The following is a 57671-nucleotide window of genomic DNA, read 5'->3' on the forward strand; positions in this document are numbered from 1 at the left end:
GTATTAAGTATAAATCATCAACATTTGCATGGTACATTTGTCCATCTTTATCTGGCAATTGACCAGTTGCTGTTGCAGAAGCTTCATTTACTAAATGAGGAACTTGTACTTCTTGGTAACCAGCTTTTGTATTTTTATCTAAGAAATAATTGATTAAAGCACGTTGTAATCTTGCACCTTTTCCTTTGTAAACAGGAAATCCAGCACCTGTAATTTTAGTACCCAACTCAAAATCTATAATATCATATTTTTTGGCTAACTCCCAATGAGGTAATGCGTTTTCTCCTAAATTAGGAATAATTCCTTCGCTAAAAATCTTCTCATTATCTTCTTCTGAAGTACCTGCTTTTACAGAAGCATGAGGAATGTTAGGAATTTGATATAATAAACCTTGTAACTCATCAGCAAAAACATTTAAACTTTCTGCAAGTTCTTTAGATTTTTCTTTTAACTGACCTGTTTTTTCTTTTAAAAGATTTGCTTTTTGTACTTCTCCAGATTTAAAAAAGCCACCAATTTCTTTGGATATTTTATTAGATTCTGCTAATGTATTATCTAACTCTACTTGAGTTTTTCTTCTATTTTCATCAGCTGTTAAAACTTGTTTTATAATTTCTTCTGCGTTTGCAAAATTACGTTTTGCTAAACCTTCTAAAACAGTTTCTTTGTGGTCTCTAATAAATTGTACTTGTAACATTTTCTTTTGTATTAATGCCACAAAGATACAGTAAGCTTAAGACTTAAACAATGTAGAATTAGAGATTGTTTTTTATATAAATTCTAGCCGTTTTTTCGTCTGTTTTTATTTGCTCAATTAAAGTTTTAATAGAGCTAAATTTCTTTTCATCACGTAAAAAATACAATAATTCAATGGTAAGAATTTTGTTGTATAAGTCTTTATTAAAATCAAAGAAATGTACTTCTATAGTTTGATGTGTACCATCTACAGTTGGTCTGTTTCCAATATTCATCATTCCAAAAACTGTTTTGTTTTCTATAATAGATTGTACTACATACACTCCTGTTTTTGGTATTAATTTGTAATTTTCTTTAACATCAATATTTGCGGTAGGAAAACCAATTTTACCACCCAATTGTTTTCCGTTAACAACTGTACCAGTTAACATAAAATTATATCCTAAATAATTGTTTGCAGTTTTTAGGTTTCCTTCTGTTAAAGCGCGTCTTACTTTTGTAGAGCTTACAGAAACATCATCTATATCTTGAGCAGGAATTTCTTCAACAGTAAAATCATATAAGTGGCTATATTCTGTTAATTGAACAATGTTTCCTTCTCTATTTTTTCCAAAATGATGATCATAACCAATAATTAATTTTGAAATATTTAATTGATTCACTAAAATGTCTCTAACAAACTCTAAAGCTGTCATTCTAGAAAACTCTTTACTAAAAGGATGTATAATTAAATAATCTAATCCTGTTTTTTTAAGCAGTTCTGCTCTTTCTTCTATAGTATTTATTAACTCTAAAGAATTGTCTTTTTGTAACACCATTCTTGGATGTGGAAAAAAAGTAAGTAAAACAGATTTTTTTTTTGCTTTTTTAGCCTCTAAAACTAGCTTCTCAATAATTTTTTGATGCCCAAAATGCACACCATCAAAAGTACCTATGGTTACATAAGTTTTTTTAGTAGTTGAAAAGTTGGAAATATCTTGAATTGAATCCAAATAAACGTAAATTTAAGTATGGTACAAATGTACAATTTCTAACTGTTTTTATGAATATGTAACAGAGTAGTTTTATTATCTTCTTATTATTGAAAATAGGGTCTTTTTTTGTTAAAATCTTAAAAAAGTGGTCGATTTATTCAATTATTCAAAAAAAATTGTATTTTGCCAAATAGTTAACAAATAATTCAAATTATGATAAAAAATTTTTTACTTCTTGCGTTTATAGCTTTTAGTAGTGTAGCTATGGTTGGCCAAACCACTGTTACAGGTACAGTTAAAGACGCAAAAACAGGAGAAACAATTCCTGGAGCCAACATTAAGATTTCTAGAAAATCTGTTGGTACTAACTCTGATTTTGACGGAAACTTTGTTTTAAAAGTTTCAGAAAAACCACCTTTTACTATAGAAATCTCTGTTTTAGGGTTTCATACAGAAAAAGTTGAAATTACTAAAAACAACCAGAAGGTTGAGGTTAGTTTAAGAGAAAATGCAACTTCATTAGATGAGATTGTAGTTTCTGCTTCTAGGACTCCAGAACGTATTATGGAATCTCCTGTTACCGTTGAAAGAATGGATAGTAGAGCTATTAAAAATACCTCTGCTCCAAGTTTTTATGATGGGTTAGAAAATTTAAAAGGAGTAGATATTAATACAAACAGTTTAACTTTTAAATCTGTTAATACACGTGGATTTGCTACGTTTTCTAATACACGTTTTATGCAATTAGTAGATGGTATGGATAATTCATCACCAGCACTAAACTTTGCTTTAGGAAATTTATTAGGAATGTCTGAATTAGATGTAAAAACTGTAGAGTTACTTCCAGGTGCTTCATCTGCATTATATGGTGCAAACGCATTTAATGGAATTATGTTTATGACAAGTAAAAGCCCTTTTGATGACCAAGGAATTAGTCTTTCTTTAAAAACAGGATTAACTAGTCAAGAAGCTGCAGGAGATAATAAATATTATGACTTTAATATTAGATTAGCACATGCTTTTTCAGATAAATTTGCAGCGAAAGCTACACTATCGTATTTAGATGGTACAGAATGGCATGCTACAGATTATAGAAATACATTTAATGGAGAATATATTTCTGGAGATAGAAATTCTGATAGAAATTATGATGGATTAAATGTTTATGGAGATGAGGTTTCTACTAATTTAAGAGGTGTTGCAGAAACATTAGAAGGTCTTGGTATCTTACCAAATGGAGCTGCTGCTTTAGTGCCAAGTGAAAGTGTAAGTAGAACTGGTTATAATGAAAGCGATTTAATGAGCTATGAGGCTAAAAGTTTAAAATTTGGAGCATCATTAAACTATCGTCCTTTTGGTAATGATAGGTTAGAAATTATTTGGAATTCTAAAGTTGGTGTTGGAAACACTATTTACCAAGGAACAAATAGATATAACATTAAGAATTTCTTAATGCAACAACATAAATTAGAATTAAGAGGTAAAAATTTCTTTGTTAGAGGTTATGTAACAAGTGAAGATGCTGGTGATTCTTATGATACTCGTTTTGCTGCAATTAATATTAATAGATCTTGGAAAGATGATAACACTTGGTTTGGAGAATATACTGGAGCTTTTGTACAAGGAACTTTAGGTGGTTTAAACGCAGATCAAGCTCATGCATTAGCAAGACAAACAGCTGAAACAGGTAGATTATTACCAGGAACAGATGGTTTTAAAGCTGCTTTTGATAAAGTTGTTGCAGATCCAGATTTGTTAACAGGATCTAAATTTCAAGACAACACTAAATTATACCACTCAGATGCAAACTATAATTTTCAAGATTATATAGATTGGGCTGAGATTCAGGTTGGTGGTTCATACAGAAGATATGCTTTAAACTCTAATGGAAGTATTTTTACAGATTACGATGGTCCTATTAATTATGATGAATTTGGAGTTTATACCCAATTACAAAAGAAATTTTTAGAAGATGATCGTTTAAAGTTTACTACATCTTTACGTTATGACAAAGCACAAAATTTCGATGGAAATTTTTCTCCAAGAATATCTTTAGCATATGCAGCTGGTGAAAATAAAAATCAAAACTTTAGAGGATCTTTTCAAACAGGATTTAGAAATCCAACTACACAAGATCAATACATTGGTTTAAATGCTGGTAGAGCATTTTTAGTTGGTGGTGCTCCAGATAATTTAGATAGATATACAACAACGCCATTATCTGTTAGTGGTTCAGGACAAGCATTTACAAATTCTACAACAGTTGGTGTTTCTGGTAGACAAGCGTATGAAAATTCTTTTTCTGCAGAATCTGTTGTAAATGGAACTTTCCAAAAATCTAATGTTACTTTAGTAAAACCAGAAAAAGTTACAGCTTTTGAAGTTGGTTATAGAGGAATTGTAGAAGCTGAACAATCTAACATTGCAATCGATTTAAGTGTTTACTACAATCAATATGAAGATTTTATTGCAAACAAAAACGTAGTTGTTCCTTTTTACGGTACAGTAGGAGATAATACATTGTCTTTATTAGCACTTCAAAATGGAGATTACACAGCATTTCAAACCTATACAAACTCTGCAGCAGATATTAGTTCTTATGGTGTAACAATTGGTTTAGATACTAAGGTTTTTAATGGGTTTAATTTAGGTGTAAATTATACATTTGCTAAGTTTGATTTTGACCAAGCTTCTGATCCAGATTTTGAAGCAGGATTTAACACTCCAGAACATAAAGTAAAATTACAGTTTGGTAAAAGAGATTTATTTGAAAATTTTGGTTTTAATATTAATGCAAGATGGCAAGATGAATATAGATGGGAATCTACTTTCTTAGACGCAACCATAGCTTCTAGAACAGTGATTGATGCTCAAGTTAACTATACAGTTCCTTCTTGGAAATCTGTATTTAAATTAGGTGGATCTAATTTAACAGGTAAAGAGTATTTAAGTGCTCCTGGTGTTGGTGCAGTTGGTTCTCAATATTACCTTTCTTGGACAATTAATAACTAAAAAAATAAAATTTCATGAAGAATTATAAATATATAGGATTGTGTCTTTTAGCTCTTAGTTTTGCATCTTGTGATGTAAATAATGAGTTAGATACAATACCAGAAGAAGTAGTAGCAGAAGTAGAATTAAATGTAAACGGATTAGATTTTTCTAAGTACGTTTCTATTGGTGCTTCTTTTACTGCAGGTTTTACAGATAATGCTTTGTTTGTAGCAGCACAAGAAAATTCTTTCCCAAATATTTTAGCAGGAAAGTTTGGTGTAGAATTTAACCAACCTTTAATGAATGATAATATTGGAGGTTTACTTTTAGGAGGTAATGTTATTCAAGGACCTAGATTGTATTTTAATGGAGCAGCACCAGCTGTTTTAGACGCTACACCATCTACAGAAGTAACTTCTCCTGTTACAGGAAGTTTAAATAATTTTGGTGTACCAGGTGCTAAAAGTTTTCATTTTGTTGCACCAGGATATGGAAATGTTGCAGGAGTTTCTTTAGGTTTAGCAAACCCTTATTACGCAAGGTTTGCTTCTAGTGCAACTTCAACAGTTTTAGGTGATGCTATGGCACAATCACCAACGTTTTTTACATTATCTGAAGTTGGAGGTAATGACGTTTTAGGATACGCACTTTCGGGTGGTTCTGGAACAGATCAAACAGGAAATTTTGACCCATCAACTTATGGTAGTTCAGATATAACAGATCCTGTAGTTTTTGGAAATGTATTTAATAGCATGGTTTCTACATTAACTGCTGGTGGAGCAAAAGGTGTAATTGCTAATGTACCTTACATTACTACTTTAGCTCACTTTACTACTGTACCACACAATGCTATTCCTTTAGATGCAGCAACAGCAACCGCTGTAAATTCTGCTTATGCTCCTTATAATGGAGGTATTCAACAAGCATTTGCAGGTTTAGTACAATTAAAGTTAATGACGCAAGCACAAGCTGATGCTGAAATTGCAAAAAGAACAATTACTTTTGCAGCAGGTCAAAATGCAGTTGTTATTGTTGATGAAGACTTAACAGATTTAGAAGCTTTAAATCCTGCTTTTGCTGGATTAAAACAATACAGACAAGCTACTGCAGATGATTTATTGGTATTATCTAGTTCTTCTTTCTTAGGTACTTTAGCGGATCCAAATAACCCTGCAAGTGTAAATGGTGTAGGTGTTCCTTTAGCAGATAAATGGGTAGTTACACCTGAAGAGCAATTGGCTATTAAAACAGCTACAGATGCTTATAATGCTGTTATAGAAAATGTAGCATCATCTAACCCAAACATTGCATTAGTAGACTTTAAAGGAGTTTTACAAGAAGCTTCTTCTGGAATTGCTTTTGATGGTTATACTTTAACTACAAATTTAGTTATGGGTGGTTTAATTAGTTTAGATGGTGTTCATCTTACTGCAAGAGGATATGCTTTAATGGCTAACAAAGTTTTAGCAGCTATAGATTCTAAATTTGGATCTAACTTTAAAACTGCAACAGGAGGTTTAGCAAAAGCTGGAGATTATCCTACAAACTATTCTCCAACTCTACGTTAATAGAATATTATAATTATAAAAAAAGGTTGAGAATTTAAATTCTCAACCTTTTTTGTTTTTATAAAAGATGTAATTATGATAACATCATTGCTGCTCTTTTTAAACCAGCAACTAAAACATCTATTTCTGCTTTAGTATTGTAAAAAGAAAAAGAAGCTCTAATTGTACCAGGAATTTTATAGAAATCCATAATTGGTTGTGCACAATGATGCCCTGTTCTTACAGCAATTCCTAATTTATCTAAAATAGAGCCAATATCATAAGGATGTATACTATCAATATTAAAAGAAATTACAGCTGTTTTTTCTGATGATGTTCCAAATATTTTTAAACCATCAATTTTTAATAACTCTTGAGTACCATATTCTAAAAGTTCATTTTCATATGCCGCAATATTATTAAAACCAACTGAATTCATATAATCTATTGCTGTACCAAAAGCGATTCCTCCACAAATATTTGGAGTTCCTGCTTCAAATTTATGAGGCAAACCTGCATATGTAGTTTTTACAAAACTTACAGTTTCAATCATTTCTCCTCCACCTTGATAAGGAGGCAATTTTTCTAACCATTCTTGTTTTCCATACAACAAACCAACTCCTGTTGGGCCACATAATTTGTGAGCAGAAGCTACATAAAAATCTACATCTAAAGCTTGTACATCTGGTTTTATATGTGGTGTTGCTTGAGCCCCATCAATTAAAACAGCAGCATTTACTTTATGAGCTGCATCAATAATTTCTTTGATAGGGTTTATAGTTCCTAATGCATTAGAAACGTGATTACAAAACACCAATTTTGTCTTTGAATTTAATAAACTGTAATAAACATCCATTTGTAAAGAACCCTCTTCATTCATAGGAATTACCTTTAAAACTGCACCCGTTTTTTCGCAGAGCATTTGCCATGGAACAATATTAGAATGATGCTCTAAAGCAGAAACTATAATTTCATCACCATTATTTAAAAGAGATGCAAAACCAGAAGCAACCATGTTTATACTATGTGTTGTACCTGAAGTTAAAATAATTTCGTAGGCTTTTTTTGCATTAAAATGTTTTTGAATTTTAATACGAGCTTCTTCATATTTATCTGTAGCTACTTGACTTAAAGTGTGTACGCCTCTGTGAATATTAGCATTGTAATTGCTATAATAATCAACAATAGTATCAATAACTACTTGTGGAGTTTGAGAGGTAGCTGCATTATCAAAATACACTAAAGGTTTTCCATGAATCGTTTTTTTTAGAATCGGAAAATCTTCACGAATTTTATCAACATTTATCATACGAATAAATTTAAGTTACAAAGATAAACGTTGATTTTTTAAACTTGTAAAAAAGACAATAAGAATTTCTTATTACACTACTTTAGAAACTAATTTAATTAAAAAACCTACACCATTTTGAATGTTTGATATTGCTGTAGCTTTTTGATTATTTGCTAAAGAAGCATCATTAATTTGTTGTAAAACTTTTACGGCATTAGCATTTGTAATTTTACTTTCAGAAATAAACGAATCTATTTCTACTGTTTTTAAACTTGTTAAACTTGCTAATTGATTTTTTAAATCTGTGTCTGTTTGGTTGCCTGCTTGTTCTGCTAAAGCATTCCAATCTATATCACTCATAATTGTTTTATTTAATTAGTTTTTCAACTTTTAGTAGTTTATTCATCCCTAAGCCAGTTTTGTTTAAAATACTGTCTAATTTGCCTTCTATTTGCTTAAAATTAATTTTACTACCTGTTAATTGATTGATGCCTGATAACGCATTTTCTTCAGCATTTTTAACTTTAACTGCAGAATTTATAAGGTTTTGAAGAGATGCTGTAGCTTTAGCATATGAAATAAAATTGGTGTTTAAATTAGTTACTATTTGTTGCTGTTGTTTTAATAATAAATCTTGTAAAGAGTCTCTTTTTCTGTTAATTACTGGTATTATTGCTCCAATAATATTGGGCAGCTCTTCTTTATAATCTACATTTTGAGGTAATAAACTTTGGTACTTCTTAATAATTGCTGGTGTATATTTATTGGTAATAAATGTGTTTAAACGTTCTCTTTTTTCGTCAAATAATTGATTAACCAATGAAATGTTTAATTGATGCATTGCATCTCCTTCATCAATAATGTTTTTAGACAGTGATGAGGTAGCATTTGGTAAACTTGCACAAGATAAAAAGCTAACAATTATAACTAATGAAATTATATTTTTATACATTATGATATTGGGTTTGGAGTAACGAAAATGTTTTTAATTCTATTGATAATTCCTTGTAAAATGCTAAAAATTGCATCCGAAGAAAAACCGCCTACCAAAGCAAGTATGCTTTTATTAAAAAGGTTTATTTGTTTTGGATCTGTGGTGTAAAATGAAATAATTTCAGACATTATTAAACCTGCAATTACTCCTAAGATAATTTGAGATAAATATCCTATCGAATTTTCAGGAATTAATGCTCCTTTTTTTAAAGAAGCACTTACGTCTTTCAATAAAAAAAACAAAACACCTAAACCAGCTACAGAACCTAAATAAACAATATTTAGTAATAAAGGTAAGCCACTGTTATTCATCATTCCTTTGTCTAAAGAGTCATTATTAACTTCTGCAGACATACCTGTTGCTATATATGCAATTAAAAAGAAAACCGATAATAAAACTAAATTTCTAAGTAAAGGAAGTTTGTTAAAAATTGATTTACCATCGCTTTCTTGATTTAATTTTTTTGTAAATTCAATAGATTTTGGTGTTGCAGGCGCTACATTTTTGCACAATAAATTGTGAGCATTAATTAAATCATCAACATTACTATTTTGTATTAATGAGTTTATTTCAGTATTAACAGTTATGCCATTGTAAACAGCAAATGATAGCATACTATTTATTTCTTTACTTAATTCTGTAATTACTTCATTAGATATACCTGGAACATTTTTTTGTATTGTTGGTTTTTTAGAATCTTTAATAGTTTTAGATGCTGTGGTTGTCATAATTAAAAAAAGTGTTTTGTGATTATATAAAACTAATAAAATCAGTAGTTTAACGTTTAGATGTAAACCCCTTTTTTAAAATTCAGGTATTTTTACTGATGGGTATTTAATGTGTTTTTAATTCTTATTTTTACGATAACTAAACTTTTATATAAATGAAAATTGTAAAAAGAATATTATTACTTCTATTGGTTATTATCATAATTGCTGTTGTTTATAATTATCCTAAACTGAATATTTTAGCAGGATATTCTGCAAAAAACACTGCTTCATCTGTTTTTGTAGCTAATAGAACTTTAGCGTTTACAGATAAAAACGATAATAATTTTTCTCCAATACATTTAGCTTCTGACGAGTTATCATTAGAATCTAAAACTGCAACCTCTTCTGCTTTTGGTTTGTTAACTAGAAAAGCTTTTTTTAGAGAAGGTTTAGGCTCTGTTTTGGCTTTAGATGATAATGACGTTTCTAAAAAATATTTAATCCCTAAAAGAACAAATACCTCTAGTGACACACTAGCTTATCCTTATGGAAAAGCAAAGCAAAAAGACACCATTTTTAAAAACATAAATTATGATAAACTACATAAAGCTATCGATTTTTTGTTTGATTCTATTAATAAAACTAGAGCAACAGTTATTATTTATAAAAATCAAATTATAGCAGAAAGGTATGCTAATGGTTTTACAGAAAATTCTAAAATCTTAGGTTGGTCTATGACAAAAAGTATTACCTCTACTTTGTTTGGAGTTTTAGAATATCAAGGAAAAATTAATGTGCAAGATAAAGCACCTATTGATGCTTGGAAAAATGATGAAAGAAAAGAAATTACCATTCATAATTTGCTACAAATGAATTCTGGTTTAGAATGGGATGAAGATTATAATACAATTTCAGATGTTTCTAAAATGTTGTTTTTAAGTAGAGATATGACTCAACAACAAATTCACAAACCTTTTGTAGGAAAACCAAATGAAACTTGGAATTATTCTTCTGGAACAACAAATTTATTATCAGGAATTTTAAGAAGTCAATTTAAAACACATCAAGAATATTTAGATTTTTGGTATGCAGCTTTAATTGACAAAATAGGAATGAATTCTATGGTAGTTGAAGCAGATTTAGAAGGAAACTATGTGGGGTCTTCTTATGGTTGGGCAACTCCAAGAGATTGGGCAAAACTAGGGTTATTGTATTTACATAATGGATTATGGAATGGAGAACAATTATTTGATAAAAAATGGGTAAAATACGCTACTACACCAACTCCTACATCTAATGGTTGGTATGGGGCTCAAATTTGGTTAAATGCAGGTAATAGGTATCCAGATGTGCCAAAAAACATGTATTCTTTTAATGGTTACCAAGGGCAGAATGTTTTTATTTTACCAGATCAAGATTTAGTAATTGTAAGAATGGGTTTAACTAAAAATGCTGATGTAAATGAGTTTTTAAAAGGGGTAATTGTTTCTATAAAATAACAGTTATCTTTTAGAAACTTTGTTATTATTCTTTTATCAAAACAATTTAAGTAATTGGTATAACTTATTCTGCTATACCAGATGTACAATTAAGTGATTAGTTAAATTTTAAAGAGGTTCTATGTTTTTAATATTTACACCAACAAAACAATCGTCTGCACACTGATTATCTACATAACCACAAGTAGAAATCATTCCTTCATTCTCTGTTTTAAGGTAGGTTGTTGTATTATTTCTCTCAATTAGCCAATCGTTTTGTGCTTTATTGTAAATTTCTTGTAATGTAATTGGTTCTGCTCCGTTTTCATGAGTTCCTATTTCAGGTTTTTTTTCTGTCCATTGAAGTTCATCCTGATGAATATCTGTTGATAGACCTTCTGTAGAAGTGTATTCAAAATCTCTTTGAATTATAATTCCATTTTCAATGGTTAATGTAGTTTCCCAACTAAAACCAACCCAAGAACTATTTGTAATTGTAAATTTGTATGAGTTGTTAGTAGATTCTTTAAAGTTTAACCAATTTTTTCTACTGATTTCAAACTTGTTTTGGTATTCTAAATTGTTTGAATCACAAGAGCTAAATATACTTCCGACTAAAATTAGAGTAAATAAATAAATTTTATTTTTCATTTTTTGGAGTTTTATTTATAGATGCAATTTTATTAAAATGGTTGCGTAAAATTTACTACAAATAACATAAAATATTTTAAGAAACAGATAAAAACCAATATGTGAAGATACAACTGATATTATGAGTTGAGTAATTTATATATAAAACCCATAATTTTTCTTCTGTTTTACAATCAATTTTAATCAAAAAATTAAGATAAAAACATACTTTTCAATTCTAGGAAATAGTAATGTAAATAGTTTTAAATAAAAAAACCACGCTTATTAGCGTGGTTTTTTTATCTATATAAAGAAAATGATTTTAAAGGTCAAAACCAATATCTACACCTAATTTATTGGCTATTATTTTAGTAATTCTCTGTTTTACTTCAGGTATTTTAACGCTTTCTAATACTGTATTTGCAAAAGCAAACATTAATAAAGCTTTTCCTTCTTTTTTAGGAATTCCACGTTGTTGCATGTAAAATAAAGCATCTTCATCTAACTGACCAATTGTACAACCATGAGAACATTTTACATCATCTGCAAAAATTTCTAGTTGAGGTTTTGCGTTAATTGTTGCTTTATCGCTCATTAAAACATTGTTGTTTTGCTGATATGCATTTGTTTTTTGAGCTTCTTTTTCTACAATTACTTTACCATTAAAAACAGCAGTAGAACGTTCATCATAAATACCTTTGTAATCTTGATGAGATTCGCAATTTGGTGTAATATGGTGTACTAATGTGTGATGATCTACATGTTGTTTACCTTCTGTAATAGTTATTCCTTTTAAGATAGAATCTATATATTCTCCTTTTTGATAAAAGTTTAAGTTGTTTCTTGTAATGTTTCCTCCAAAAGAAAAAGTATGTACAGAAACCACACTATTAGATTGTTGTTCTATGTAAGAATTATCTACCAATGAAGCTTTAATGTCATCATTCTGAATTTTATAAAAATCTACAAAAGCTCTTTTATCAGCAAAAACCTCAGTAACCGCATTTGTTAAAACAGGGTTGCTAGTTAAACTTTGATGACGTTCTATAATTTGAACATGAGAATTTTCTCCAACAACAATTAAATTTCTAGGTTGCAACATTGTTGCAGCTTCAGAACCTGTTGTAAAATTGATAATTTGTATTGGTTTTTCTACTTCAACATTTCTAGGAATATGAATATATGCTCCTTCTGTTGCAAAAGCAGTATTTAACGATGTTAAATTGTCTTGTTTTGCTATTTTGTTGAAATAATTATCAATTACAGCTTTGTATTTTGGCTTTGTTAAAGCAGCAGACATTAAGCAAACATCAATATTTTCATGTGTAGTTTCAGATAAGAAAGAGCTATATTTTCCATCAATAAAAACAACATTGTAAGTATCTATATCATGTATAAAATACTTTTTTACATCTGCTAATTCTACAGCAACTCCTTTGTTAGGAAAAATACTGTAATCTTCTTTTAAAACTGAGTTTAAAGAAGTGTATTTCCAAGCTTCTAATTTTTTAGTAGGAAATCCTAAACTTTCGAAACTTTTAAGAGCTTTAGAACGAATTTCATGGATATCAGAATTTGTATCTACACGATTTTCAAAAGCTACATATGATGATAATAATTTATCTTTTAATTCCATTTTTTTAAGCTTTTAGATTAAACTAATTCTTGTTTAATCCAATCATAACCTTTTGCTTCTAATTCTAAAGCTAAAGAAGCATCTCCAGATTTTACTATTTTTCCATCATGTAAAACGTGTACAAAATCTGGTACAATATAATCTAACAAACGTTGGTAGTGTGTAATTACAATTACAGCATTGTCTTTAGATTTTAATTTGTTTACCCCATTAGCAACAATACGTAAAGCATCAATATCTAAACCAGAATCAGTTTCATCTAGTATAGCTAATTTAGGCTCTAACATTGCCATTTGAAAAATTTCGTTTCTTTTCTTTTCTCCCCCAGAAAATCCTTCGTTTAAAGAACGAGATAAAAATTTACGGTCTATTTCTAATAATTCTGATTTTTCACGAATCATTTTTAACATGTCTTTTGCAGGCATGTCTTCTAAACCTTTTGCTTTTCTAGTTTCGTTAATAGCAGTTTTAATAAAGTTTGTTACAGAAACTCCAGGAATTTCTACAGGATATTGAAAAGATAAAAACACACCATTATGTGCTCTTTCTTCTGGTGCTAACTCGCTAATATCTTCACCATTTAATTCTATAGAACCATCTGTTACTTCGTATTCTTCTTTACCAGCAATAACAGAGGCCATTGTACTTTTACCAGCACCATTTGGTCCCATAATTGCATGTACTTCACCAGCTTTTACTTCTAAATTCAATCCTTTTAAAATTGATTTCCCTTCTATTTCTGCCTTTAAGTTTTCTATTTTTAACATCTTATTTATGCTATTGGCTTTTAGCTTTTGGCTATCAGCATTATTTTATTGTTGATATATTTTTAGTTGATAAAAATCTGTTTATCCAACAGAACCTTCTAAACTAATTTCTAATAATTTTTGAGCTTCTACTGCAAATTCCATTGGAAGCTTGTTTAAAACTTCTTTACTAAATCCGTTTACAATTAAAGCAATGGCTTTTTCAGTATCTATACCACGTTGATTACAGTAAAACAATTGGTCTTCACCAATTTTACTTGTAGTTGCTTCGTGTTCTATTTGTGCTGATTTGTTTTTAGTTTCTATATAAGGAAAAGTGTGTGCACCACACTCATTACCCATTAATAAAGAATCACATTGAGAGAAATTACGAGCGTTTTCTGCTCTAGAATTTATTTGAACTAATCCTCTATAAGAGTTTTGAGATTTTCCTGCAGAAATACCTTTAGAAATAATAGTAGACTTAGTGTTTTTACCTAAGTGTATCATTTTTGTACCAGTATCTGCTTGTTGAAAATTATTAGTTACTGCAATTGAGTAAAACTCTCCAACAGAATTGTTTCCTTTTAATACACAAGATGGATATTTCCAAGTTACTGCAGAACCAGTTTCTACTTGTGTCCAAGAAATTTTTGCATTGTCTTCGCACAAACCTCTTTTAGTAACAAAATTGTAAACACCACCTTTTCCTTCTTTGTTACCAGGATACCAGTTTTGTACAGTAGAATATTTAATTTCTGCATCATCCATTGCAATTAATTCTACTACAGCAGCGTGTAATTGATTTTCATCTCTACTTGGTGCAGTACAACCTTCTAAATAAGAAACATAGCTACCTTTGTCTGCAACAACTAAAGTTCTTTCAAACTGACCAGTACCACCTTCGTTAATTCTAAAATAGGTAGAAAGTTCCATAGGACATTTTACTCCTTTTGGAATGTAACAGAAAGATCCGTCAGAAAAAACTGCAGAATTTAATGCTGCATAAAAGTTGTCTTTTGTAGGTACAACTGTTCCTAAATATTTTTTAACCAATTCTGGGTGTTCTTGAATTGCTTCAGAAATAGGCATAAAAATTATACCTTTTTCACCTAATGTTTTCTTAAAAGTAGTAGCTACAGAAACAGAATCCATAACAATATCTACAGCAACATTGGCTAATTTTTTTTGTTCATCTATAGAAATTCCTAAACGTTTAAAAGTGTCTAGTAATTCTGGATCTACTTCGTCTAAAGAATTTAATTTTGGTTTTGCTTTAGGAGCAGAATAGTAAGCAATTTCTTGAAAATTTGGTTTTTCGTAATTTACATTTGCCCATTCTGGTTCTTCCATTTGTTCCCAAACTCTAAAAGCTTCTAAGCGCCATTCAGTCATCCATTCTGGCTCATTTTTCTTTTTAGAAATTGCACGAACAACATCTTCATTTAATCCTTTAGGAAAAGTTTCGCTTTCTATATCTGTATAAAACCCATATTTGTATTCTTGGGTTTCTAATTCTTTTTCTAAGTCGTCTTCTGTATATTTTGACATTTTTATCTTAAATTTTTAAAGTGAAAACGATTCTCCACAACCACATGTTCTGTTTGCGTTAGGATTGTTAAAAACAAATCCTTTTCCGTTTAAACCTCCTGAATATTCTAAAGTAGTTCCTACTAAGTATAAAAAGCTTTTTTTATCTACAATGATTCTTACATCATTTTCTTCAAAAACTTTGTCGTTTTCTTCTTGTTTGTTATCAAAAGTTAAATCATAAGACAACCCTGAACAACCACCACTTTTAACGCCAACTCTAACAAAATCTTTAGTTGCGTCAAAGCCATCGTCAGTCATTAATTCTATGACTTTTCTCTTTGCTGTGTCTGAAACTTTTATCATAATTTTAAATAGATTAAATCTAAATTGTGTGCAAATATACGATATAAGTCGAATAAAATCATAGAACTTTCATTACGAAAGACGATGTTGTTATTGGTTTTATTGATAATTAAAAAAATCGTTGAAGATTAAAAAAAGTAGAAAACTTATTTTAATTGCTCTAATTCTAATACTTTAAGTAGCATTTTATCATCTTGATGTAGTACTCTATAAAAACCAATATCACCAAAAAGCGTATTAGCAATAGAGGCTTTTAAAGATTTTTTTAAATTTTGTTTCATTTTAAATGAAGGGTTAACTTTGTCTTTAATTTTAGACAAATAACCATTAAAAACAGTTTCTGATTTGTCAAAATCTTTTACAAAACTATTAATTGTCCATTTTTCTAAATCTTTTCTATTGTTATCTACATAATCAAATGCGTAATTGTTAAGAGAGTTAAAGTAAAAATTAGTCATGTAAGAGGTAGTATCTATGGCTACAAAAACATCTGGTATTATACCTCCACCACCATAAACTATTTTTCCTTTTGGTGTTTTAAATTTTAGAGAATCTACAACTTTAATGCTGTCTTTATTTAACAGTTCTCCATTTGTTATTCTTTGTTGATAATCTTTATAGTAATTTTTATTTCCGTTTTTAGAATAAGGTTTTTGTATAGAACGTCCTGTAGGAGTGTAATAACGAGCAGTTGTTAAACGAACTGCAGATCCATCTCCTAAATCCATTTCTACTTGTACTAAACCTTTACCAAAAGAGCGTCTTCCAATAATGGTACCTTTATCATTATCTTGTAGTGCTCCTGCAACAATTTCTGAAGCAGATGCCGAATTTTCATCAATTAAAACATATAGGCCTCCTTTTTCAAAGCTTCCTTTAGAGGTTGCAAAAGATTTTTCAATTTTATTTTTATTGTTTTTGGTAAAGACAATTAGTTTATCATCTTCTAAAAACTCATCAATAATATCATTTGCTATATGCACAAAACCACCACCATTTCCTCTTAAATCTAATACAAGATCTGTCATTCCATCATCTATAAGAGTGTTTAAAGAAGATTTAAATTCTTTGTAGGTATTTGCAGCAAAACGATCTAGTTTAATATAACCAACTGTATCATTAACCATGTAGGCTAAATCTACACTTTTAATATTTACTTTTCCACGAGTAATATCTAATGAAAAAAGAGAATCATTACTTTTTCTATAAATTTGAAGTTTTACATTGGTGTCTGGTTTTCCTTTTAAATAATTTGGCACTTTATTGCTAAACATGTTTTTACCAAACAACGTGTCTTTATCTGCCATTAAAATTCTATCTCCAGCTTTAATACCAGCTTTAATACTTGGTCCGCCTTTTATGGGTTGTATAACAGTAATAGAGTCTTTTATCATTCTAAACTGAACACCAATACCTACAAAATTACCTTGCATGTTTTCTTTAACTGCTTGCAAGTTTTCTTTAGGTATATAAACAGAATGAGGATCTAATTTACCTAGCATTTCATTGATAGCACCATCTAATAAAGATTCTGTATTTACAGCATCTACATAATCTTTTTCAATAAAATTTATTAGTTTTTTTATCTTTAATTCTTGCGAAGAATTGCTTGATAAAGACAAAATACTAGAAGAATTTCCTCTTAAAGAAATACCAATAATAATACCTATTACTACCGCTATTGAAAAAAATATGGGTAAATTATTTTTATTAATCATAAGGTAAATGCATAATTTCTACACCTGATTTTTCTAAAAAATCGATTCCAGATGTATCTCTATATGAGTTTGCAAAAACAACGCGCTTAATTCCTGCTTGATATATTAGTTTGCTACATTGTGTACAAGGAGATAGTGTAATGTATAAAGTAGATCCTTTAGCAGATTGTGTAGAAGAAGCTACTTTTAAAATTGCATTAGCTTCTGCATGTAAAACTTCCCATTTGGTTATTCCTTCATTGTCTTCGCAACAATTATCAAAACCTGTTGGTGTTCCGTTAAAACCATCAGAAATTATCATTCTATCTTTTACAATTAAAGCTCCTACTTGTTTGCGTTTACAATGTGAGAGTTTTCCCCACTCTAAAGCCATTTTTAAATATGCTTTATCGTATTTTAATTGTTTCTTGTTCATCATCATTACGAAAGTAAAAAGAATTGAATAAATAAGACGTTAATAATTAGATAAAAATTAAACGATTATTACATTTTATTAAAGAATTACAAGAGAATACTTATTTCTGTATCAATCTTAATTTTGAGATTAGTTTTTTTTCTGATTGCTGCTTTTATAGGTAAAATGTAAATTCCTTTTTTTGAATCAAACCAAATTGCTGTATCCCATTTTAAATCATTAATTATTGCAGAAACTTTCATTCTACCCCAACCTTCTTCTTGGTTTTTAAAAAGGTTTCTAATTTCTGAAGATATGTTTTTGGGTAAAGACACAAAATACCAACCTAAAGGAGGGTTATGTTGCCACATTTTTGCAGTAAAAGTGTATGTTACTTTACCATTCATTAATTACCAAAATACTCTATCTAGCATCATTTGAATAGCAAAACCTATAACAATTGAAGAGCATACTAAAATCCAATCTCTTTTAGTTACTCTAAAAAAACTTTGTAGTACAGTACCTATGAATAAAATTCCTAAAACAATAATAATTTGAGCAGCCTCAATACCTAATGCAAATTCTAATAAAGGAAAAAGTTTGTCTTCTTCTTTCCCAATCATCATTTTAAAATAATTTGAAAAACCTAAACCGTGTATCAAACCAAAAAAAACAGCAAATATTAAATTGGTATTTTCTTTTCCTGTAGAAGATTTTTTTGCAGTAAATACATTAACTACACCTGTTATAAAAATAGATAAAGGAATTAAAAACTCAATTAAATCACCTTTAATTTTTAAAATACCATAAGCAGATAAAGCAAGTGTTAATGAGTGACCAATTGTAAAAAGCGTTACTAGCCATAAAACTTTTTTCCATTGATTAAAACTGAAAACAACAGCTAGTACAATTAAAAATAAAATATGATCGTAAGCGCTAAAGTCTAACACGTGGTTAAGACCCATTTTAAAGTATAGGATAAATTCGTCCATTTTGTGTCTAAATTTTTAGAGGAATCCAAAGATATTAAAAACTTCTAAGCAAAAAACGTAAAAATTGAAATACAGATTTCTTATTTCGAAGAAAGTAATTTTATAGAATATTCATTTAGAATGGACAATTTTTTGAAATTCATAAAAATTATATTTATACGTAAAAAATAGACTTCAATACATATAAAAAATAAGTATAAATACTTAGTTTTGTTGTCTAAATACGTAATTATGAAAACAATTATTGTTGTAGGTAATGGAATGGTAGGGTATAAATTTTGCGAAAAATTTGTAGCAGCTACTAATAATGAAGATTTTAAAATCATAGTTTTTGGTGAAGAACCAAGACCTGCTTATGATAGAGTTCATTTAAGTGAATTTTTTGAAAATCAAGATGCTAAAGCTTTAGAAATGGCACCTGCAGAATGGTATAAAGAAAATGGAATAGACTTAGTTGTAGATGAAAGGGTTACAGATATTCAAAAAGAAACTAAGACTATAATTACTGCAAAAAACAGAACATTTAATTACGATTATTTAGTTTTAGCTACAGGTTCTTCTGCTTTTGTTCCGCCAATAAAAGGGGTAGAAAAGAAAGGAGTTTTTGTATATAGAACTATAGAAGATTTAGAAGGTATGTTAGCATATGCTGCTAAATTAAAAGCATCTAACCCAAAAGCTAGAGCTGCTGTTTTAGGTGGAGGTTTGTTAGGTTTAGAAGCAGGAAAAGCAGTAATGGATATGGGTTTAGAACCTCATATTGTTGAGTTTGCTCCTAAATTAATGCCAAGACAATTAGATGCAAGAAGTAGTAAGGTTTTACAGTTAAAATTAGAATCTATAGGATTAAATATTCATTTAAGTAAAGCAACAAATCAAATTTTAGGAGAAGACCATATTATAGGTATGGAGTTTGGTGAAGATGATATTTTAGGAGTTGATATGTTAGTGGTTTCTGCTGGAATTAGACCAAGAGATGAACTAGGTAAAACTTGCAATTTAGAAATGGGTGTTCGTGGAGGAATTGTAGTAAATAATAAAATGCAAACATCTGATGAAAGTATTTATGCTATAGGAGAAGTAGCTTTATATAATCAAATGATTTATGGTTTAGTAGCTCCAGGTTATGATATGGCTGGTGTTGCTGTAAATCAAATTTTAGGCGAAACAGATAGTTTAATGCCAGATGATATTGATATGTCTACAAAATTAAAGTTAATTGGTGTAGATGTAGCAAGTTTTGGTGAACCTTTTATGCCTGCTGCAAAAGGGCATTCAATTATTTTTGAAAATAAGACACAACATTTATACAAAAGAATTAACGTTAGTCTTGATGGTAAAAAGTTATTAGGAGGAATCTTAGTAGGAGATGCATCAGATTATAACATGTTGCATCAAGTATATTTAAACGGAATGAAAATTCCTGAAGATCCAGCACAATTAATTTTACCTGCTAGTGAAGGAGGTTCTTCTTTTGGTGATGTTATGGATTTACCAGATGATGCTCAGGTTTGTTCTTGTGAAAATGTTACAAAGGGTCAAATTTGTGGAGTTATAGAAAGTGGAGAAGCTAAAGATTTAGCAGATGTAGTTTCTTGTACAAAAGCAGGTTCTGGTTGTGGTGGTTGTAAGCCTATGGTAAAAGATATTACTACAGCAACTTTAACATCATTAGGTATAGAAGTTAAAGATTCTGTTTGTGAGCATTTTGATTATAACAGACAAGATTTATATAAAATTATAGAAGTTAAAGGATATAAATCGTTTAATGAAGTGTTAGATAATCATGGAAATGGTGGTCATGGATGTGAGTTGTGTAAACCTTTGGTAGCGTCATTAATGGCAACAATTAATGCAGATACTGCTAATAAAGAGTATGCTATTCAAGATTCTAATGATCGTTATTTAGCAAATATTCAAAGAAATGGAACCTATTCTGTAGTTCCTAGAATTCCTGGAGGTGAAATAACACCAGATAAATTAATTGCTTTAGGAGAAATTGCAAAAAAATACGATTTGTATACCAAAGTTACAGGTGGTGTTAGAATCGATTTGTTTGGAGCAACGTTAAATCAATTGCCATTAATTTGGAAAGAATTAATAGCTCATGGATTTGAAAGTGGACATGCTTATGGAAAATCTCTACGTACTGTAAAAACTTGTGTAGGTTCTACTTGGTGTAGATATGGTATGGATGAAAGTGTAAGTTTTGGTATAGAATTAGAAAACAGATATAGAGGTATTCGTGCACCACATAAAATTAAAGGTGGAGTTTCTGGATGTATTAGAGAATGTGCAGAAGCAAGAGGTAAAGATTTTGGTTTGATTGCAGTAGAAGGTGGTTGGAATTTATACTTAGGTGGAAATGGTGGTGCAACACCTAGACATGCAGAATTATTTGCAGAACAAATAGATAATGAAACTGTAATAAAATACTTAGATAGATATTTAATGTTTTATATGCGTACAGCAAAACCTTTACAAAGAACTGCTGCATGGCAAGAAAGATTAGAAGGAGGTTTAGACTACTTAAAAGAAGTTATTATTGATGATAAATTAGGTATTGTTCAAGATTTAGAAAACGAAATGCAAACTTTAGTAAATAAGTTTGAATGTGAGTGGACACAAGCTGTAGAAGATCCAGAAGTTATGAAACGATTTAATCATTTTGTAAATAGCAAAGAAGAAGATGATAACATTGTTTTTGTACCAATGAGAGATCAAAAAATGCCAGAACCTTGGGTTTAAAATAGGTTAAATACTAACTGTTATTAAATTAAAAAGTAAATCCGCTAATAGTAAAAATGCTAATAGCAAAAACCAAAGAACATGAAAGGAATTTTAGAACAATATTCAACAACAAAACTAGAAGACGTAAAAGTTTGGTTTAAGGCTGCCTCTGTAAATGATTTTCCAAAAGATGGTGGTGCTTGTGTAAAATATAAAGATTTACAAATTGCAGTTTTTAATTTTACCAGATTAAATAAATGGTATGCTTGTCAAAACTTATCACCAGAAAAACAAGAAATGGTGTTAAGTAGAGGTATGATTGGAGATCATAAAGGTATTCCAATGGTTGCATGTCCTTTACATAAAAAAACATTTTCTTTAGAAAATGGCGAAAATTTAAATGGAGATTTAGATGCTATTGCTACATATCCTGTAAAGATTGAACAAGAAAATGTGTATATTGGCTTTTCAGAATAAAGCCATATATGAAACCAACAAGATTTGAAACTGCCATTGCATTAATAGATAAGAAAAACGCAGAAGACATAAATACTTATCAAGTTGCTGATATCGAATATCCTAAAGAGTTGTTATATTCTCAAAGGATGACAAGAAAATTATTGCAGTTTGATCCTAATGCATCAAAAGCATTGCAAATTTCTGCAAGAGCACAACACATTTGTCGTTGGAAAATTGCAAGAAAAGAATATCCAATGGATAGAGTTGGGTATTTAAAATGGCGTGAAACTCTAAAAAAAATGCACGCAGAACTTACTGGTGAAATTTTGCAACAAGTTGGTTTTGATGATCAGTTTGTAGATAGAGTACAAAAAATTATTCTTAAAAAACTTTTAAAGAAAAACGAAGAAGCTCAAGCTTTAGAAGATACCACTTGTTTGGTTTTTTTAGATTATTATTTCGAGGAGTTTGCTGCTAAACATACAGATGAAAAAGTAATTGATATACTAAAAAAGACTTGGGTAAAAATGTCTGACAAAGGGCATGAAGCTGCTTTAAAAATACCTTTTTCTGATAAAAGTTTAGCACTAGTAAAACAAGCTATTTCGTAATAAAGAGTATAATTCTATGACTAAAAACGGCAATTCATTAGACCAAAGAACGTTTGATAAATTAAGTCGTTTGTATGTAATTGCGCTAAGTACAATAGCGCTTTCTGTTATTATTAGCCAAATTTTAGTACGCAATCATTTAAAAACTCAACAAAGTGATTCTACTGTAATTAATATTGCTGGTAGACAACGAATGTTAAGTCAGAAATTAACAAAAGACATAGTTTCTTTATCTGTTTATTCTGATAAAAAAAATAGAGAGCTACTTAAAAATAAAATTTCAGAAACCCTTACTTTATGGGAGTTATCTCATAATTCACTTCAAAAAGGAAACAAGAAATTAGGCTTACCAGAACATAATAGCGATAAAATTAAATCAAAATTTAATGAAATAAACCCAGTTTTTGAAACCATTAAAAATGCTTCAACATCAATTGTAAAAAAATTAGATGAGCATTTAGAAATATCAATAGAAGACTTAGCAATAAATATTAAAAATGTAACAGATAATGAAAGTTCTTTTTTGGTGCTTATGGATGGAATTGTAAATCAATATGATTTAGAGGCAAATAAAAAAGTGTCTTGGTTAAGTAAGTTAGAATTCTTGTTAATGGGCTTTACTTTATTAATTCTTTTAGGAGAATTATTATTCATTTTTTTACCAGCTGCAAAATCTGTAAAAGCAACACTTTCAGAATTGTTGTTTGCAGAAAAAAAGGCTAAAAAAATGGCTTTTGATGCAGATGAGTTAAGCATTGCCAAAGAAAAATCCATGAAAGAATTAAAAGCATTAAGTCATGCTATGGATGAAACTTTGTTATTTGCTAGAATTTCTCCAAAAGGAAACTTAATTCATATGGGTAACAAGTTTTCGCGCTTGTTTAAATTATCAAAATTTACAAAAGAAGAGTTGTTTTGGAATGTTTTGTCTACTAATGAAAATGAACAAACAGCTTTAGAACTTTTAATAGAAAAATTTAAAAAAACGGGTTGGCAAGGAGAAGTAAAAGCAACTACTAAAGAAGATGTTGACATTTGGTTAGAAATGTCTATTATTCCTTTTAGACCCACAGAAGATAAATTAGAATTACTTATTATAGCTTCAGAAATTACTGACAGAAAAGCCGCTCAATTAGAAATAGAAAGGTTGACAAAAGAGAGTTTTGAAGAAAAAATGAGTCAACAAAAAATTATTTCTAGCAAAATTATAGAGAACCAAGAAAAAGAACAAAACAGAATTGCCAAAGATGTGCATGATGGAATTGGGCAAATGTTAACAGGTTTAAAATATAATTTAGAAAGCATTAATGTTGATGATATTGAAAAAACAACTTCAAAAATTGAGCATTTAAAAGAATTAACAACTAATATTATAAAAGGTGTTAGAACTGCCACATTTAATTTAACACCACCAGAATTATCAGATCATGGTATTGTGCCTGCAATTACCAAATTAACTCAAGAACTAGGAAGGTTAACAGGCAAAGAAATAGTATTATATAACAAAACTAATTTTAATCAAAGATTAGATTCTTTAGTAGAAATTAATATTTATAGAATTACTCAAGAAGCAATTAATAATGCCATAAAATATGCAGATTCTTCAAATATTTTAGTGTCACTTTCTCATAGTAAAAATATTTTAAGCATTGTTATAGATGATGATGGTAAAGGTTTTGAGCCAGCAAAAGTTAAGAAGGTAAAAAACGGAGATGGAGGTATGGGTATGACTTTTATGCGAGAGCGAATTACCTATATTGAAGGGCGAATGTTTTTAAATTCTGAAATAGGTAAAGGAACAAGAGTTACATTAAATATACCTATTTAAAAATACGTAGTTTTTACTTAAAAACCTTATTTTTGTAAGTATAAATTAGTTACAATTATGATAAATGTAGTTTTAGCAGATGATCATGTTTTAGTTAGAGATGGTATCAAAGCGCTTTTAGAAGATCAAACAGGTATAGTGGTTATAGATGAGGCTTCTAATGGTAAAGAAGCTTTAGAGGTAGTGTCTAAAAACAAACCACATGTGTTAATTATAGATATTCGTATGCCAGAAATGAATGGAATAGAGGCTGTAGCTGAAATTAAAAAACATTATAAAGATGTAAAAACGTTAATGCTTTCTATGCACGATTCTGAAGAGTATGTTGTTAAATCTATTCAAGCAGGTGCAGATGGTTATCTTTTAAAAGGAGCAAGTAAAGAAGAATTTATTAAGGCAGTTAATAAGGTTGCATCTGGAGGTAAATATTTTACAGGAGATGTTTCTTCAATTATCATGAACAATTTTGTGAATGGTACTGCTACCAAAGTTGAAGAACCTAAACCTGTTGCAAAAGAATTACCTTTTAAATTAACTAAAAGAGAAAAGCAAATACTTAGTTTGGTTTTAGAACTAAAAAACAACAAAGTTATTGCAGAAGAACTTCAAATTAGTAAAAGAACTGCAGAGGTGCATCGTTTTAATTTAATGAAAAAATTAGAGGCTAAAAATCTTCAAGAGCTTACTAATAAAGCTAAAGATTATCAATTAATATAAGGTTTATAGTATTTTTAGTTTTCAATAAAAGTAATATTTAAAATTATTTTTATGAATTCTTTAAAATAGTTATTACGTAATTGTTAATCTAGTAATAATTTAAATATACGTATTTTTTAACTATAAAATTAAGTATTTATACTTAGTTTTGTGATTCAATAATATGTATTATGGCAACTTTAACACAAGAAAAAGCTACTAAATTAAGCTTATTAGATTTTAAAAACATTTCAACACGTACATTTTGGATTACGTCAATTTCATTTTTCCTATGTTTCTTTTCATGGTTTGGAATTGTTCCTTTTATGCCAGATGTGGTAAAAGATTTAGGTTTAACACCAGATCAAAAATGGAATTCAATAATTTTAGCGGTTTCAGGAACCGTTTTTGCACGTTTACTCATAGGTAAATTATGTGATAAATACGGACCAAGATTATGTTATACTTGGTTGTTAATGTTGGGTGCAATTCCTGTTATTTTGTGTGGATTGGTTCAAACACCAACTCAATTTTTAGTATGTAGATTATTTATTGGTTTTATTGGAGCTTCATTTGTTATTACACAAGTACATACTTCGTTAATGTTTGCGCCAAATATTGTAGGAACTGCAAATGCAACTTCTGCAGGTTGGGGTAATTTAGGTGGAGGAGCCAATAGATTAGGAATGCCTTTAATTGCAGGAGCAGTTGTTGCTTTTGGTGTTGCAGATGGTGAAGCTTGGAGATACTCTATGGTAATTGCAGGTATTGTGTGTTTTTTAATGGGAATTGTATATTTCTTCTTTACAAAAGATACACCAAAAGGAAATTTTAAAGATTTAAAAGCATCTGGAGAAATGATTGCTACTAAAAAAGACCAAATTGGCTTTTTAGAAGTATTAAAAGACTATAGAGTTTGGATTCTTTTTGTTGTTTATGCTGCAAGTTTTGGAATAGAATTAACAGTTTATGGAACAATGGATGATTATCTTCAAAACACATTTCAATTAGAAAGAGTTACAGCTGGTAATATTGTTTTGTCATTTGCTTTAATGAATATTTTTGCAAGAACTTTAGGAGGTTTTTTTGGAGATAAATTTGGAAAATTAAAAGGATTAAGAGGGCGTGTTTTATTTTTATCTTTTATTTTATCTATACAAGGTATCATGTTAATTTCTTTTTCTGGAGCAACAAGTTTAATTGTTGGTATTGTACTTTTAATCTTATTTAGTTTAAGTGTTCAAATGGCAGAAGGAGCAACTTTTTCGGTAGTTCCTTTTATTAATAAAAAAGCAATTGGTTCAGTTTCAGGAATTGTAGGAGCAGGTGGTAATGTTGGTGCGTTTTTAGCAGCAATGTTGTTAAAATCTAAATCTGCAGTAGCAGAAAAAGCTGCAATTGTAGCAAATGAAGGTTTAGGAGATGAGGTAATTAAAACAGCGCAATCTGTTGCATCTTCTAGTGCAGTTTCTAGTGGATATTTATTAATAGGTTTTGTTGTTGTAGTTACAGCTTTAGTTTCTTTAACTATTAAATTTTCAGCAGAAGAAGAAAATGAAGAAGCTCCTAAAGGTGTAAATAATTTAAAACCTGAGTTAATTCCTGTTACAGTAAAAAGCTAATTATTTGGTAGTATTTTTATTGATATAAAAATTCAAAGTATTGTTTTTTAGGGTATTCAGAATAATAAAACCAATGTTTGGTTAGTAAAATTTTAATGTCGTATTTAGTGTAAAATGTAAGTCTATATGATAAAAAATGAAGTAAAAACAACATGTTCATATTGTGGAGTAGGTTGTGGAATTATCGTAAAAAAAGACATTAACAATAAAGTTTTTGTTGAAGGAGATAAAGATCATCCTGTAAATAAAGGACTTTTATGTTCTAAAGGGATGAATTTGCATTATGTTGCCAATGATACTTCAGATAGAATTTTATATCCAGAAATGCGCTGGAGTCGTTCACATCCTAGAGAACGTGTTTCTTGGGATACTGCTTTAGATAGAGCAGCCAACGTTTTTAAATCAATTATAAAAAAACATGGTCCAGATTCAGTTGCATTTTATGTTTCAGGACAAAGTTTAACAGAAGAATACTACATAGCTAATAAACTTACAAAAGGGTTTATAGGAACCAATAATATAGATACCAATTCTAGATTATGTATGAGTTCTGCAGTAGTTGGATATAAGAAAACTTTTGGAGAAGATAGTGTGCCAATTTCTTACGAAGATATAGATTTAGCAGATTGCTTTTTAATAACAGGTGCAAATCCTGCTTGGTGTCATCCAATATTATTTAGAAGAATAGAAAAACGAAAAGAAGAAAATCCTAATGTAAAAATTATTGTAATTGATCCTCGTAAAACAGATTCTGCAAATTTTGCAGATTTACATTTACAATTAAAACCAGGTACAGATGTAGTTTTGTACAATGCAATTGGTAGACGTTTGTATAAAAAAGGTTTAATTGATGAAGATTTTATAAAAAAACACACGCAAGGTTTTGATGCTTATAAAGAAATAATCTTTGAAACAACTTTAAAGAAAGCATCTAAAATTTGTGGTGTACTAGAAAATGATATCGAAAAAGCTGCAGAAATGATTGGTCTTTCTAAAGGATTTATCAGTATGTGGGCAATGGGTTTAAATCAAAGTGTTGTGGGTACAGATAAAAATGTATCACTTTTAAATTTATCGTTAATTACGGGTCATGTTGGTAAACCAGGTTCTGGGCCATTTTCTTTAACAGGTCAGCCTAATGCAATGGGTGGTAGAGAAGTTGGTGGAATGGCTAATTTATTAGCAGTTCATAAAGATTTAAATAACGAAGAACATAGAAGAGAAGTTGCACAATTTTGGGGAGTAGATAAAATATCTCCAAATCCAGGTTTAACAGCAACAGAATTGTTTGATGGGTTAGAAAGTGGAAAAGTAAAAGCAGTTTGGATTGCAAGTACAAACCCTTTGGTTAGTATGCCAAATTCTCATCAAATAGAAAAAGCTATGGCAAAATCTAAGTTTGTTGTAGTGCAAGAAATATCTCACAAAGCAGATACTCTAGAGTATGCAGATTTGGTTTTACCTGCAGCTGCTTGGTTAGAGAAAGAAGGAACTATGACCAATTCTGAAAGAAGAATATCATATTTACCAAAAGAAATAGAAGCGCCAGGAGAAGCAAGACCAGATGTAGAAATATTTTGTGATTTTGCACAAAGAATGGGCTTTAGAGGATTTGATTTTAATGGAGCAGAAGAAATTTATGATGAATATGCTTCAATGACAAAAGGCACAAATATTGATGTTTCTTTCTTAAATTATGAGCGTTTAAAAAACGAAGGTACTTTTCAATGGCCAGTAAATGAATTAAGAAGTAAAGGAACTCCGCGTTTATTTCAAGATAAAAAATTCTATACACCATCTCAAAAAGCAATTTTTAATGCGCCTTCAACAATAGAAAATACATCCGTAAAAACAAATGATGATTTTCCGTTAATTTTAACTACAGGACGTATTAGAGATCAATGGCATACAATGACAAAAACAGGAAAAGTGTCGCGTTTAAAAACCCATTATCCTAAACCTGTGTTAGAAATAAACCCTGTAGATGCTTATTTAAAAAACATTAAAGATGGAGATATTACAGAAATAAAAAGCAGAAATGGTGTTATTAGAGTGCGTGCAAAAGTTACAGATGCAATTAAAGAAGGGGTTGTTTTCTTACCAATGCATTGGGGTAAAGTTTTAAAAAGTAATTTAAACAGAGCTAATAATTTAACAAATACACATATAGATCCTGTTTCTAAAGAACCCGATTTTAAGTTTACAGCGGTTTCTGTTGCTAAATACAAAAAACCTAAAGAAAAAATTATAATTGCAGGTGCAGGTGCAGCAGCATTTCGTTTTTTGCAGAATTATAGAGATTACAATCAAGTAGATGAAATTCATGTTTTTTCTAAAGAAACAAACTTATTTTACAACAGAGTTTTATTACCAGAATACATTACAGAAGAGCTTTCTTGGGAACAATTATTAAAAATTAAAAATGCTGAATTAAGTAATTTAAATATTAATATTCATCCAGAAACTATTATAGATAAAATAGATAAAGACACCAAAACAGTTACAGACTCTAAGGGAAAAACACATACGTTTGATAAGTTAATTTTAGCTACAGGAAGTAGACCTTTTATACCTAAAGATGTTCAAATAGATTTACCTGGTCGTTTTACTATGCGTAATAAAATAGATGCAGATAGTTTTAAAACGTATTTAGATAATACAGGTTTACCTCCAGAAGAACAACATGTAGTAATTGTAGGTGGTGGTTTGTTAGGTTTAGAGTTGGCTGCAGCAATGAAGCACAAAAATGTAAAAATTACAATTGTGCAAAGAGCATCTAGATTAATGGAACGTCAATTAGATAAAATTTCTAGTAAATTATTATCTAAAGATGTACAAGAAAGAGGTATTCAAATTTATTTTGATAACGAGGTTAGTACTGTTTTTGATGATGAAGATACAGGCGAACTTACCATCAATTTAAAATCTGGAAAATACATAAATGCAAATGCAATTGTATATGCAATTGGTACAAGACCAAATATAGAAATTGCAAAAAATAACGGAATTAATTGTGGAAGAGGTGTAAGAGTAAATCAACATTTACAATCTTCTCATCCAGATATTTTTGCTATTGGTGAAATTGCAGAATTTGAAAACAAGTTATTTGGTATTACATCTGCAGCAGAAGAACAAGCAGGTATTTTAGCCAACTTTATTGCTGGAGATATAAGTGAAGCTTATAAAGGTTCTGTGTTAATGAATATTTTAAAATTTAACGATTTAAACTTGTGTAGCATTGGAGAAATTTCGGTTCCAGAAAACGATCCTAGTTACGAAGAGGTAATCTTTACAGATATTTCTAAAGGATATTATAAGAAATGTATAGTTAAAGATGATTTGTTAATTGGAGCAGTTTTAGTTGGTGATAAAAATGAGTTTGCAGAATTTAAAACCTTAATTGAGAGTAAGATAGAAATGTCTGATAAACGTGATACTTTGTTAAGAGGCTCTTCAAATGATACACCAATGTTAGGAGAATTAGTTTGTTCTTGTAGTCAAGTTGGTTCTGGAAATATAGAAGAGGCTATAGCTTCTGGATGTACAAATTTTACAGAATTATGTAACAAAACAGGTGCAGGTTTAGGGTGTGGAAGTTGTAAAACTGAAGTAAGAGAAATATTGAACAATTCAAAAGTAGGAGTATGAGCAATCAGTTAAATAGATTAATTGTAAAAGGTGGAGTTCTATCTCCTGGAGAATTAAATTACATTTGCGAATCTGTAGAAAGTTTAGGTTTAAAAACCATTTCTTTTGGAGCAAGACAAGATATTTTATTACCAAAAGATATTACTTCAGAAGATTTAACTCAATTTGAAAAATTAAAAATTGTTGAAGCAGGTGAGGTTGGTGTAGAAAACATAGTATCTTCTTATGTATGTGCAGATATTTTTCCAAGTACTTCTTGGTTAACAGGTGATAGATACTTGTATCTTTTAGAGCAATTTGGTGCAAAATCTAAATTAAAAATCAATTTAACAGATCCAAAACAACGTTTAGTTCCTTTGTTTACAGGAAACATAAACTTTATAGCATCAGACCATGAAGATTATTGGTATTTATATGTTAGATTACCTGGATGGAGAAAAACAAAAATGTATCCTGCATTAATTTATAGTTGGGATTTGCACAAAATAGAAACAGCTATAGAAGACATTCTACAAGAAGAACCAGAAACTATAGAAATGATTTTTGATTTGGTAAGTGATGCTGTAGATACCAATAATAGAACAGTAGATAAACCTTTAGAAGTTCCTTTTTATCCTTTCCCTTATTTTGAAGGGATGAACAAAATAGGAATGGATAAATATTGGTTGGGTTTGTATTGGAGAAACAATAAATATGATATTTCTTTCTTAAAAGAAATGTGTAAATTATGTTCAGAAAATAAAATTGGAAAAGTATCAATTACTCCTTGGAAATCATTTATAGTAAAAGGAATTCCTAAAGAATCTAAATTGGTTTGGGAAAAGTTTTTAGGTAAAAGAGGTATTAATGTTCGTCATTCTATGTTAGAACTAAATTGGCATTTACCTGTAAATAATCAAGATGCGTTAAACTTAAAAAAATATTTAGTTTCTAATTTCGATCAAAATGATATTAGTACTTATGGATTAACTTTTGGAATTACAGATTACAGTAAAGTTGCTTATTATTTTACTTCTGTTGTAGTCGAAAAAAATAAACAACCAGAAATGATTGGTAATTTTCAAACAAGAGATACGTATAACTTATTGTATGCCAAAAATTTTGACCCAAATACAAGAGAATACATTATGCATGTGCAAGATGTAGATAAAGTTGAATTACCTGGTTTGTTAATGGAATTAAGTCAGTTGTATTTTGATCAATTAGGAAGTGAAACTAAAGAGGAAAAACAAATTGAAACTAAAAAAGAACTCACTGAGTTAGAAGTTTATCAATGTAAAGATTGTTTAACTGTTTATGATGAATCTTTTGGAGATATTACCCAAAATATTGCACCAAAAACTGTATTTAATGAACTTCCAGAGAATTATGAATGTTCGCTTTGTGAGGCTCCAAAAACAAGTTTTGAAAAGGTGGTTTTGGTAAAATAAACTTAAAAGTTTAGCAACCTCCTTCTGCTGTTTTTTTCTTTTTTTGTCTTACAACAATTCTTTTTTTCTTAGGTTTTGGTTTGTTAATAATTTTAGATCCTGAGTTTTTTAAAGATTCATTTATAAATGCATTAATGTCATTTTTATAAGTTTCTACAGGACTATTTTTTGTAAAAAAGTTATTTTGAATATACTTTATTTCTAAGGTTAATAGTTTAATATTATCATAACCCAATTGAGATAAAAGCAGGTAAGGTAAATTTACTTCTTCAGGATTATTACCAAATAATAAAACCGTTTTATTTTCTTTTTTAAACGTTTTAAAAAGGTTTAAATTTTCTTCGGATAAAAATTCTGATGGTTGAATATTAATTGCATTATTTAAACTTCCTTTTTCAAATTCAAATGTGTTTCTAATATCAATTAACACGTTGTTGGTATCAGAAATTTCACTAATACTAGCCAAATATTTATGTTGGGCTAGTATTTTTAAAGTTTGTTGAGATGTATAAACAAAAGTGTTTTTAGGTCTCTTAAAAGTAAAAAGACCAATTAAAACTGCTAAAATAAAAAGTGTTGTAGCAATAGAAATTCGCTTCGTTTTTTCTAATTCTTTCATATCTTAATGTGTTTGTCTGTTTAAAAATTTAGCAACCTCCTTCTGCAGTTCTCTTTTTCTTTTTAACAGTAATTATTTTTTTAGGAACTATTTTACGAACACTCGTTGTTTTTGCTTGATCTGGATAAGCAACACCAAAAAACATACTTGCAGCTTTTCTAGTTGCATATAATTCAAAAGTACTTTTTGGCATATTTTCATTAGGCATTTCTGGGTTTATTATTGTAGTAAACCATTCATTCAATCCGCCTTTTAAAACATGTAAGTTGGCGTATTCTAATCTATTACAAAGTGCCCAAGCTTGATCTGCATAAAAATGATCATTAGAGAAAAAAACTACATCAAATTGGTCTTGATTTAAGTAAGATTCAAACTCTTCATCTAACAATTTTTTTAACGGAATATTAATGGCATTTGGTAGTGTATAATTATCATAAGCTTCTTTGCTTCTTACATCAACTAAAATAAAAGAAGGATCTTGACTTATAATTTTTTCAGAAATTTCATCTGTAGAAATATATCTTTCTTGACTAATTATATTGCTTAACAATTGGTCTGCAAGTATGCCTTCATTCTTTTCGTATTTTGGCAGAACAACTAATCCTCCAGCAAGTATAATTAGTACAAATGCCATTACTGTGTATCTAAATGATCCTATTTTTGCAAGCTTTTTTTGATTCATCATCTTGTTTTTAATATTAATAGAATACCTTTTTAATCTTTTTTCTAACAAAATCTGCAACCACAAAAGCAACAATTGCTATTAAAGAAAATATAAAAATTGTCCAATAAGGATTCCATCCAAAAGAATCAATTAAAGTGATGTTTCCTAAGAAATATCCATTATAAATAGGTTCAAAAAAAGTATACAATTCAGAAAAAATAAAGATTCCAATAAACATTCCTAAAACATAAACCCAAGCATCTAATTTACCAATGGCAACACCACATAAACTTGTTCCTGGGCAAAAACCACCAGCAATAAAACCTACACCCATAATTGCACCTCCAATTATTGCGCCCCAAATGTAAGTTGGATGAATGTATAGCTCACCTACTTCTACATAACCTAAATAATCTAAATAATAAATTCCGATAACAGCTACTACTGCAGCAGTAAAAAACACTTTTAAAACAGCAAAATCGTATCCATAAAAAACACCTGCCATTTTTCTTGATGATGAAAATCCAGAAGACTCTAAAACAAACCCAAAAGCAATTCCAATACAAATAGCAATTATGCTATCCCAATGAGAAGAAATGATGTTATTAGCAATTAAAAGTTCCATAATTTATATTTTTAAATCCAATTTTTTCTAAAGAAATAAGCCACTAAATAACCTGTACCAAAAATGGCTAACATGGTTATAAAACCACCTGTAGATAATACAGCCATTCCACTTAAAGCTGCTCCACTTGTACAGCCTCTTGCAATTTGGCCCCCTAACCCAAATAAAATACCTCCACCAAGAGCAAAAAGCAATCTTCTTTTGCTAGATATTTTAGGAGAATGTTGTACTCTCCATCTAATTCTTCCTGATAAACTTCCAGAAATAAATGCTCCAAAAAGAATTCCTAATGCTTCAAAAACCAACCAAGTATTCATTGGAGATTCATCTTCTTTAATAAATTTACTGTAATAGGCATTGTTTTCTGCATGAGTTGGTGCAACTTTGTCTACAATAGTTACCACACTACTTTTTATTGCACCACTTGCACCTAAGCTTCTACCCGTTAATAAAAAGGTAAAAATGATGATAATTCCAAGTAGAAATCCTCCAAAATAAGGGTTCCAATAAATATGACTGTTTGTGTTTTTTTCTGTGCTCATATTTTATAATTTAATAAAGAAATCTTGTTAATTGTCCTGCTTCTACCATTACAAATCTGAATATTAATCCTCCTAAAATCACCAATAAAGCAGGCACCATAACTGGTACTTTAAAACCTTTTAGTTCTAATAATTCTAATATTCCAGGAATAATTAAACCTAACAATACTACAAAGCCAAAAAACATAAGAGTAAACTCGCCATTTACTAATAATTGCATTGCTTCTAATTGTACTTGAGAACCTGCATAATAACCCATAATCATGTGAGTTATTAAAGCCAATTCTATTATGATTAAGCCTAAATCTATTTTACCAAAAAGATGTTTTTCTGCTTTTGTTTTAGATAATAAAATAATTGCAGCAGCTCCTGTAGAAAGTCCAGAAACTAAAAATAATGGACCTAAAATAGCATTGTTCCAAAGAGGTCTTGCGTTAAAAGCAGATAGTAAAATACCTGTATAAACCCCTAAAATTAATGCTAAAGGAATTAATGCATACGCAATGTTTTTTCTGTTTTTTATGATGAATTTTTCTAACGGATTTAAAAATTTAAGCTTGTTAAAAAGATTCAGTTTTGCTTCTATTTTTGAGAATGTATTTCTGTAAAAACTAAACGTCCAAAGAAAAGATAATGGAGTTGTAATTAACAAAACCCAAGCTCCCCAAGACATTGGAGATTCTATTCTAAAAGTTGTGTATAATTGCCATGTGTACAAAGGGTGTGTTAAATCGTACACCAAAGCCAAAAGACCTAAAGACAAGGCAATTGGAGGAATAATTGAGGCTGTTTTTACGGCTGTTGGATATTTTTCTTCCAAACCTAAAACATAAATTAAGGCTCCAAAAAATAAAATTCCAGCTGCTAATCCACCTAAAAAAAGATAGACAGATATTGGCCAATGCCAAATTTCTAATGAAGGGTCAATATTAGGAATATTTCTTCCGCTTGTAAAAATTTCTTCTTGTATCATATCAAATTATATTAGGTAAAATACATGTGGATTTGTTCCTGCTTCTGGAGCTAATGTTTTGTGTTTTCTGTTTTTTAATAACAAAGAAACTTCACTATTAGGGTTGTCTAAATCTCCAAAATACATACACTTTGTTGGGCAAACAGAAACACAAGCAGGTAGTTGCCCTTTTTGCAATCTGTGATGACAAAAAGTACATTTATCTACATGTCCATCTGGATGTTGATAACGTGCATCATAAGGACAAGATTCTATACAAGCACCACATCCAATACATTCATCTGCAGTAACTAAAACAATACCTCCCTCAACTATATGACTTGCTCCAGTAGGGCAACATCTAACACAAGGTGCAGTTGCACAATGGTTACATCTTTCAGATTTTAGTTCTAAAACAATGTTAGGGTAGGTTCCATCTACAGTTTCTGTAATCCAATCTCTACAGTAGCCAATGGGCACATCATTTTCTGTTTGACATGCAACCACACAATCACTACATCCAACACATTTTAAAGTGTCAATTACCATGGCATATCTCATATCTATGAATTTTTATGTGGGTTTTCAGTTAATATTGTAACAAAGTTTCCTCTCATTCCTGTTCCTCCCATAATTGGGTCGTCCATTGTTTTAGAAATCATTTGTGTATCATTTATACCTTTACCAAAGGCTCTTGTTAATTTTTTATTGTCATGACCAAAACCATGAACCATGTATACAGAATCCCATCTTACACGTTCTGTAACTCTTACTTTTATTGAAAATGTTGAGGTATTATTATCTTGATTTTTTAACCAAACAGATTGCCCAGTTTTTAAACCAATAATTCTTGCAACTTTCGGGTTTACCCAAAGATTATTTTCGCTTTTTAAATCATTTAAATTAGGATTATTGGCAGTTCTACTAAACGTGTGCATTGGTGCTCTACCATAATTTAATCTATAAAAACCTTGAGGAGGTTCTGGGTGTTTTGTGTAAACTGGCATTGGGTCAAAACCAAGACTTTCTAATTCTTTAGAATAAAACTCTATTTTTCCACTATCTGTTGGAAATTCATAATTTTCATCTTCTTCTAAATACAATGGTCTTGATTTTCTAGGGAAATTTTTCACCCCAATTTTTTCCATTTCTTCTAATGAAGTGCCCATTTTTTGCAATTGCCACTCTATGACTTCTTTGTAGTCACTATATCTAAAATAATCACCTAAACCAATACGTTCTCCAATTTGTTTGGCAACCCACCAACCTGGTTTTGATTCGTATTTTGGTTTAACAGCAGGAATTCTTACAGCAATAGAAGGTTCTCTGTTTGTAGATGATCTAATTCCATCAAAACGTTCTAAATACGTGCATTCTGGTAAAACAACATCAGCATAACCTGTAATATCCATTGGCATTGTGTCTAAAACCACCATAAAATCTAATTCATCCATAGCTTTTTCTAAAAGCTTTTTATTAGGAATTGATTTGGTAATATTTGTACCAGCAACCATCATTGCTTTTACAGGATATTTATTGTCTTTACTTGGTATTGCACATTTTATTACTTCTGTTGTAATTCCCATTTGTGCTAAAGGAAATTTTTCTCCAATATCGCTCCAATCCCATTTTGGATGTGGGTATTTTGGGTGTGGATATTTAGGAACACTAATTTTTTCTTTAAAATAAAATCCTCCACGTCTTCCCCAAGAACCTAACAATCCGTTTAAAATTGCCATTGCTCTTGCACGTTGAGTATCATCTCCATACCAACTTACATGACGACCTGGGTGAATAATTACTGAAGGAGCTGCATGCGCCATTTCTCTTGCAGTTTTTCTAATTTCTTCTGGCTTTATAGTTGTAATTCCATAAGCCCATTCAGGAGTAAAATTGGCAACATGTTTTTTTAATTCATCAAAACCTGTAGCGTACTTTTTAACGTATGCTTTATCGTAAATACCTTCTTCAATAATTACGTTCATCCATGCTAACATTAAAGCAATATCTGTTGCAGGTTTTATAGCTAACCAATATTGAGATTTACTTGCTGCAGTAGAAAACCTTGGATCTACAGTAATAATTGTGGCTTTGTTATCTATGGCATCAGACATTTCTTGTACTTGCGAGTTGTGCATGTTTTCACCAATATGAGAACCAATTAAAACCAAGCATTTTGTGTCTCTAATATCTGTTGGTTCTGGAGATCCAATCCAAGAACCAAAAGTTAGGTTAAATCCAGTTTCTCTTGCACCTCTACATTGTGCATATGCAGGTTCTGCAATAGTGTCTGAACCATAAGCTTTAAATAAATGTTCTAAATGTTTTCCTGGAGAACCATGTTTTAATAAGGCAAAAGATTCTGCTCCATATTTTTCTTTGATACTTTTAAATTTTGAGGCAATTAAATCTAAGGCTTCATCCCAAGAAGCTTCTTTAAAAGTTTCTTCTCCATTAACTATTGTTCTAATTAAAGGGGTTTTTAAACGGTCTTCATCATGATACATTCCTACACCACCTGTTCCTCTAGGACAAAGACGACCAAAACAATGAGGGTCATTATCATTTCCAATAATTTTTTTGATGTTATTATTCTCATCAGAATATGCCCAAGCTGCACATTTCCAAAAACAAACTTCACAATAAGTTGCAGTTTTTTTAAAATTCTTTGCAATACTTTGTGTTGTTTTTTCTGTTAAATATGAATTGTTTCCAAAAAGGTTAAATGCTGATGTTGAGGCAAATGCACCTCCTAATCCTAATGCAGAAATTTTTATAAATTTTCTTCTTGAAGTTGTCATATATTTCAGTTTTTCGGTTAGTAAATATAGACTGATTGTAGATTTGTATTTATGATAAATATCATCAAATCAGTGATTTGTGTGTAACAAATGTTACAAAACAATTAATTTTAAAAATGTAAACAATAAGAAAAAAGTCTTTGTAAATATTGTAAATTTGATGAACCAGATTAATTAATGAAGACTAAAAATAAATCCAAATTATTCTTATTAATAACAGTTTTGTTATTTTCTAGCTTGTATTTTTTAAAACACAAATCGTTTTTTAAGGAAGATGGAGAATATAAAAAAGTTTATAATAATGAGCATTTTAACTCTAAAATAGCTTCATCTGAATCTTGTTTTTTATGTCATCAAAATACAAAAGGATATTCTAAACACCATAATCCAGAACTTATAGGTTGTGCTAGTTGTCATTTAGGTAATACAAATTCTTCTGATAAAGAAGAAGCTCATAAAAACATGGTTTTAATACCAGGAAATTTGGTGGATGCAAAACAAACTTGTGGTACTTGTCATGCAAGTGAATTACATAAGGTTGAAAATTCATTAATGACTACAAATAGTGGAATTGTTGCAGTTGATAAATATTTTTTTGGTGAAGCTGATAGTTTAGATTATCATTATCATATACAAGAAATTAAAAACTCTGCTTCAGATAAACATTTAAGAGATTTATGTGCAAATTGTCATTTAGGAGCTAAGAAAACTACGTTTGGAGCTATAAATCAAATGAGTAGAGGAGGAGGTTGTAATGCTTGTCATTTAAATTATTCTAAAGAAGCAAAACAAGATTTAGAAAAATATTTATCTTCTAATAAAAAAGAAATTCCGCTAACACATCCTTCAACAGATGTTTTTGTGAGTGATACTCATTGTTTTGGTTGTCATAGTAGATCAAGCAGAATTTCTACAAATTATATGGGTTTGCAAGAAACTTTATTAGAAGAAGATGATTTAGCAATTAATACAAAATATAAAGTTTTAGAAGATAAACGTGTTTATAAATATATAGAAGAAGATGTACATCATGCTAAAGGAATGTTGTGTATAGATTGTCATTCTTCTCATGAAGTAATGGGTGATGGAATAAAATATGCACATGCAGAAGATGCAGTAAAAATTCAATGTGCAGATTGTCATTTTAAAGAAAATCCAAATACAATTCCTTTTGATTCTTTAGATGTAGAAAGTAAACTTGTTTTTTATCATAGAGATTATAAGCATCAAGATAAACCAATAATTGCGGTTAAAAAGGATAAACATCCATTGGTTAATACATATATTGATAGTTTAGGAAATGCATTTTTAATTGGTAAAAAAGATGGAAAAATTCATGCTTTAACTCCTCAAGGAGATGTTTGTTCTAGAGACAATGCCCATAAAAATGTAAGTTGTGCTTCTTGCCATTCTTCATGGACTTCACGTTGTATAGGTTGCCATAATGCTTTTGATAAAGATGAAAAAAATGCTTTTGATTTATTAGACAAAGAATTTACAAAAGGTCAATGGAAAGAATATGTTGCAGAGTTTTCTTCTTCACAACCTACAATGGGAGTTAGGGAGCATAAAAATGAAAAAATAATTGAACCAGCAATTCCAGGAATGATTATGACAATTGATTTAGCAAGTTTTAATGATGATGTTAAAAAAGAATCACAATTGTTTCATAGGTTATATGCACCTAATTCTCCACATACCACAACAAAAGAAGTGAGAGATTGTAAATCATGTCATTCAAATTCTGCTACTCTAGGATATGGAAAAGGTGCTCTAGTTTATGAAATTAAAGAAAATGTTGGTAAATGGAAATTTATACCAGAATACGAATTGAATAAAAATGATAATTTACCAGAAGATGCTTGGGTTCCTTTTTTAATAAAGACTGATAAAAAAACAGTAAACTCTACAAGGTCAGATTTTAGACCTTTTACTGTAAAAGAACAACAAAAACTGTTGTTGGTTGGTGCTTGTTTGCAATGCCATAAAGATGATTCTAAAGTAATGAATGAAACTATAGCATTTGGATTAAAGCCCATCATAAAAAAAGTAAAACCAACTTGTATTTTGCCTAAAGACTTTGTGATTTCAGCAATTCTAGATTAACTTTTTTTGGTTTTGATAATATTAGATACTAATTTTAAGATACTACTAAAAATAAGTATAAATTTTAAATATTAAGTATTATTACGTAGTTTTGTTTGGTAAATTGTATTCAAGTTGATAAATTCATCAAACATATTATTAAAGAATTCTAGAAAATCTGTATTAGATTATTCTTGTAATACTTGTAGCAATCATAATTGTTTGATAAAAAAGAATTTAGGAAACTTAACAAACGAAACTTTTGTAGAGAATAAGAAAACGCTAAAATGTAAAAAAGGCCAACAGTTTATTATAGAAGGAGCACCCGTAAATGGATTGTTTTTTATTTTAAAAGGAACTGTAAAAGTTTTTAGAACAGGTATTAATGGTAGAGAACAAATTGTTCGTTTTGCAAAAGAAGGAGAAATTATAGGTCATAGAGGTTTTGGTACAGAAGAGTTTTATTCTATAGGTGCAATTGCTTTAGAAGATGCAGTATTATGCTATTTTTCTAAAGATGATTTGCGAGAAGCTTTATTAGAAAACCCTAAGTTTGGGTATGATATGATGCTTTTTTATGCAGATGAATTAAATAGAAGTGAATCTAAAGTAAAGTCTATTTCGCAAATGACAGTAAGAGAACGTGTTATAGATACATTATTATATATCAACAGAAAATTTGGAGATTTAAGAGGTTTTTTAAACCTACCTTTAAGTAGAAAAGAGTATGCAGATTATGCTGGTACAACAGAAGAACAAGTAATAAGAGTTTTTTCGAGTCTTAAAAAAGAAGGCTTAATTACTGCAAAAGGAAAAAAAATAGGGATTAATAATATACAATCTTTAAAAAATGAAATTAGTGAGCATAATTATTATTTAGACTCTTAAATTATAAACAATCTTTTTTATTATTTAAATCAAAAAAAGCCTTTCAAATTTATTTTGAGAGGCTTTTTTACGTAGTTAAAAATTATAAAACTGTTTTTATCTAAATTTTACTTAGTTATCTTTTTGTTTGTTAATGTGTTTATTTATAGTTTTTTATGGTTAAAACATGTTTTTTGGCAGTTTATAATATGTTTTAAAAAGAGGTTTTTATATGTGTAATTCCATGAGTTGAAAGTTATTCTACTTATATATTTGTCAAAAAATAAGTATTAATACGTAGATTACTAAAACTCAATATAAAATGAAATCTCTATTTAAAAAATCAACTTACATTTTACCAGTAGCAATGTTACTATTTGCTTGTGGTGGTAAAGAAACAAAAAAGGAAACAACAACTGTAGGTACAAAAGTGTCTAAAACAAAACAGTTAGAAATTGAAAAACCACAATTAACTTTTGGTTTTATCAAATTAACAGATATGGCTCCTTTGGCTATTGCTAAAGAAAAAGGATTCTTTGAAGATGAAGGATTATTTGTTTCTGTAGAAGCACAATCTAACTGGAAAAACGTGTTAGACAGAGTTATTGATGGTCAATTAGATGGATCTCACATGTTAGCAGGTCAACCAATTGCTGCTGGTGCAGGTTTTGGTCGTCAAGCAAAATTAGTAACTCCTTTCTCTATGGATTTAAACGGAAATGGAATTACAGTTTCTAACGATGTTTGGTCTAAAATGAAACCAAATGTACCAACAGATGGTAGTGGTAAACCTGTACATCCAATTAAAGCAGATGCTTTAAAGCCAGTAATTACAGAATATAAAAATTCTGGAAAAGCATTTAAAATGGGAATGGTATTTCCTGTATCTACACACAACTACGAAATTAGATATTGGTTAGCTGCAGCAGGAATTCACCCAGGAATGTACACAAAAGAAAACGTACAAGGACAAATTGATGCTGAGGTATTATTATCAGTAACGCCTCCACCACAAATGCCAGCAACTTTAGAGGCAGGTACTATTTTCGGATATTGTGTTGGTGAGCCTTGGAATCAGCAAGCAGTTTTTAAAGGAATTGGAGTTCCTGTAGTTACAAACTATGATATCTGGAAAAACAACCCAGAAAAGGTATTTGTAATGACAGAAAAGTTTATAGAAGAAAATCCTAATACAGCAGTTGCAGTTACAAAAGCATTAATTAGAGCTGGTAAATGGTTAGACAAACCAGAAAACAGACAAGAAGCTGTAAAAATATTATCAATGTCTCAATATGTTGGTGCTCCAGTAGAAGTATTAGCAAACTCAATGACAGGTACTTTTGAATTTGAAAAAGGTGATAAACGTAAAATGGAAGACTTTAACGTATTCTATAAATACAATGCAACATATCCTTTTTATTCTGATGGAATCTGGTTTTTAACTCAAATGAGAAGATGGGGACAAATACCTGAAGCTAAATCTGCAGATTGGTATGCATCTACTATTAAAGATATATACAGACCAGATATTTGGAAAAAAGCAGCTGCTCTTTTAGTAGAAGAAGGAAACATTCCTGCAACAGATATTCCAGCTACAGATGGTTATAAACCAGCAACTGCAGACTTTATTGATGGTACAACTTATGATGCAAAAGACCCAATAGGATACATCAATAGTTTTAAAATTGGTAACAAAGACAAAAAATAAATTAAGAACTGCTTAAGTCATTATAAAAGAAGTATGAGGAGAAGTCTCATCACATTAGAGACTTCTCTTTAAAAAAATACGATCTAATTAAATGACATAATAATATTAACACAAAAAATAAACACATGAAAGCAAGTTTAACTCTAGGAAAAGTATCTAATTTTTTTGGACTAAGAATCTTAACAACTTTAAAAGATTTATTTACAGGAAAGCTAGAAAAAGAAGAATTTAAAAGCTTCTTAAGAAAAGCAATAGTGCCACTTGCTTCCATTTTACTTTTTATAGGTTTATGGCATTTAGGAGCAAAAACTTTATATAATATTGAAGCAGAATATAAAATAGAAAAAGCTTTAAAAGATCAAGGTCAAGCAGCAGCAGATGCATTAAAAGTGTGTATTGCATCTGGAGATAGTAGTTGTCAACCAAATACTTTGCCTTCTCCATCTCAAGTTTGGGAATCTTTTCAATCTTTATTAAGAGATCATAATATTATTAGTGCAGATAAGGCTGCTTTTGCAGAAAAAACAGCAGAGTTAAATGAAAAAAGAATAGCAGCAGGAAAAGATGCTATTGTGTACACAGGTAGACCATCATTTGTAGATCAAATTTTTAGAAGTTTACAAACGGTATTTGCAGGTTTTTTATTAGCACTTGTAATAGCAGTTCCTTTAGGGATATTAATAGGATTAAGTCCTTCTTTAAAGAGTGCTTTTAACTGGTTTATTCAAATATTTAAACCTGTATCTCCAGTAGTTTGGTACTTATTAGTTTTTATGATTGTAAAAACATTATTAATTGGTTCTGCAGACGATAGTTCTTTTACCATTTCATTTATAAGTGTTGGTTTATGTTCTATGTGGGCAACTTTAGTAAACACAGCAATGGGTGTTTCTTCTGTTGATAAAGACTACATTAATGTTGCAAAAGTTTTAAAATTAGGAACTTTTCAAAAGATATTTAAAGTAGTATTACCTTCTTCATTACCATTAATTTTTACAGGGTTAAAAATTACATTATCAGTTGCGTGGATGGTTTTAATTGCTATTGAACTTTTGGCACAGAGCCCAGGTTTAGGGTTGTTTGTTTGGGAAGAATTCCAAAATGGAGCAAACGATTCTAATGCAAAAATAATCGTTGCAATGTTTGTAATTGGAATCATTGGTTTCTTATTAGATAGATTGATGTTAACAATTCAAAATTGGATTTCTTTCGATAAAACAGATGCTATTTAATAGTGCATTTTGAGTAACAATTAAACACAAAAAGAAATGGCATACTTAGAACTAAATAATATTTATAAAACATATGGTCAAGGTGATAATGAAACAGAAGTGTTATCTAACATCAACTTGAAAATTGAAGAAGGAGAATTTGTTGCCATTGTAGGTTTTACAGGAAGTGGAAAAACAACTTTAGTAAATCTTATAAATGGATTATTACAACCTACAAGTGGAGAGGTTTTATTTAAAGGAGAACCTGTTGTTGATACCAGTCATGAACGTGGTGTAATTTTTCAGAACTACTCTTTATTACCATGGTTAACTGTTGGTCAAAATGTTTTTATGGCTGTTAAAGAAGCTTTTCCAAAGAAAAGTAAATCAGAGTTAAATGAAATCGTAGCCAACTATGTAGAAATGGTAAGTTTAACACCTGCTATTAATAAAAGACCTAATGAATTATCTGGAGGAATGCGTCAAAGAGTTGCAGTAGCAAGAGCTTTGGCAATGAAACCAGAAATGATAATAATGGATGAACCTTTAGGAGCTCTAGATGCTTTAACACGTGGAAATTTACAAGATGAAATCTTAAATATCTGGGGAAAAGATAAAAGAACAGCCTTATTAATTACCAACGATGTTGATGAAGGTATTTACATGGCAGATAGAATTATTCCTTTACGTCCAGGTCCAAATGCTACTTTAGGTCCAGAGTTTAAAATAGACATAGATCGTCCAAGAGATAAAACAGAAATGAACGATAATGCCAATTTTAAGAAAACTAGAAACGCCATTATTGAGTATTTAATGGATATAGGTAATGAAAGAAAGTCTGAAGCAAAAAAAGAATATGTACTTCCAGAATTAACGCCAAAAGATTTTGTAAATCAATTTAAATTCGGATAAGATGAGCATTATAACAGAAAAAACAATCACAAAAAATGTGTTAGAAAATGGTCTTTTTCCTTCTAATGAGGTAATGTTAGATCTTAAAAAATTAAAGAAAGTTTACCCTACTCCAAAAGGAGATTATGTTGTATTAGAAGATTTAGATTTACAAATACGTAAAGAAGAATTTGTTACAATAATTGGGCATTCTGGTTGTGGTAAAACAACAATGCTTTCTATGATTGCTGGTTTAAATCCTATTTCTGGAGGTAATATTGCAGTTCTTGGAAAACATATTAAAGGTCCAGGTCCAGACAGAGGTGTAATTTTTCAATCTCCAAGTTTAATGCCTTGGATGACTTCTTTACAAAATGTAATGTTGGGTGTAAATCAAGTTTTTCCACATGCATCAAAAAAGGAAAGAGAAGATGTTGCTAAATACTATTTACAAAAGGTAGGTTTAGAAGATGCTTTTCATAAAAAAGCGAGCGAATTATCTCAAGGAATGCAACAAAGAGTTGGTATTGCAAGAGCATTTGCTATTAAACCAAAAGTATTATTACTTGATGAACCTTTTGGAATGTTAGATTCTTTAACAAGAGGAGAATTACAAGACATCTTAATTGAAATTTGGAATAAAGAAAAAATTACAGCAGTTATGATTACTCATGATGTTGATGAGGCTATCTTTTTAGCAGACAGAGTAGTGATGATGACAAGTGGTCCTAGAGCAAAAATTGGAGATATTTTAGATATCAATTTTGAAAGACCGAGAACAAGAAAATCAGTATTAGAACACAATGATTACTATACATATAGAAAACACTTAATAGATTTCTTAGAACATTAAAAAAAGACTTTTTAGTCTTTTAAATATGAGATTTATCATAAAAATAAAGTAAATGCAATTTTACTTTTACACAGTAAATAATTCAAAAAATAATAAAACAATAAAAATGAAAAAACAATACATAATTTTAGCGCTGTTGCTAGCAAGTTTTCAATTTGCAAATGCACAATTTACATTAGATGGAGAATTTAGACCAAGAACAGAATACAGAAATGGTTTTGGTAATTTAATTGCAGATGGTGCAGATGCAGGGTTTGGAGTTTCAACCAGAGTAAGACTAAATACAAGTTATATGACAGATAACTATTGGGTATATGTTAGTTTACAAGATATAATGGTTTGGGGAGAAAACAGACAAATTTTACCTTATGATCAAAATAATTCTTTTGCAGTTTTTCAAGCTTGGGCAGAAATTAAATTAGGAGAAAATACTTCTACAAGAGTTGGTCGTCAAGTTTTATCTTATGATGATCAAAGAATTTTAGGAGGTTTAGATTGGGCACAACAAGGTCGTAATCATGATGCAGCATTAATTAAATATAAAAAAGATAATTTTATGTTAGATTTTGCTTTAGCATTCAATCAAGATTATTCTCACCCAACAGGATTTGTTTCTACAGGAACAGCTTATAATACCTCAGGTTTTTTCTCATATAAAACTATGCAAATGCTATATATGAAACAAAAATGGGAGAAAATGACAGGTAGTTTATTGTTATTAAACAATGGGTTTCAAGAATTTGATGCAACTAATGCAGCAGATGGTGTAAGTAATTTACAAACATTAGGTACTCATTTAACTTATAAAGATGGTGGTTTTGGAATTGCAGCAAATGCATATTTACAAACAGGAAAACGTCAAGGTGGTGTAGATGTAAAAGGAGCTTATTTATTAGGTTTAGATGCTACTTATAAAGCAACAGATAAAATTGGTTTAGGTTTAGGTATAGAGGCTATTAGTGGTAATGATGGAGCTGCAGGAGAAACAGGAGCATTTTTCCCTTTATATGGTACAAATCATAAATTTAACGGATTTATGGACTATTTCTATGTTGGTAACCATGCAAACTCAATTGGTTTAGTAGATATACATGCAAGTGCAAATATTACATTAAGTAAAACTTCTAGTTTAATGGTAAAAGCTTTAAACTTTAGAGGAGAGCAAGCATTAGCAAGTGGAGAAAAATCTTTAGGAACAGAGATAGACTTAGTTTACAAAAAGAAATTTAAAGGATATGCTTTAGTATTAGGGTACTCTCAAATGTTTGCTAATGATGGTATGTATGAGTTAAAAGGTATTACAGAAGCTGCTGCAGCAGGTACTCAAAATTGGGCTTGGGCAATGTTAGTAATTAAACCAAAGTTTTTAACTGGAAAATAAATAATTGAATAAAATTTTTAGCTTATAATTAATTTTTGTGTTAATAAATTATAAATGTCAAAGATTTTTAAATCCCTCATTAGAGGGATTTTTTTTGTGCAATACTTTTTTCTTCAGATTAAAAGAGTAAAAATGCTTAAGGGTAAATTTCAATTATAAGAGGGTAAATTATAAGAATGAAATAATATTGCTTTCTAATTAGCTTTGTAACTAAGGTTTTTATTTATTTAAATCATAGAATTATTTATTTTACTTATGAAACAGTTTTTTAGTTTAAAATCAGTATTATTTTTAGTAACGGCTTCTTTATTTGTTTCTTGTGGAAACCAAAAAAGCACAACAAAAATTGATGCAAGTAAACTGGTAACAAATGTTTATCCTCATTCAGATAAAGAAAACAAAGGAAACTGGAAATTAAGAACAGATATTAGTGATGAGTTTGAAGCAGATAAAATAGATGAAGATAAATGGTATATAGTTGGTAAGTTTAAAAACGGAAAACCATTTTATAAACATCCAGATTTTCCAAATAAAAAAGTATGGAAAGGTAGACAACCTTCTCAATTTTCTGGAAGAAATTATCGTTTAGAAGATGGAAAATTAATTTTAGAAACACGTTGGGAACCAGATTTTCCTTTTAGTGATGAATTAAGTAAACCTTGGGGTCCTAATAAAGATATTAGAAATAAGTTTGAAAACATAACTACAGCTTGTTTTATTGGTCGTAAATTTTTTAAGTACGGTTACATGGAAATTAAAAGTAAAGCTGCAGATGCAGAAATTACTAGTGCATTTTGGGCAATTGGAGGTAAAACCGAGTTAGATATTTTTGAGCAATTTGGAGATCATAGACAACCTAATAAAGAAGCAAATGGAAAAGATAGAGAACTTTGGTGGTCTATACATGATTGGTCTAAAGAGGGTAAAGGAAAATCTGTTTATACAGAACACTTAGATTATGGTTTTAGAGTTGCTGATGATTTTCATATTTATGGTATAGAGTGGGATGAAAATGGAGTAAAACTATATGTAGATGGAGTTTATAAAACAGGAGCTACTAAAGAACAAGTAGATGCTTATGCTAAAGCAAAAAATTATCCAAATGGATGGGTATTGAAAAACCCTATATCAATATGGTTAGATCAAGAAACTTTTCCATGGCATGGAGTTCCAGATAGTAAAGAAGACTTAGAATTAAATAGTCCAGAAGGTAAAAAAGAGGATGGTGTTGTAGATTTTGAGATAGAATATGTTAGAATTTGGCAAAAACAATAATTATTATGAGTTTTAAAAAAAGTTTTATATACCTTTTTTCTTTTTTTCTAATAGCTTCTTGTGGTACAAGTGTAACAATAGAAGATGAAATAATTGATGAAGTAGAAGTAGATGAAGGAGATAATGGAACAGGAAACACTGGTTCTACAGGTCCAAATTCAGATTATCCATTATCAGACCAATCAAATACAGGTAAATGGGTATTAAATAAAGAAGTAAGTGATGAGTTTGATACTGGTACTTTAGATGAAGATAAATGGCATATTCAAGGAAAAAATGGCGTGTATCAATCTAATTTTATTGGTAGAGCACCCTCTCAATTTTCTATAAATAATGCTATTGTAGAAGATGAAAAGCTAAAAATTATAACAAAATGGGAACCAGATTTCGATTTTCATCCAACAAAAACTCAAACCGTAAATGGTAAAGTTTATAAATATGAAAATATAACTACTGCAGCTGTAATTAGTAAAAAACAGTTTAGGTATGGTTATATGGAAATTAAATGTAAATCAGCAAATGCACCAATAACTAGTTCTTTTTGGACAACAGGAAAAGGAACATCAGAATTAGATATGTTTGAAATGTTTGGTGGTCATAAATCTAATGCAGCTTGGAAAAAAAGATTAAAATTTAATATAATTAGCTGGGATAAAGACAATCCTTTTTACCAACCAGTTTATAAAGGTCCAGTGCATACAAGAAATATACAAGCTAAAGAAAATACTGCAGATGATTTTCATGTATATGGTTTTGATTGGACACCAGAATATATTAAAGTTTATATAGATGGTGTTTTACATGAAAATGGAACAATATTAAAATCTGAATTAACAAAAAACGGAACAGAACCAGATAGATGGGTTACAGATTCTGATTATTGGATTTGGTTTGATTCTGAAACTTTTCCTTGGTTAGGTTTACCAACAGCATCAGATTTAGTAGAACCTGCAGAATATCAAATTGAGTATATAAGAGTTTGGCAAAAAAGCTAGAAAAGAAAGAAATAAACAATTAATTAAAATTTTTAAATTTAAGTATTATGAAAAAAATCTTTTTAACATTATTATTGGTAGTTGCATTTACTACAACTTATGGTCAAAACAAATGGCAAGAAAAACAAATTAATCATTTCGTTAAAGCTGCTCAAACTGAGTATAATTTAAATGATGACCAAGTTAAAGAATTAACTAAATTTAGAACAGAAATGGTATTATCATACAGTTCTTTACAAAAAAAGGTAAAATCTGGAGAAATTACAGGTGATCAAAGAAAACAAAAGGGAAAAGAAATTAGTAAAACTTTTAATAGAAAGTTTATTAAATTAACAGGAAAATCATACAAAGATTTAGCTCCCTTTATGAATAAATTACGAAAAGAAATTAAAAATCTATAGTAATAAATAATTATTACACTTACATAAGGTTGTTTTTTTAAAAACAACCTTTTTTGTAGGTTGTTTCTAAATAAATAAGATGAAGCAAATTAATTTATTAAAAGCTTTTTTACTGCTAGTTTTTGTAGGTTTAGTTTTAGGGTGTACTTCTACAAAAGACAAAACTGCTGTAAAAAACCCTAAAAAGGAGCATAAAAATATTATTACTCCAAGTAAACCAAATATATTGGTGATTCTGTGTGATGATTTAGGGTATTCAGATGTAGGTTTTAATGGTTCTAAAGATATTCCTACTCCTGCTTTAGATGGTCTAGCAAAAGACGGAACAATTTTTACATCTGCCTATGTAACCCACCCTTTTTGTGGTCCTAGTAGAGCAGGTTTAATGACAGGTGTTTATCCACATAGAATAGGTGCTCAATTTAATTTACCTCCAAATAGTGGAGAAACAATTAAAAAAGGTATTTCTCTTAAAGAAACTTTTATTAGTAAAGTTTTAGATAAAGAAGGTTATAATACAGGTTTAATAGGTAAGTGGCACTTAGGTTCTAATGCAGAATTTCATCCAAATGTTAGAGGTTTTGATGATTTCTATGGTTTTTTAGGAGGAGGACATAATTATTTTCCAGAACAATATAGAGCTGCTTATAAAAGACAATCTGAAAGTGGAAGAAAAATTATTTGGGATTATTTACATCCTTTAGAGCATAATGGAAAACAAATTAAAGAAACAGAGTATTTAACAGATGCTTTTTCTAGAGAAGCAGTACGTTTTATTACAGATGCAGGTAAAACTAAAGATCCGTTCTTTTTATATCTTTCATACAATGCACCTCACACACCTTTAGAAGCAAAAGAAGAAGATCTTAAGTTGTTTTCTCATATAAAAGATAAAAAGAGAAGAACTTATGCTGCTATGGTTTATGCTGTTGATAGGGGTGTTAAAAAGATTAAACAATCTTTAATAGATTCTGGTCAATTAGATAATACTTTAATTGTTTTCTTTAGTGATAATGGTGGTAAAACAAAAGCAGGTGCAACTAATTATCCTTTAAAAGATGGAAAAGGAAGTGCTTATGAAGGTGGTTATAGAGTACCAATGTTTTTTCATTGGCCAAAAGTTGTACCAGCAGGAGAAAAATTTGATTTCCCAGTATCTGCATTAGATTTTTATCCAACTTTTGCAAAATTAGCAGGAGCAAAAATTCCTGCAACTAAAAAGTTAGATGGAAAAGATATTTGGAATAATTTTATAACTAAAACAGATTCTTATAAAGACGATAACATCTTTGTATTGCGTCACAGAAATGGTTTTAGTGATGTTGGGGTTAGAAAAAACGAATGGAAAGCTGTTAAAGCTTACAATCAAAAATGGAAGCTATTTAATATTGAAAATGATATGGCAGAAAGCAATGATGTAAGTAGTAAATATCCAGAAATTTTAAAAGACTTAGTTAAAGATGCAGCAGAATGGAGTGTTACTCATAAACAACCAGAATGGTGGCATAATGTAAAAACGGGTAAAGAATGGAAAGCTCTTGAGATGCCAAAATTTGATAAAACTTTTAAAATAGAGTAATAAAAAACTAAATATTTTTAAGGCATCATATAAAAAACTTAGTTTTTGTATGATGCTTTTTTTTGTTTCAATTATATAAAAAACTAAACATATTTTTAATTTTTTAAACTATTTAATTGAAAAATAATTTAGCTAAAAAATGTTATTTGTTTAAGTAAACAATGATATTAGTCTTAAAAATCACTTTAAAAAACTAAACAAAAACATAACAAAGGGTTATTAAGTGTTTAAAATTCGTTTAACTTTTATAGTATTTATATATTGTAAACAAAGGATTTAGCTTCTTTTTCTTTAAAATATAAAAATAAACATGTATAAACTGAATAACTTGTATTTTGCAAATACCTTAACAAGTAATTGTTTTGTGATTTTTATATGTTGTTTTCTAATGTTTGGTTCTTTAAGTTCTCAAGAGAACATAATATTAGAAGAAAAAAAACTTGAACATTATTCTCAAGATTCTACACAAGAGTTAAAATTATTATACAATTCATTAATAAAAAAAGCAGATACATTAGGAGCTATAATTACGCTCCAAGAAATAGCTTTAACCTATAGTCATTTAGGAAGTCATAAAGATTCTTATGATAATTTATGGTTAGCATTATTGCTTGCAGATGCTTCCAATAATGATGATAGAAAAGCCTTAATTTATAGAGATATAGGAAGGCACTACAGTTATTATAAAAGAAAAGAAAAAGCGCTTCAATTTTTAAATCAATCTTTAAGTTTAAGAAAAAAATTAGTAGCACTTAAAAAGTTAGATAAAGAAGAGTTAGCAAATGCTTATTTAGCATTTGTAGCAACATTTAGAGAACTTAAAGATTTAAAATCTGCCAAAAAATATTTAGATAGTAGTGCTATTTATTTAAAAAAATCGCCAAATCACAGAGACAAAGCATTTTATAGTTTTGAAAACGGAGTTATTTTAAATAGTCAAGGAAAATATAAGGAATCTTTAAAAGAATTTACTACTAGCTCAAAATGGTTTGATGAAAAAGTGCCAGGGTATAAAGTTTTAATAAACACGTATATAGGAGATTGTTATAAGAACTTAAAAGAATACTCTAAAAGCGAAAGTTATTATTTAAACGCAATAGAAACATCTAATAAATACAAAGCCCATAAAAATTATACTCCTTTAATTTATGAGAGGCTTTCTGCTTTATATCTTATTATTGGAGAAAAAGACAAAGCTTTTAAAAGTTTAAAAATGGCAAAAGATTTAGATGCACTTTATTTTGATAGTAGAAGTAAAAACAATAGACCATTATTAGAGATACAAGATGAATTTTTAGAAGAGAAAAAAAGGCAAATAATTGCTTTAAAAGAACAAAGAATTAATCAACTTGAACAAGAAGAAAAAGTAGATTTTTTAGAAAGAATGCTACTGTTAGGTTTTATTGTTTTTTTAGTTCTTTTTAGCGCTTTTTTTATTAATAGTATAAGGTCTAAACATAAAGCAGAAAAAGAAATTTTAAGAAAAAAGAGAGAGCTAGAACTTCAAAAAAACTTAGAAATAATTGAGTTAAAGAATAAAGAATTAGCAGCATCTGTTATTAAATTAATTGAAAAAGATGCCTTTATAGAGCAATTAAAAAACAAACTATCTAAAGGAGATGGAGAAATAAATAGAAGTGAAGCTAAACAAATATTAAACTCTATATCTGTTAATAGTTTAGAAAATTGGAATGAATTTGAAACAAAATTTGTTTCTATTAATAAGAAGTTTTATACAAAACTTAATAAAAAGTTTCCAAACTTAACACATAATGATCAAAGACTTTGTGCCTTGGTTAAACTAAATTTTTCAAGTAAAGAAATAGCAAAGTTGTTAAACATGTCTAATGAAAGTGTACATACTACAAGAAGTAGGTTAAGAAAGAAATTAAACCTTTCTAGAGATGTAAATTTAAAGCAATTTATTGCTAGTATTTAATAAAATAATTGAGTTTTTAAATAGAAATTTATAAAGTTATGAGATTAGTTTTAAAGCAGTCAGATACAATTGTAAATAAAAAATTAAACGTTTTTAAAAGGGTAGTACCGTCTTTTGATGTTGCATGGCATTATCATAAAGAATACGAACTTCTATATATTTCTAAAAGTAATGGAATTCGTTTTGTAGGAGATAATGTTTCTCCTTTTTTTCCTGGAGACTTGGTTTTGGTAGGTTCTCATTTACCTCATTTATGGAGAAGTGATCCTTCTTATTACGAATCTAACAGTACTCAACAAGTAAAAACTATTGTAATAAAATTTACAAAAGATTTTTTAGGGCTAGATTTTTTTAAAAATCAAAACTTTTTTAACATTCAAAAATTGTTAGATGCATCTAAATTTGGATTGTTTTTTAACAAAGAGGTTAGTAAAAAATTGCATAAAGATTTAATGAATTTACCAGACTTATCTACAACAGAACAACATATAGAGCTTTTAAGTATTTTAAATAAATTATCTCAGGTAAACAATAATCAAAAGCAAGTTTTATCATCTTCAGATATGAGACAATCTATTTCAGAAAGTTCAGAAAAAATAGATTTAGTATTAAGGTATATTTCAGATAATTATGCATCAAATATTAATTTAGAAAAAGTTGCAAATATAGCTTGTATGACTACCAATTCGTTTTGTCGTTTTTTTAAAAAAATGACGAATAAATCTTTTACTCAGTTTTTAAATGAAATTCGTATTAGAAACGCTTCAAGAATCTTAGTACAACAAAACTTACCAGTTTCAGAAGTTTGTTTTTTGGTTGGTTTTAATTCTATGACATATTTTAATAAACAGTTTAAATTAATAATGGGTACAACACCCAAAACATTTAAAATTGCTGCCTTTTAACTAAAATATTAATGTTTTCTGAGTTAAAAACATTAATTTATCTTAAAATGAGGGTATTTTAGAATAATTTCGGATAATATTTGTTAAAAAATTGTCACTTATTATGCTTAAATGAATATTTTGTTATATTTGTTAGTAATGAAGTTAGTTTTAAAGAAATCAGACACACACACAAATGAAAAACTAAACATTTACACTAGAGATGTTCCTTGTTTAGACGCTGCATGGCATTATCATAAAGAATTTGAGTTGTTATACATATCTCAAAGTAATGGTATTCGTTTTGTTGGAGATAGTGTGGCTCCTTTTTTACCTGGAGATTTAGTTTTAGTAGGTTCTTATTTACCTCATCTTTGGAGAAACGACCCTTCATACTACAAAGAAGAAAGTACGCAAGAAGTTAAAACAATAGTTACAAAATTTACTGATGATTTTTTAGGGAATGATATTTTGCAATTACCCGATTTTTTTGAAGTTAAAAAATTACTTGAAGAATGTAAGTTAGGTATATTTTTTGGTAAGCAAATTAGTAAAGCTCTTCATAATGATTTAATGTTACTACCTACTTTGTCATCAACAGAAAAACACATTAAACTTTTAAGTATTTTACATAAATTATCTTTAGTAGATAAAAAAGAAAGAACTATTTTGTCTTCTTCAGACATGAGACAAACCACTACAGAAAGTTCTGAAAGGATAGATACTGTGTTAAAATACATTTCAGATAATTATGCTTCTAGTATTAGTTTAGATGATATTTCTAATGTAGCTTGTATGACTACAAATTCTTTTTGTCGTTTTTTTAAGAAAATGACCAACAAGTCTTTTACACAGTTTTTAAACGAAATTCGTATTAGAAATGCATCAAGAATACTTGTGCAGCAAACACTTCCTGTATCAGAAGTTTGTTATATAGTTGGTTTTAATTCTATAACTAACTTTAATAAACAGTTTAAACAAATTATGGGGTCTACACCTAAAAAGTTTAGAGAAGCAATCTAGGAAATAAGATTACTATTTTAGAGATATAGTATATAATGCCCAAATTCATTTGAAATTTGGGCATTATTTCTTTTAGTAAATAATTTTTTTAATTCTTTGTATTTAATTTGTAAGCTAATTTGTGATAAGAGTTTACTATTTGTGGTTAATATTAGCTTAATTCTTTGCTAGATTAACCTTTAATTTTGTCATTCAAACAAATTTAAAACCCTCATCCATTAAAAATTATGAAAACTCACTTTTTAAAATATTGTGTATTTCTTTTTATAATAGTGCTATCTGTAAGCAATTACGCTCAAACTAAAGGAACAAGACCTAATGTAATTTTAATCCTTGCAGATGATTTAGGATATGCAGATGTTGGTTTTAATAGAGATGCTAGTTTTCCATCAGAAAGAGGTGTTATTCCAACACCTAATATAGATGCTTTGGCAAACAATGGTATAATTTTAAAAAATTCGCATGTTGTTCATCCTTTTTGTGGTCCAAGTAGAGTAGCACTTTTAACAGGTATTTATCCTCACAGAATTGGAGCTCAGTACAATTTACCTAACAATATAACATCTACTTTAGGTGTTCCTCAAAACGAAACTTATTTTTCTAAAGTTTTACAAGATTCAGGATACAATACTTCTGCAATTGGTAAATGGCATTTAGGTTTCGAAGATGGTAAATACCAACCATTAGACAGAGGTTTTGATCATTTCTTCGGATTTTTAGGAGGAGGTAAAAATTATTTCGAAAGTATTTATGAAGATTCGTTTTACAACAGATTAGGTGGTTCTAACCCTGTAACTAATGAGTATCAAGATCCATTACAAAGAAATAGATCTTATGTAAATAGAAATGAATACAGCAATGCTACAGATGAAGATTATTTAACAGATGTACTTACAGATAATGCAATTCAATATATTAATGAAAACAAAGGGAAATCAGACCCTTTCTTTATGTATTTAGCTTATAATGCACCACACACACCATTACAAGCAACCCAAGCAGAAATTGCGCAATTTAAAATTGATAATCCTAATTTTGAGAGTAATTTAAGAGCAAGTAGTTATTTACAAAACTCAGATCCTGTAAATAAATTAACAACTCAGGCAGAAAAAGATGCAAAAATAGAAGAGTTTGTACAAGCTCGTTTAATTTATGCAACAATGACTGTTAATATGGATAAAAATATTGGTAGAGTTGTAGATGAACTTAAAAAAGATATCAATGTATTTAATAATACAGTTATAATATTTTTAAGTGATAATGGCGGTTATAGATGGAGTAAAGGAGCAGATAATTTTCCATTACAACAACAAAAAGGAAGTGTTTTAGAAGGTGGTCATAAAGTACCAATGTTTGTAAGTTGGCCAAATAAAATTACATCTCCAAGTACATACAACTATCAAGTTAGTTCGTTAGATATTTATCCAACTCTTGCAAATTTGGCAGGAGCTACAATTCCAGCAAATAAAACAATAGATGGTAAAGACTTTATGGATAAAATTATTGCTGGTCAAAAAGTAAGACAAGATGATGAACCTTTGTATGCTATAAGACCGCAAAACGGATTTCATAATGGAGGTCTTGCTTCTTACCCTTGGAAAATTGTTAAAACTGCAAATAATGGAAAATGGAGATTGTATAATATTTTAACAGATCCAGGAGAAACTACAGATTTAAGAAGCACAGAACCAAATGCAGAACAAATAATAAATAATCTTTTAGATAAAGCAGAAACTTTATTTTCAGAATTTAAAAATGTAAAACCAGCTTGGTATGATAATAGTAATTATGATAGTAATGGTGATGGAGTAGGAGATATTCATGTTCATGGTCCATTGTGGAATAATGGAACATTACCAGGTTATGACAGACTTTTTGAAAGACCTTTTGATGATTCAACTAAAGATAATTACCCATTATCAGATCAAAACAATGAAGGTAATTGGGTTTTAAACACAGAAATTTCAGATGAATTTGAAGCAAGTTCTTTAAATGAAGATCAATGGTTAATACAAGGTAGAAATGGAGAATACCAATCTAATTTTATTGGAAGATCTCCTGCTCAATTTTCAACAGAAAATGCAATTTTAGAAGATGGGAAACTTAAAATTTTAACCAAATGGGATCCAACTTATAATTTTACAAACGATTCTGGTGGAAATATGTTAGGAGTTTATAATGGAGTAAGTACACCAATAACAACAGCAGCTGTAATTAGTAAAAAACAATTTCAATATGGTTATATGGAAATTAAATCTAAAGCAGCTAATGCAGAAATAACAAGCTCATTTTGGACGACTGGTCCTGGTCCTGGTAAACCAGGTGGAGCATCAGAATTAGATATGTTTGAAATGTTTGGAGGACATAAAACAAATGATGCTTGGAAAAAAAGATTAAAATTTAATATGATTAGTTGGGACCCTAACAATTCTATTAAGCAAGCTGCAACAGCAGCAGGACAATCTGTAGGAACAACACATACTAGAAATATACAAGCAGATAATAACACAGCAGATGATTTTCATGTATATGGTTTTGAGTGGACTGCAGATTATATTAAAGTTTATATAGATGGTGTATTACATCCAGAAGGAACCATTTTAAAATCTGAATTGACTAATAATGGAGCAGATCCTGATAGATGGGTAACAGACGT

General features: G+C 29.4%; 48 protein-coding genes (2 of these 48 running past the window's edge). 26 read left to right on the plus strand and 22 right to left on the minus strand.

Annotated elements, in window-relative coordinates; all coding sequences use genetic code 11:
- Together serS and MPF13_RS02365 are read right to left on the minus strand one after the other, a co-directional pair.
- Positions 1-697, minus strand: the 5' portion of a protein-coding gene (gene serS, locus MPF13_RS02360; RefSeq protein ID WP_249980997.1) for a serine--tRNA ligase. Its footprint begins 578 nt before the window's first position; 697 of the gene's 1275 nt are visible here — the first part of the coding sequence; its start codon is at positions 695-697; the stop codon falls past the left edge of the window.
- 58 nt (positions 698-755) lie between these two features.
- Positions 756-1688, minus strand: a complete 933-nt coding sequence (locus tag MPF13_RS02365; RefSeq protein WP_249980708.1) for a bifunctional riboflavin kinase/FAD synthetase — start codon at positions 1686-1688, stop codon at positions 756-758.
- 195 nt (positions 1689-1883) lie between these two features.
- Here MPF13_RS02365 and MPF13_RS02370 point away from each other — a divergent pair, with 195 nt between their 5' ends.
- Positions 1884-4682: a TonB-dependent receptor gene (locus tag MPF13_RS02370; protein WP_249980709.1), complete on the plus strand. Its 2799-nt coding sequence runs from the start codon at positions 1884-1886 to the stop codon at positions 4680-4682.
- 14 nt (positions 4683-4696) lie between these two features.
- Positions 4697-6232, plus strand: a complete 1536-nt coding sequence (locus MPF13_RS02375) for an SGNH/GDSL hydrolase family protein (protein ID WP_249980710.1) — start codon at positions 4697-4699, stop codon at positions 6230-6232.
- Between the two features lie 73 nt (positions 6233-6305).
- Here the strand turns inward: MPF13_RS02375 and MPF13_RS02380 are convergent, their stop codons facing one another.
- The 4 genes from MPF13_RS02380 to MPF13_RS02395 all read right to left on the minus strand — a co-directional run bounded on the left by MPF13_RS02380 (position 6306) and on the right by MPF13_RS02395 (position 9224).
- On the minus strand, positions 6306-7520 hold the full coding sequence (locus MPF13_RS02380; RefSeq protein WP_284041125.1) for an aminotransferase class V-fold PLP-dependent enzyme: 1215 nt from the start codon (positions 7518-7520) through the stop codon (positions 6306-6308).
- 72 nt (positions 7521-7592) lie between these two features.
- A complete protein-coding gene (locus tag MPF13_RS02385) occupies positions 7593-7862 on the minus strand; it encodes a hypothetical protein (protein WP_249980711.1) in 270 nt (89 codons plus the stop codon).
- A 7-nt stretch (positions 7863-7869) separates the two neighbouring features.
- Entirely contained in the window at positions 7870-8454 is a 585-nt protein-coding gene (locus MPF13_RS02390) for a hypothetical protein (RefSeq protein ID WP_249980712.1), read from the minus strand.
- The gene (locus MPF13_RS02395) at positions 8454-9224 is read right to left on the minus strand and encodes a hypothetical protein (RefSeq protein WP_249980713.1); all 771 of its coding nucleotides are present in this window, start codon (positions 9222-9224) and stop codon (positions 8454-8456) included. The genes MPF13_RS02390 and MPF13_RS02395 overlap by 1 nt, the downstream gene beginning before the upstream one ends.
- Positions 9225-9379: 155 nt before the next feature.
- On the opposite strand from MPF13_RS02395, the gene MPF13_RS02400 reads away from it, so the two are divergent.
- On the plus strand, positions 9380-10705 hold the full coding sequence (locus tag MPF13_RS02400) for a serine hydrolase domain-containing protein (protein ID WP_249980714.1): 1326 nt from the start codon (positions 9380-9382) through the stop codon (positions 10703-10705).
- 108 nt (positions 10706-10813) lie between these two features.
- On the opposite strand, the gene MPF13_RS02405 is transcribed toward MPF13_RS02400, so the two are convergent.
- The 9 genes from MPF13_RS02405 to MPF13_RS02445 form a co-directional block, all read right to left on the minus strand.
- The gene (locus MPF13_RS02405; protein WP_249980715.1) at positions 10814-11335 is read right to left on the minus strand and encodes a hypothetical protein; all 522 of its coding nucleotides are present in this window, start codon (positions 11333-11335) and stop codon (positions 10814-10816) included.
- A 301-nt stretch (positions 11336-11636) separates the two neighbouring features.
- Positions 11637-12950 (minus strand): Fe-S cluster assembly protein SufD, encoded by a 1314-nt coding sequence (gene sufD / locus MPF13_RS02410; protein ID WP_249980716.1) that lies wholly within the window; start codon positions 12948-12950, stop codon positions 11637-11639.
- Positions 12951-12967: 17 nt separating this feature from the next.
- Complete coding sequence (gene sufC, locus MPF13_RS02415; RefSeq protein WP_249980717.1) at positions 12968-13717, minus strand: Fe-S cluster assembly ATPase SufC; 750 nt, start codon at positions 13715-13717, stop codon at positions 12968-12970.
- Positions 13718-13798: 81 nt separating this feature from the next.
- Complete coding sequence (gene sufB / locus MPF13_RS02420) at positions 13799-15247, minus strand: Fe-S cluster assembly protein SufB (protein ID WP_249980718.1); 1449 nt, start codon at positions 15245-15247, stop codon at positions 13799-13801.
- A gap of 15 nt (positions 15248-15262) precedes the next feature.
- Entirely contained in the window at positions 15263-15592 is a 330-nt protein-coding gene (locus MPF13_RS02425) for a HesB/IscA family protein (protein ID WP_249980719.1), read from the minus strand.
- A 146-nt stretch (positions 15593-15738) separates the two neighbouring features.
- Complete coding sequence (locus MPF13_RS02430; RefSeq protein ID WP_284041126.1) at positions 15739-17310, minus strand: S41 family peptidase; 1572 nt, start codon at positions 17308-17310, stop codon at positions 15739-15741.
- Positions 17303-17728, minus strand: a complete 426-nt coding sequence (locus MPF13_RS02435) for a deoxycytidylate deaminase (protein ID WP_249980720.1) — start codon at positions 17726-17728, stop codon at positions 17303-17305. The genes MPF13_RS02430 and MPF13_RS02435 overlap by 8 nt, the downstream gene beginning before the upstream one ends.
- Positions 17729-17811: 83 nt before the next feature.
- Positions 17812-18111, minus strand: a complete 300-nt coding sequence (locus MPF13_RS02440; protein WP_249980721.1) for a DUF1905 domain-containing protein — start codon at positions 18109-18111, stop codon at positions 17812-17814.
- Positions 18112-18114: 3 nt separating this feature from the next.
- Positions 18115-18696, minus strand: a complete 582-nt coding sequence (locus MPF13_RS02445) for a HupE/UreJ family protein (protein WP_249980722.1) — start codon at positions 18694-18696, stop codon at positions 18115-18117.
- Positions 18697-18927: 231 nt separating this feature from the next.
- Here MPF13_RS02445 and nirB point away from each other — a divergent pair, with 231 nt between their 5' ends.
- The 8 genes from nirB to MPF13_RS02485 all read left to right on the plus strand — a co-directional run bounded on the left by nirB (position 18928) and on the right by MPF13_RS02485 (position 31720).
- Positions 18928-21444 carry a nitrite reductase large subunit NirB gene (nirB, locus tag MPF13_RS02450; protein ID WP_249980723.1) on the plus strand — a complete coding sequence of 839 codons (2517 nt, stop codon included), beginning with the start codon at positions 18928-18930 and terminating at the stop codon, positions 21442-21444.
- A gap of 81 nt (positions 21445-21525) precedes the next feature.
- Positions 21526-21903 carry a nitrite reductase small subunit NirD gene (gene nirD, locus MPF13_RS02455; RefSeq protein WP_249980724.1) on the plus strand — a complete coding sequence of 126 codons (378 nt, stop codon included), beginning with the start codon at positions 21526-21528 and terminating at the stop codon, positions 21901-21903.
- Positions 21904-21911: 8 nt separating this feature from the next.
- Positions 21912-22496, plus strand: a complete 585-nt coding sequence (locus tag MPF13_RS02460; RefSeq protein WP_249980725.1) for a DUF4202 domain-containing protein — start codon at positions 21912-21914, stop codon at positions 22494-22496.
- A 16-nt stretch (positions 22497-22512) separates the two neighbouring features.
- Positions 22513-24324, plus strand: a complete 1812-nt coding sequence (locus tag MPF13_RS02465) for a sensor histidine kinase (protein WP_249980726.1) — start codon at positions 22513-22515, stop codon at positions 24322-24324.
- A 57-nt stretch (positions 24325-24381) separates the two neighbouring features.
- Positions 24382-25041 (plus strand): response regulator transcription factor, encoded by a 660-nt coding sequence (locus MPF13_RS02470; protein WP_249980727.1) that lies wholly within the window; start codon positions 24382-24384, stop codon positions 25039-25041.
- Positions 25042-25211: 170 nt separating this feature from the next.
- Positions 25212-26642: a NarK family nitrate/nitrite MFS transporter gene (locus tag MPF13_RS02475; protein WP_249980728.1), complete on the plus strand. Its 1431-nt coding sequence runs from the start codon at positions 25212-25214 to the stop codon at positions 26640-26642.
- Positions 26643-26768: 126 nt separating this feature from the next.
- Entirely contained in the window at positions 26769-30290 is a 3522-nt protein-coding gene (locus tag MPF13_RS02480; protein ID WP_249980729.1) for a nitrate reductase, read from the plus strand.
- On the plus strand, positions 30287-31720 hold the full coding sequence (locus MPF13_RS02485; protein ID WP_249980730.1) for a rubredoxin domain-containing protein: 1434 nt from the start codon (positions 30287-30289) through the stop codon (positions 31718-31720). Before MPF13_RS02480 ends, MPF13_RS02485 begins: the two co-directional genes overlap by 4 nt.
- Before the next feature lie 10 nt (positions 31721-31730).
- Here MPF13_RS02485 and MPF13_RS02490 read toward each other — a convergent pair whose 3' ends face one another.
- Genes MPF13_RS02490 through MPF13_RS02520 form a run of 7 tightly spaced genes read right to left on the minus strand, consistent with a single transcriptional unit; the run spans position 31731 to position 37923 of the window.
- A complete protein-coding gene (locus MPF13_RS02490) occupies positions 31731-32339 on the minus strand; it encodes a rhodanese-like domain-containing protein (RefSeq protein WP_249980731.1) in 609 nt (202 codons plus the stop codon).
- Positions 32340-32367: 28 nt separating this feature from the next.
- Complete coding sequence (locus tag MPF13_RS02495) at positions 32368-33021, minus strand: rhodanese-like domain-containing protein (RefSeq protein WP_249980732.1); 654 nt, start codon at positions 33019-33021, stop codon at positions 32368-32370.
- Positions 33022-33037: 16 nt separating this feature from the next.
- Positions 33038-33628, minus strand: a complete 591-nt coding sequence (locus MPF13_RS02500; protein WP_249980733.1) for a YeeE/YedE thiosulfate transporter family protein — start codon at positions 33626-33628, stop codon at positions 33038-33040.
- A gap of 11 nt (positions 33629-33639) precedes the next feature.
- On the minus strand, positions 33640-34170 hold the full coding sequence (locus MPF13_RS02505) for a YeeE/YedE thiosulfate transporter family protein (RefSeq protein WP_249980734.1): 531 nt from the start codon (positions 34168-34170) through the stop codon (positions 33640-33642).
- A gap of 10 nt (positions 34171-34180) precedes the next feature.
- On the minus strand, positions 34181-35143 hold the full coding sequence (gene nrfD, locus MPF13_RS02510; RefSeq protein ID WP_249980735.1) for an NrfD/PsrC family molybdoenzyme membrane anchor subunit: 963 nt from the start codon (positions 35141-35143) through the stop codon (positions 34181-34183).
- Positions 35144-35149: 6 nt separating this feature from the next.
- Positions 35150-35683, minus strand: a complete 534-nt coding sequence (locus MPF13_RS02515) for a 4Fe-4S dicluster domain-containing protein (protein ID WP_249980736.1) — start codon at positions 35681-35683, stop codon at positions 35150-35152.
- Between the two features lie 2 nt (positions 35684-35685).
- Positions 35686-37923: a molybdopterin-containing oxidoreductase family protein gene (locus MPF13_RS02520; protein ID WP_249980737.1), complete on the minus strand. Its 2238-nt coding sequence runs from the start codon at positions 37921-37923 to the stop codon at positions 35686-35688.
- A gap of 177 nt (positions 37924-38100) precedes the next feature.
- On the opposite strand from MPF13_RS02520, the gene MPF13_RS02525 reads away from it, so the two are divergent.
- The 15 genes from MPF13_RS02525 to MPF13_RS02595 form a co-directional block, all read left to right on the plus strand.
- Positions 38101-40029, plus strand: a complete 1929-nt coding sequence (locus tag MPF13_RS02525) for a hypothetical protein (protein ID WP_249980738.1) — start codon at positions 38101-38103, stop codon at positions 40027-40029.
- 114 nt (positions 40030-40143) lie between these two features.
- Positions 40144-40896, plus strand: coding sequence for a Crp/Fnr family transcriptional regulator (locus MPF13_RS02530; RefSeq protein ID WP_249980739.1), 753 nt, complete (start codon positions 40144-40146; stop codon positions 40894-40896).
- Positions 40897-41197: 301 nt separating this feature from the next.
- The gene (locus tag MPF13_RS02535) at positions 41198-42583 is read left to right on the plus strand and encodes a CmpA/NrtA family ABC transporter substrate-binding protein (RefSeq protein WP_249980740.1); all 1386 of its coding nucleotides are present in this window, start codon (positions 41198-41200) and stop codon (positions 42581-42583) included.
- Between the two features lie 125 nt (positions 42584-42708).
- Positions 42709-43815, plus strand: coding sequence for an ABC transporter permease (locus MPF13_RS02540; RefSeq protein WP_249980741.1), 1107 nt, complete (start codon positions 42709-42711; stop codon positions 43813-43815).
- 36 nt (positions 43816-43851) lie between these two features.
- Positions 43852-44706: an ABC transporter ATP-binding protein gene (locus MPF13_RS02545; protein ID WP_249980742.1), complete on the plus strand. Its 855-nt coding sequence runs from the start codon at positions 43852-43854 to the stop codon at positions 44704-44706.
- A gap of 1 nt (position 44707) precedes the next feature.
- Positions 44708-45538, plus strand: coding sequence for an ABC transporter ATP-binding protein (locus MPF13_RS02550; protein WP_249980743.1), 831 nt, complete (start codon positions 44708-44710; stop codon positions 45536-45538).
- A gap of 106 nt (positions 45539-45644) precedes the next feature.
- A complete protein-coding gene (locus MPF13_RS02555) occupies positions 45645-46919 on the plus strand; it encodes an alginate export family protein (protein WP_249980744.1) in 1275 nt (424 codons plus the stop codon).
- Positions 46920-47174: 255 nt separating this feature from the next.
- Positions 47175-48194 carry a family 16 glycosylhydrolase gene (locus MPF13_RS02560; RefSeq protein ID WP_249980745.1) on the plus strand — a complete coding sequence of 340 codons (1020 nt, stop codon included), beginning with the start codon at positions 47175-47177 and terminating at the stop codon, positions 48192-48194.
- A 5-nt stretch (positions 48195-48199) separates the two neighbouring features.
- Positions 48200-49189, plus strand: coding sequence for a family 16 glycosylhydrolase (locus tag MPF13_RS02565; RefSeq protein WP_249980746.1), 990 nt, complete (start codon positions 48200-48202; stop codon positions 49187-49189).
- A 47-nt stretch (positions 49190-49236) separates the two neighbouring features.
- A complete protein-coding gene (locus MPF13_RS02570; RefSeq protein WP_249980747.1) occupies positions 49237-49590 on the plus strand; it encodes a hypothetical protein in 354 nt (117 codons plus the stop codon).
- A 79-nt stretch (positions 49591-49669) separates the two neighbouring features.
- A complete protein-coding gene (locus MPF13_RS02575) occupies positions 49670-51169 on the plus strand; it encodes a sulfatase-like hydrolase/transferase (protein WP_249980748.1) in 1500 nt (499 codons plus the stop codon).
- Positions 51170-51557: 388 nt separating this feature from the next.
- On the plus strand, positions 51558-53108 hold the full coding sequence (locus MPF13_RS02580; RefSeq protein WP_249980749.1) for a tetratricopeptide repeat protein: 1551 nt from the start codon (positions 51558-51560) through the stop codon (positions 53106-53108).
- A 38-nt stretch (positions 53109-53146) separates the two neighbouring features.
- Positions 53147-54013 carry an AraC family transcriptional regulator gene (locus tag MPF13_RS02585; RefSeq protein WP_249980750.1) on the plus strand — a complete coding sequence of 289 codons (867 nt, stop codon included), beginning with the start codon at positions 53147-53149 and terminating at the stop codon, positions 54011-54013.
- Between the two features lie 138 nt (positions 54014-54151).
- Positions 54152-55015, plus strand: a complete 864-nt coding sequence (locus MPF13_RS02590) for an AraC family transcriptional regulator (RefSeq protein WP_249980751.1) — start codon at positions 54152-54154, stop codon at positions 55013-55015.
- A 227-nt stretch (positions 55016-55242) separates the two neighbouring features.
- Positions 55243-57671, plus strand: the 5' portion of a protein-coding gene (locus MPF13_RS02595) for a sulfatase-like hydrolase/transferase (RefSeq protein WP_249980752.1). It continues 1408 nt past the right edge of the window; 2429 of the gene's 3837 nt are visible here — the first part of the coding sequence; it begins with the start codon at positions 55243-55245; the stop codon falls past the right edge of the window.

It is taken from the genome of Polaribacter sp. Z022, assembly GCF_023555495.1.
Lineage (GTDB): Bacteria > Bacteroidota > Bacteroidia > Flavobacteriales > Flavobacteriaceae > Polaribacter.

Coding starts and splice junctions, on each gene's coding strand:
- MPF13_RS02370 (WP_249980709.1), top strand. CDS start 1,884: ATGATAAAAAATTTTTTACTTCTTGCGTTTATAGCTTTTAGTAGTGTA.
- MPF13_RS02375 (WP_249980710.1), top strand. CDS start 4,697: ATGAAGAATTATAAATATATAGGATTGTGTCTTTTAGCTCTTAGTTTT.
- MPF13_RS02380 (WP_284041125.1), bottom strand. CDS start 7,520: ATGATAAATGTTGATAAAATTCGTGAAGATTTTCCGATTCTAAAAAAA.
- MPF13_RS02385 (WP_249980711.1), bottom strand. CDS start 7,862: ATGAGTGATATAGATTGGAATGCTTTAGCAGAACAAGCAGGCAACCAA.
- MPF13_RS02390 (WP_249980712.1), bottom strand. CDS start 8,454: ATGTATAAAAATATAATTTCATTAGTTATAATTGTTAGCTTTTTATCT.
- MPF13_RS02395 (WP_249980713.1), bottom strand. CDS start 9,224: ATGACAACCACAGCATCTAAAACTATTAAAGATTCTAAAAAACCAACA.
- MPF13_RS02400 (WP_249980714.1), top strand. CDS start 9,380: ATGAAAATTGTAAAAAGAATATTATTACTTCTATTGGTTATTATCATA.
- MPF13_RS02405 (WP_249980715.1), bottom strand. CDS start 11,335: ATGAAAAATAAAATTTATTTATTTACTCTAATTTTAGTCGGAAGTATA.
- sufD (WP_249980716.1), bottom strand. CDS start 12,950: ATGGAATTAAAAGATAAATTATTATCATCATATGTAGCTTTTGAAAAT.
- sufC (WP_249980717.1), bottom strand. CDS start 13,717: ATGTTAAAAATAGAAAACTTAAAGGCAGAAATAGAAGGGAAATCAATT.
- sufB (WP_249980718.1), bottom strand. CDS start 15,247: ATGTCAAAATATACAGAAGACGACTTAGAAAAAGAATTAGAAACCCAA.
- MPF13_RS02425 (WP_249980719.1), bottom strand. CDS start 15,592: ATGATAAAAGTTTCAGACACAGCAAAGAGAAAAGTCATAGAATTAATG.
- MPF13_RS02430 (WP_284041126.1), bottom strand. CDS start 17,310: ATGATTAATAAAAATAATTTACCCATATTTTTTTCAATAGCGGTAGTA.
- MPF13_RS02435 (WP_249980720.1), bottom strand. CDS start 17,728: ATGATGAACAAGAAACAATTAAAATACGATAAAGCATATTTAAAAATG.
- MPF13_RS02440 (WP_249980721.1), bottom strand. CDS start 18,111: ATGAATGGTAAAGTAACATACACTTTTACTGCAAAAATGTGGCAACAT.
- MPF13_RS02445 (WP_249980722.1), bottom strand. CDS start 18,696: ATGGACGAATTTATCCTATACTTTAAAATGGGTCTTAACCACGTGTTA.
- nirB (WP_249980723.1), top strand. CDS start 18,928: ATGAAAACAATTATTGTTGTAGGTAATGGAATGGTAGGGTATAAATTT.
- nirD (WP_249980724.1), top strand. CDS start 21,526: ATGAAAGGAATTTTAGAACAATATTCAACAACAAAACTAGAAGACGTA.
- MPF13_RS02460 (WP_249980725.1), top strand. CDS start 21,912: ATGAAACCAACAAGATTTGAAACTGCCATTGCATTAATAGATAAGAAA.
- MPF13_RS02465 (WP_249980726.1), top strand. CDS start 22,513: ATGACTAAAAACGGCAATTCATTAGACCAAAGAACGTTTGATAAATTA.
- MPF13_RS02470 (WP_249980727.1), top strand. CDS start 24,382: ATGATAAATGTAGTTTTAGCAGATGATCATGTTTTAGTTAGAGATGGT.
- MPF13_RS02475 (WP_249980728.1), top strand. CDS start 25,212: ATGGCAACTTTAACACAAGAAAAAGCTACTAAATTAAGCTTATTAGAT.
- MPF13_RS02480 (WP_249980729.1), top strand. CDS start 26,769: ATGATAAAAAATGAAGTAAAAACAACATGTTCATATTGTGGAGTAGGT.
- MPF13_RS02485 (WP_249980730.1), top strand. CDS start 30,287: ATGAGCAATCAGTTAAATAGATTAATTGTAAAAGGTGGAGTTCTATCT.
- MPF13_RS02490 (WP_249980731.1), bottom strand. CDS start 32,339: ATGAAAGAATTAGAAAAAACGAAGCGAATTTCTATTGCTACAACACTT.
- MPF13_RS02495 (WP_249980732.1), bottom strand. CDS start 33,021: ATGAATCAAAAAAAGCTTGCAAAAATAGGATCATTTAGATACACAGTA.
- MPF13_RS02500 (WP_249980733.1), bottom strand. CDS start 33,628: ATGGAACTTTTAATTGCTAATAACATCATTTCTTCTCATTGGGATAGC.
- MPF13_RS02505 (WP_249980734.1), bottom strand. CDS start 34,170: ATGAGCACAGAAAAAAACACAAACAGTCATATTTATTGGAACCCTTAT.
- nrfD (WP_249980735.1), bottom strand. CDS start 35,143: ATGATACAAGAAGAAATTTTTACAAGCGGAAGAAATATTCCTAATATT.
- MPF13_RS02515 (WP_249980736.1), bottom strand. CDS start 35,683: ATGAGATATGCCATGGTAATTGACACTTTAAAATGTGTTGGATGTAGT.
- MPF13_RS02520 (WP_249980737.1), bottom strand. CDS start 37,923: ATGACAACTTCAAGAAGAAAATTTATAAAAATTTCTGCATTAGGATTA.
- MPF13_RS02525 (WP_249980738.1), top strand. CDS start 38,101: ATGAAGACTAAAAATAAATCCAAATTATTCTTATTAATAACAGTTTTG.
- MPF13_RS02535 (WP_249980740.1), top strand. CDS start 41,198: ATGAAATCTCTATTTAAAAAATCAACTTACATTTTACCAGTAGCAATG.
- MPF13_RS02540 (WP_249980741.1), top strand. CDS start 42,709: ATGAAAGCAAGTTTAACTCTAGGAAAAGTATCTAATTTTTTTGGACTA.
- MPF13_RS02545 (WP_249980742.1), top strand. CDS start 43,852: ATGGCATACTTAGAACTAAATAATATTTATAAAACATATGGTCAAGGT.
- MPF13_RS02550 (WP_249980743.1), top strand. CDS start 44,708: ATGAGCATTATAACAGAAAAAACAATCACAAAAAATGTGTTAGAAAAT.
- MPF13_RS02555 (WP_249980744.1), top strand. CDS start 45,645: ATGAAAAAACAATACATAATTTTAGCGCTGTTGCTAGCAAGTTTTCAA.
- MPF13_RS02560 (WP_249980745.1), top strand. CDS start 47,175: ATGAAACAGTTTTTTAGTTTAAAATCAGTATTATTTTTAGTAACGGCT.
- MPF13_RS02565 (WP_249980746.1), top strand. CDS start 48,200: ATGAGTTTTAAAAAAAGTTTTATATACCTTTTTTCTTTTTTTCTAATA.
- MPF13_RS02570 (WP_249980747.1), top strand. CDS start 49,237: ATGAAAAAAATCTTTTTAACATTATTATTGGTAGTTGCATTTACTACA.
- MPF13_RS02575 (WP_249980748.1), top strand. CDS start 49,670: ATGAAGCAAATTAATTTATTAAAAGCTTTTTTACTGCTAGTTTTTGTA.
- MPF13_RS02580 (WP_249980749.1), top strand. CDS start 51,558: ATGTTTGGTTCTTTAAGTTCTCAAGAGAACATAATATTAGAAGAAAAA.
- MPF13_RS02585 (WP_249980750.1), top strand. CDS start 53,147: ATGAGATTAGTTTTAAAGCAGTCAGATACAATTGTAAATAAAAAATTA.
- MPF13_RS02590 (WP_249980751.1), top strand. CDS start 54,152: ATGAAGTTAGTTTTAAAGAAATCAGACACACACACAAATGAAAAACTA.